The following is a 56,243-nucleotide window of genomic DNA, read 5'->3' on the forward strand; positions in this document are numbered from 1 at the left end:
TACGGTTCTGAGCGTTAGGTAGCCCGGATAAGGCGCAACGCGCCGCCATCCGGGGATATTCCCTGCTCGCGCTGCGCTTAGCAGGGCTACGGTTCCAGACCATCCGGGATGGGTTCAGTGGCTTTTGCGGATTAAATAGCGGTACGGCAGGGCTTCGGTCTCCTGCGCCACCAGTTCATGCTCCATAAAGAGGCAAAAACCGGGGATATCGCGGGTCGTCGCCGGGTCGTCGGCAATGATCAGCAGGGTCTCGCCCACCGGCATGGTACGCACGGTTTTACGCACCATCATCACCGGCTCCGGGCAGCGGAGCCCAAGGGCGTCCAGCGTATGGTCAGGACTGGAGAAAAGTTCGCTCATTTTTATCTCACTTCAACAAAACGGCCCTAGTTTACCCCCACTTCGCCAGTACGCAAGCCAGGTTAACGTTTGCACGAAAAACAACCATTGCATTACGCTCTCAACGCAGTATCATGCAGCCGTTTTTAATTGGGTTCCCTCACCCCAACGTTCCGCTCCCGATTCCTTCATTGATATGAAGCATGACGGGCATAAAAAGGTCACAATATGAATCTCTTTACTACCGTACAGCGTAAGAAAGCGCTCGTCTGGCTTTCGCTATTTCATCTGCTGGTGATCACCTCCAGCAACTATCTGGTCCAGCTGCCGATCTCCATTTTTGGTTTCCATACCACCTGGGGCGCGTTCAGTTTTCCCTTTATTTTTCTCGCCACCGATCTGACGGTGCGCATTTTTGGCGCCCCGCTGGCGCGACGCATCATCTTCGCGGTGATGATCCCGGCGCTGATTATTTCCTATGGCATTTCGGCGCTGTTTTATATGGGCGAGTGGCAGGGCTTTGCCGCGCTGGGCACCTTTAATCTGTTCGTCGCCCGTATCGCCGCCGCCAGCTTTATGGCCTATGCGCTGGGGCAAATTCTCGACGTCCACGTCTTCAACCGCCTGCGTCAGAATCGTCGCTGGTGGCTGGCGCCGACGGCGTCGACCCTGTTCGGTAACGTCAGCGATACCCTGGCCTTCTTCTTCATCGCCTTCTGGCGCAGCCCGGATCCGTTTATGGCCGCCCACTGGGGGGAAATCGCCACCGTCGACTACTGCTTCAAAGTACTTATCAGCATCGTCTTCTTCTTGCCGATGTACGGCGTGCTGTTGAATATGCTGTTGAAAAGACTGGCGGATAAATCTGATTTGTCGGCATTGCAGCCAGGTTAAAGGTACTCGCTAACGGTTGTGATAAGATAACCGGATGAGCCGTTAATGGCCGTTTATCGAAAGGAAGATGTCAATGCGCAATTTGGTTAAATATGTCGGTATTGGCCTGCTGGTTATGGGGCTTGCGGCCTGTGATAACAGCGATTCAAAAGCGCCGACCGTCGGGGCAGCAGCAGAGAGCAACACCAGCGGCCAGGCGATTAGCCTGCTGGATGGTAAACTGAGCTTCACTCTGCCGGCAGGTATGGCCGACCAGAGCGGTAAGCTCGGCACCCAGGCCAACAATATGCACGTCTATTCCGACGCCACCGGCCAGAAAGCGGTGATTGTGATCGTCGGCGACAGCACTAATGAAGATCTGGCGGTGCTGTCCAAACGTCTGGAAGATCAGCAGCGCAGCCGCGACCCGCAGCTGCAGGTCGTGTCTAACAAATCGATTGAGATCAAAGGCCACACCTTACAGCAACTGGACAGCATTATTTCCGCCAAAGGGCAGACCGCATGGTCCTCCGTGCTGCTCGGTAAAGTCGATGACAAACTGCTGACCCTGCAGGTCACTCTGCCAGCGGACAACCAGCAGCAGGCGCAGACCGAAGCGGAAAGCATCGTCAACACGCTGGTCATTAACTAATTTTATTGCCCTGATGCAGCGGCCTCCGGTTCAACCACCGGGGGCCGTTTTTTTAACCGCCAGCCCAGCAGTAGCGCCGCCATCACCAGCCCTGCCGCCGCCAAATAAATCGTTGGTATCCCGGTCCACGCCATCAAAAGACCGGCCAACGGCCCGGTCACTCCCAACGACAAATCCATAAATACGGTATAGGTCGCCAGCGCCGAGCCCTGATTGTGCTGCGGTACTGCTTTTACTGCGACTACGCCGAGCGCAGGGAAAACCAGCGAGAACCCCGCGCCGGTGAGGAAAGTCCCGACTTTCGCCATCAGCGGCGTTTGTGCAAAGCCCACCAGCAGCAGGCCAATAACCTCCACGCTAAAACAGAGCATCGCCACGTTCAGGCCGCCGAGGCGGTTAATACCGTTGGGAAAAAGCAGCCGCGTGCCGACAAACGCGCAGCTGAACAGCGTTAACGCAAAGGCCGCGCCGTCCCAGCCTTTTGCGTCATAAAACAGAGTTATAAAGGTCGCGATCACCCCGAAGCCGGCAGAAGCCAACGCCAGCGCCATGCCGTAAGGCCAAACCCGGCCGAGCACCGCGCGAAATGACATCGCTTTACCTTTCGTCGCTTTCACCGCCGTTCGCGGTAGCGCGCAGAGGATAGCCACCAAAGCGACCGCCATAATGACCATCGCCAGGCCGCCGAGGCCAATATATGAATAGCACAGCACGCCCAGCGGCGCGCCCATCGCCATCGCGCCGTAGGTCACAATGCCGTTCCACGAAATCACCCGCCCGATATGCAGCGAGCCGACAACGCCTACACCCCATAGCGTCGAGCCCGTGCCGGCGAAGCTCTGGCCAATGCCGAGGATCGCTCGTCCCAGACATAACAGCAGCAGACTCAGCAACGGCCAGCCGCTACTCCAGGCCGCCAGCAGATAGCTCAAACCACTCAGGAAACAGCCGCAAAGGCCGAAAACGACAATCTTTTTCGGTCCAAGCAGATCGGCGTAGCGCCCGGCGTGCGGTCGGCTCAACAGCGTGGCGAAATACTGCAGACTAATCACCAGCCCGGCCCAGAAGGCGCTAAACCCCATCACATCGTGAACGTAGCCTGGCAGAACCGCCAACGGCAGGCCGATAGTGAGATAGCTGGCAAAGTTAAAAATTACGACGGAGACAATCCGCAGATTGAGGCGCAGTCCACTGAGCGCCGGTTCGGCGACGGGTTCAGGCATTAGGTTCCACCAAATTGATACGACACGCTTCACTATTACCACGACGTGTACAGAAAAGCAGCCCTTAGCCGCAATATTACCCTGGCAATAAATCAACGGCGATTGGCGATTTAAAATGCGTAAAATTAAGACATAACTTACCGATTATATTCATTGATTAAGCGGAGTTAATTTACTTATACTTCACCCCGCAGCGTACCTGCGCCGTCGCTTTATCCAAAAATCAGCATTCCTATAACATTAGGATATTTATTTGTCACATTTTTAAAGTAAAACAAATTAAATAAACAACCTGAATAAAAACACGACATCACGACGATATTATTATTTTTGACATTGACCTAAGTATTTTCTCAACAAATATATCGATAGGGAGTATTCATGAAAAAGGTTATTCATTGGATTGTTGCCGCCACGGTTGTCGGCGCGCTGGCGGGTTGCGCGCGCACTGCGCCGATTGAACAGGTCCAGACTACGGTTAGCGCGGGCCATACCGAAGCTCAGGTCAAGAATGCTATTCTCCAGGCGGGTATTCAACGTGAATGGATTATGTCCGATGCAGGTCCTGGCGTTATCAAAGGGCATTTGCAAAACCGAGCCCACTCCGCGGATATTAAAATTAACTACTCAGCAACAAGCTATTCTATTAATTACGTGAGCAGCCTTAATCTAATGGCTTCCGGCGGAAAGATTCATAGAAACTATAATCGCTGGGTGCACAATCTCGATAAAGATATTCAGGTTACCCTCGCCGCTAATACGGCATTGCAGAAGTAACTCCTCAACGGGCCAGTATTGGCCCGTTCCCCTCTCATTGATTGAAAAAGGTTGTGCCGAACGTGTACCAACAGGACTCTCTTAGCGCACTGGATGCTATCACGGAAGCGCAACGCATCGCTTTCGCCCCTATGCTCTTTCAAACCGCGTTATGTCTGCGTAACTCAGGCATCCTGGATTATCTCGATCGGCAAGGTAAACGCGGCGCAACCCTTGAAGCAATTAGCGAAAATTGTGAGGGAAATGAATATGCTGTAGGCGTTTTGCTGGATATGGGATTAAGCGGGCGTATTGTTACCTATAAAGAAGAACGCTATTACCTCGCTAAAGTGGGACATTTCTTACTCCATGATACGATGACCCGTGTAAATATGGATTTTACTCAGGACGTTTGTTATCAGGGATTATTCTTTCTGGAAAATGCGTTACAGGAAGGTAAACCATCTGGTTTAAAAGTTTTTGGTGAGTGGCCAACGATTTACCCGGCATTATCGCAACTTCCGCAAGCGGCGCGTAAAAGCTGGTTTGCTTTCGATCATCACTATTCCGACGGTGCCTTTAGCGCCGCGCTGCCACATGTATTCGCCAGCCGACCCGCAACCCTGTACGATGTCGGCGGAAATACCGGTAAGTGGGCGCTACGCTGCTGCCAGTATGATGAAAATATCGCGATTACGTTATTAGATTTGCCACAACAAATTGCGCTGGCCCGCGAAAATATAGAAAATGCGGGCCTTACCCACCGCATTGACTGTCATGCTGTGGATATGCTGAGTGACGCCCCCTTACCAGGAGAGGCGGATATCTGGTGGATGAGCCAGTTCCTTGACTGCTTTTCCCCGGAACAAATTATCACGCTACTCAGTAACGTCGCGCAGGTCATGAAACCCGGCGCGCGCCTGTGTATTCTGGAGCTGTTCTGGGATGCGCAAAAGTTTGAAGCAGCATCATTTAGTCTGAATGCGTCTTCGCTCTACTTTACCTGTATGGCCAACGGCAACAGTCGTTTCTACAGCGTAGAGAAGTTTTATCGCTATCTGGAAATGGCGGGTTTCCGGGTAGAACAACGTCACGATAATTTGGGCGTTGGACATACCTTGTTGATATGTCAGAAAAATAATTGATTTTTCGCGGACGCGTGTAGATGACATTTTCATTTAACATAGTTGATTGGCAGGCCTTCGCGCCTGGAGTCAGTGGCACCGAGCAGTGGCAACGGTGGTCACAGCATTTGCACGCCATCGATCCAGCCGCAGCGCCGGCCAAACTTAGCGAATTACCGATGATGACCGCCCGCCGACTTAGCTCCGGCAGCAGGCTAGCCGTGGAGTGTGGGCTGGCGATGCTGCGCCGCCATGCGATCGATGCTGTGCTCTATACCAGCCGTCACGGTGAACTAGAGCGTAACTATCGGATCCTCCACGCCCTGGCGATGGAGCAGGCGGTCTCGCCTACCGATTTCGCCTTGTCGGTACATAATTCCGCCGTCGGTAATTTGACGATTGCGGCGAAAAAACCCATTGCGTCGTCATCCCTTTCTGCCGGTCGCGATACTTTCCAGCAGGGTTTATATGAAGCGATGGCTCTACTACAGGCGGGCTATCAGCGCATCTTGATGGTTGATTTCGATGGTTTTCTGCCGGAGTTTTATCACTCGCAGCTACCACCAACGATGCCAACCTGGCCCTACTCGGTGGCGTGGGTCATTGAAGCGGGAAGCGAATGGCAGTGTAAAGCACAACGCCATGATGCAGTCGAAGAGATTGCGCTGCCGCAAAGCCTGTTGTTTTTACAGTATTATTTGCAAAATGCGCGCGCATTCACGCTGCCAGGAGAACGCGTGCAGTGGCAATGGAGCCGTTCATGAACGCGCTTCTGTGTCGGCTCAATCGGCTCTGGCGCGCGGCAATGACCGGTGTTTGTTTCGCGCTGTTTGGCCTTGGCGGGCTGCTGCTCTCTGTCGTCTGGTTCAATCTATTGCTGGTCCTGGTGCGCGATAAGGCCCGACGCCGCCGTATAGCACGGCGCAGTATTTCGCTCAGTTTCCGCTGTTTTCTCGGCGTGGTAAAAGGCGTCGGCGTACTCGATTACCAGATCAAAGGACGCGATATTTTACATCAGGAGCGCGGTTGCCTGGTGGTCGCTAATCATCCCAGCCTTATCGACTACGTGATGCTGGCCTCGGTGATGCCGGAGACCGACTGTCTGGTGAAAAGCGCGTTGCTGAAAAACCCATTTGTCAGCGGCGTGATCCGCGCGGCAGATTATTTAATTAACGATCGGGCCGATGCCCTGCTCCCGGCCAGCCGGCAGCGCTTACAGCAGGGCGATACTATTTTGATTTTCCCGGAAGGAACCCGAACGGTGCCGGGGGAAAAAATGCAGCTGCAGCGCGGCGCGGCCAATATCGCCGTGCGCTGCGGCAGCGACTTGCGCGTCGTCATCATCCGTTGTACCGAGCATATGCTGGGTAAACAGAGCAAGTGGTACGACGCGCCGCGAACGAAGCCGTTATTTACCGTCGAAGTCGGAGAACGGCTGCGGATAGACCAGTTTTACGAGGCAAATAAACAAGAACCGGCGCTGGCCGCACGGCAGTTAAACCGGCATATTTTGCTTAAATTAGAATCAGGCACTACACCTGAAACAGGAATTAATGATGCAAGCGCTTTATCTTGAAATTAAGAATCTGATAATCAGTACATTGAACCTGGACGAGTTGTCCGCAGATGATATCGACACCGACGCCGCGCTGTTTGGCGATGGCCTGGGTCTGGACTCCATCGATGCGCTGGAGCTGGGGCTGGCGGTGAAAAATCAGTATGGCGTGGTGCTGTCGGCTGAAAGCGAAGAGATGCGCCAGCACTTCTTCTCCGTCGCCACGCTGGCATCATTTATTCAAGCGCAGCGTGCCTGAGGAGAACCGTCATGACCGAACAACAAGCCATTTACGAAGAAGTCTCCTCGCTGCTGGTGAAGGTATTTGAAATCGATCCGCAGGATATTAAACCTGAGGCCCGCCTGTACGAAGATCTCGAACTGGACAGCATCGACGCCATCGACATGATCGTCCATCTGCAAAAGAAAATCGGTAAGAAAATCAAGCCAGAAGAGTTTAAAACCGTACGCACCGTGCAGGATGTCGTCGATGCGGTAGAACACTTACTGAAAGAAGCGTAATTCACCGTGTCGGGCATCCGCTCGCTGCCGGTCGTTCCGTTAATGACAGGGGTAATGCTGCTGGCCTGGCCGTTTTTAGTCTGGTTTGGCCTGGCGCATAACAGTCTGCAATGGTTACTACCGTTAATGGCGCTACTGCTGTTTTTACGCTTTCGCCAGACCCGGCGACAGGCGGGGCCGCTGAACGTGGTCACTCAGGTCGTAGCGGCAACCGGCATGACGCTGTGCATTGCCAGCTATCTGCTAAAAACCCATCAGTTGCTGCTGTTTTATCCGGTGGTAGTGAACACTGTGATGCTGGCAGTGTTTGGCGGCTCGTTGTGGTCAAGCATGCCGATAGTCGAGCGCCTGGCGCGGCTGCGGGAACCGGCTCTTCCTGAACGTGCGGTGCGTTACACCCGCCGGGTTACCCAAATCTGGTGCGCCTTTTTCGTTGGCAACGGCGGTATTGCGCTATTTACCGCGCTGCATGGCGACATGTCGCTGTGGACGGCCTGGAACGGCATGATTTCCTATCTGCTAATAGGGATGTTGATGGCCGGCGAGTGGCTGGTGCGTCAGCGGGTGATTAAACGAGATAAACCATGATGCAGCCCCTCACGCTGGCCCAGTGGCTCAGCGCCCCGCGCCCGCCGCAAACTCTGATTGCGTGGCAGGAAGAGCGCCGCTGGACGCTGGCGCATCTGCGCTACGATGTCGCTCATTTGCTTTCCTGCTTGCAACAGCAGCCAGGCGAGCGCTGGGCGCTCTGTTTTGACAACAGCTACCTGTTTATGGTTGCGCTGTTGGCCACGCTGCATGCGGGGAAAACGCCTGTGCTCCCTGGCCATAGCCGAGCGTCGCTATTAAACGAACAGCGGGCGCTTTTCGACGGCATATTGAGCGATAAGGCGCTGGCGTGGCGCGGGCCGGTACAGGTTGTGCATTCCGCCATGACGACCGCCCCCCACGAATACGCCTTCCCGGCGATCGGCGATAATGCCGGCATTGAGCTGTTCACTTCCGGCTCGACCGGCGAACCGAAGCGGATTATTAAACCCGTTAATAGTCTCGACCGCGAAGCGGCGCTATTAGCCGCGCACTATGCCGGACGCCTGGCAGATATCAGAGTAGTGGCATCGGTCGCGCCACAGCATTTATATGGCCTGACGTTCCGCCTGTTTTTGCCAATGGCGCTGGGTTTGCCGCTGCACGCGGCGATGATTGAGTACGCCGAGCAGTTGGCGGCATTAAGCCATGATCATCATTATTTGTTTATCAGCAGTCCGGCTTTCCTCAAACGTCTCGATCGCCAGTTGCCCCCACCACCGGTCACGATGATTTTGTCCGCCGGCGGCAAGCTGCTCTGGCAGGATGCGATGCAAACCGCCAGCTGGCTTGCAGTCTGGCCGGATGAAATCTACGGCAGCACGGAAAGCGGGGTTATCGCCTGCCGTCAGCGCCTGCAGGATGACACGCCATGGCAGCCGTTCACCGGCATCCGTTTTCAGCCGCATGGCGACACATTCCGTCTTTTTTCGCCGCTAATCGCCGACGATAACGGCCTGGTTGTCGATGACATTCTGCAATTCAATGAAAGTGGTCAATTCCAGCTGGCAGGTCGTCGCGACCGGGTGGTTAAAATTGAAGAGAAGCGCATTTCACTAAGCGAAGTGGAACACCGATTACTGGAGCTGGATGGCATTCTTGAGGCCGCCGTCGTGCCGATTACCCGCGGCAGCCGCCAGAGCGTTGGCGCGTTGTTAGTGCTGGACGACGATACCCGCCGCCGCTGGGGGAAAAGCCAGGAATTACAGTGGCGGAAAGCGCTGCGCGCCTTGCTGGAGCCTGTGGCTATCCCTCGTTACTGGCGGGTGATTGACGAGCTCCCCGTTAACAGCATGAACAAGCGTGTCTACGCGCAATTACAGGAGTTATTTCGTGAAGCCCCATGAAATTGAGCGCCGTCAGCCGCAAGCCGATCGGGTTGAAATCGTGCTATATCTCGATCCGGCGCTATTCTGGTTTCGCGGCCATTTTGCCGTGCAGCCGCTACTACCCGGCGTCGCGCAGATGGACTGGGCGATGCATTACGCCACCACGCTGCTGGCCCCCGGCTGGCGTTTTCACAGCGTTCAGAACGTGAAGTTTCAGTCGCCGCTATTGCCGGACACAACCGTTACGCTCGCCCTCAACTGGCAGGAAGCGCGCCAGACTCTTACGTTTAGCTATCTGCGCCACGACGGCGAAGCGCGACACACCGCCAGCAGCGGGAAAATTCGCTTATGCCGTTAGATTTCTCTCCCTGCGTGCTGATCCCCTGCTATAACCACGGCGCAATGATGCCGCGAGTGCTGGCGCGCCTGCAGCCCTTTGGCCTGCCTTGCATCGTGGTGGACGACGGCAGCGATACCAGCACGCGGCAGCAGTTGGATCGGCTGGCGGCGGAAACTGCCAATCTGACCCTAATCCGCTTACCTCGGAACGCAGGCAAAGGCGCTGCGGTGATCCATGGACTACAGGCCGCTGCGGAAGCTGGGTTCAGCCACGCGGTGCAGGTCGATGCCGATGGTCAGCACGCCATCGAAGATATTCCGCAACTGTTGGCGCTGGCGCAGGCCCATCCCGAAGCGTTAATTTCCGGGCAGCCGATTTACGACGACTCCATCCCGCGTTCGCGCCTGTACGGGCGCTGGATAACCCACATCTGGGTATGGATTGAAACGCTATCACTGCAGTTGAAAGACAGCATGTGCGGCTTTCGCGTCTATCCGGTGATGCCAACGCTGCGGCTGGCGCAGCGCGTGACGCTCGGCCAGCGCATGGATTTCGATACCGAAGTGATGGTGCGCCTCTACTGGCAGGGGAACACCAGCTACTTTATTCCGACCTGCGTGACCTATCCACCGGACGGTTTGTCGCATTTTGATGCCTTCAAAGATAACTGCCGCATCTCGCTGATGCACACGCGTCTGTTCCTCGGCATGCTGCCGCGGATCCCCTCCCTGCTGTTTCGCCGCGCCTCGCCGCACTGGGCGCGCCAGCAGGAGGTAAAAGGATTATGGGGAATGCGCCTGATGCTGCTGGTGTGGCGACTGCTGGGGCGCAAGGCATTCTCGTTGCTGCTTTATCCGGTAGTCGGTGTGTACTGGCTGACGGCCGCGACGGCGCGCCGCGCGTCGCAACAATGGATAACCCGCGCGCGCGAACAGCTCTCCGCGCGCCAGATGCCGTTACCGCCAACTCTGACCAGCTACCGGCATTTCCTGCGCTTTGGCGAGGCGATGCTGGATAAAATCGCCAGCTGGCGCGGCGAGTTACAGTTTGGTCGCGACGTGGTCTTTGCCGCAGGCGCCGAGGAGACGCTAAATATTAGCGACCCGCGAGGAAAACTACTGCTGGCCTCGCATCTCGGCGATGTCGAAGCCTGCCGCGCGCTGGCGCAACTGCAGGGCAGCAAAACCATCAACGCCCTGGTGTTCAGCGAAAACGCGCAACGTTTTAAACAAATTATGGCGGAGATGGCGCCTCAGGCCGGGCTGAACCTGATGCCGGTGACCGATATCGGCCCGGAAACCGCCATGCTGCTGCAAGAAAAGCTGGATCGCGGCGAATGGATCGCTATTGTCGGCGACCGTATTGCGGTTAACCCGCAGCGCGGCGGTGAATGGCGCGTCTGCTGGAGCCGTTTTATGGGGCAAGCCGCCCCCTTTCCACAAGGGCCGTTTATCCTGGCAGCCATTTTGCGCTGCCCGGTTAATTTGATTTTCGCCCTACGCCAACAGAGCAAACTACGCATTTACTGCGAACCGTTCGCCGATCCGCTGCTGCTGCCGCGCGCCGAACGCCAGCAGGCATTGCAACACATCATCGACCGCTACGCCGAACGGCTGGAACACTACGCGCTGCAGTCGCCGCTCGACTGGTTCAACTTTTTCGATTTCTGGCATCTGCCGGATCCCAAAGACAAGGAGTAAAGGGTGCTTAACGATCCCCGTTTTACTGCTGAAGTAGAGCTGACAATTCCGTTTCATGACATCGATATGATGGGTGTCGTGTGGCATGGCAACTATTTCCGCTACTTCGAAATTGCCCGTGAGGCGCTGCTTAACCAGTTCAACTACGGCTACCGGCAGATGAAAGATTCTGGTTATTTGTGGCCGGTGGTCGATACCCGCGTGAAATACCGCGACGTTATCACCTTCGAGCAGCGCATTCGCGTCCGCGCGCGGATAGAAGAGTTTGAGAACCGTCTACGCATTGGCTACGAAATTTTTGATGCCGATAGCGGCAAACGTACCACCACCGGCTACACCATCCAGGTCGCGGTGGACGAAAATAGCCGCGAGATGTGTTTCGTCAGCCCGAATATCCTGTTTGAACGCATGGGGGTCACGCCATGAGATTACTGCTGCTGTTAGGGCTGTTTATCAGCCCGTTGGTCAGCGCCCTGACGCTTGATACCCTGCAACAACGTTTTACCGAACAGCCGGTGGTGCGCGCCCACTTCGATCAAGTTCGCACGATTAAGGATCTGCCGCAGCCGCTGCGATCCCAGGGACAGATGTTGATCGCCCGTGATAAGGGTTTACTGTGGGATCAAACCTCGCCGTTCCCAATGCAGCTGTTGCTGGATGACAAACGGATGGTGCAGGCAATTAACGATCAGCCGCCGCAGACCATCACCGCTGAAAACAACCCGCAGATGTTCCAGTTCAACCATTTGCTACGCGCGCTGTTCCAGGCTGATCGTAAAGTCCTGGAAGAGAACTTCCGCGTAGAATTTGCCGATAAAGGCGAAGGCCAGTGGACGCTGCGCCTGACGCCCATCACTACGCCGCTGGATAAGATTTTTGCCCGCATCGATTTGGCCGGAAAAACCTATCTGGAGCATATTCAGCTCAACGACAAACAAGGCGATCGCACCGATATTACGCTTTCCCAACATCAACTGACGCCAGCGCAACTGACCGATGACGAACGCCAACGCTTTGCCGCCCAGTAAACGCCCTGCGCTGTTATGGGCTATCGTCTGCCTGATCCTGGCGGGCGCGCTGCTGGCGCTGCTGCCGCAGGCCCGGCTTAACAGCAGCGTACTGGCTATGCTGCCGAAGCAGACGCTTGGCGCAATCCCGCCTGGCCTGAACGACGGTTTTATGCAGCGTCTTGACCGCCAACTGGTGTGGCTGGTCAGCCCCGGTAAACAGGCCGATCCGCAGGTGGCCCGCGACTGGCTGCGGCTGCTGCAAACATCGAAAGCGCTGGCCGAGGTAAAAGGCCCAATGGATGCTGAGAGCCAGCAGGCCTGGGGCGCGTTTTTCTGGCAACATCGTAACGGTTTAATTGACCCCGCTACCCGCGCGCGCCTGCAAAACGGCGGCGAAGCGCAGGCGCAATGGATCCTCTCGCAGCTCTATTCGGCATTTTCCGGCGTCAGCGGCAAAGAACTGCAAAACGATCCGCTGATGCTGATGCGCGGCTCGCAGCTGGCGATGGCGAAAGGCGGCCAGCGGATGCAGCTGCAGGATGGCTGGCTGGTGACCAAAGACGCCCAGGGCAACCTCTGGTATCTGTTGCATGGCGAACTGGCGGGTTCCTCATTCGATATGCAGCAGACGCACCGGCTGGTCACTACGCTCGGCGAGCTGGAGAAGCAGTGGAAAACGCAGCATCCGCAGGCGCAGCTATTGTCACGCGGCACCGTGTTCTACAGCGATTACGCCAGCCAGCAGGCCAAACAGGATATCTCCACCCTTGGGGTAGCCACCCTGCTTGGCGTGATCCTACTGATTGTGGCGGTATTCCGCTCCCTGCGCCCACTGCTACTGTGCCTGCTCTCCATTGCGATCGGCGCGCTGGCGGGCACCGTCGTCACGCTGCTGCTATTTGGCGAACTGCATCTGATGACTCTGGTGATGAGCATGAGCATCATCGGCATCTCCGCCGACTATACGCTCTATTATCTGACCGAACGGATGGTGCATGGCGCGGAATTAACCCCGTGGCAAAGCCTCGCCAAAGTGCGTCATGCGCTGCTGCTGGCGCTGCTCACCACCGTGGCGGCTTATCTGATTATGATGCTGGCTCCCTTTCCAGCGATTCGCCAGATGGCGCTATTCGCGGCGGTCGGCCTGAGCGCCTCATGCCTGACGGTAATTTTCTGGCATCCATGGCTATGCCGGGGGCTCCCTGTACGCCCGGTGCCGGCGATGGTGTTGCTGTTGCGCTGGCTCGCCGCCTGGCGGCGCAATAAAAAGCTGTCCATCGGCCTTCCCGTTGCGCTGGCGCTGTTGTCGCTGGCGGGGCTCGCGACGCTGCGGGTGGATGATGATATTTCGCAGCTCCAGGCGCTGCCGCAGGATATCCTGGCTCAGGAAAAAGCGATTACTGCGCTCACCGGACAAAGCGTCGACCAGAAGTGGTTTGTGGTTTACGGCGAATCCGCCCAGCAAACGCTGGAGCGCCTGGAAGCATTTATACCCGCGCTGACGCAGGCGCAAACCGACGGCCTGCTCGGCGGATATCGCGCTATTCCGCTGAATTCACTCAAACGCCAGCAGCAGGATTTAACGTTACTGAAAAATGCAGCGCCTGCGGTAGCAAAAGCGTTACAAAACGCCGGAATGCCAGCAGTAAATCCCGAGCTCAGCGCCATGCCGGTAACGGTCGATGACTGGCTTGCCAGCCCGGCCAGCGAAGGCTGGCGGCTGCTGTGGCTAACGCTGCCGGATGGCGAAAGCGGCGTGCTGGTACCGGTTGAAGGCGTGAGAAACAGCGCAGAGGTGGGCATGCTGAGCGAGCTGTTTCCTGGTGGTATAGCATGGGTAGATCGTAAAAGTAGCCTCGATGATCTGTTCGCGCTCTATCGCCACATTCTAACCGGGCTGCTGGGCGTTGCGCTGGCGGTGATTGCCTGTGGCGCCGTTATCCGCCTTGGCTGGCGCAAAGGGCTAATAAGCCTGGTGCCGTCCGTATTGTCGCTGGGCTGCGGGCTGGCGGCGCTGGCGCTTAGCGGCCACCCGGTTAACCTGTTCTCCTTGCTGGCGCTGGTGCTGGTACTGGGCATCGGCATTAACTACACGCTGTTTTTCAGCAACCCGCGCGGCACGCCGCTGACATCGCTGCTGGCGGTCACGCTGGCAATGATGACCACCTTATTGACGCTTGGCATGCTGGTCTTTAGCGCCACTCAGGCCATTAGTAGTTTTGGTATTGTTCTGGTAAGCGGCATTTTCACCGCCTTCCTGCTTTCGCCGCTGGCGATGCCGACCAAAAAAGAGAAAAAAAGACGATGATAAGACCATCATTCTGGCGCGCCTTCGCGCTACTCGCCGCCTTATTACTGGCCGGCTGCAGCCATTCGCAGCCGGAGCCGAAAGGCCGTCCGCAGGCGTGGCTGGAACCGGGTACGCGCGTCACGTTGCCGCCGCCTGGCATCTCGCCGGCCATAGACTCGCAGCAGTTACTCACCGGCAGCTTCAACGGCCAAACCCAGTCGCTGCTGGTCATGCTTAATGCCGATGATAAAAAGCTCACGCTGGCGGGCCTGTCGTCCGTCGGTATCCGTCTGTTCCTGGTGACCTATGATGAAAGAGGGCTGCGCGCGGAACAGTCGATGGTGGTTCCGCAACTGCCGCCAGCCAGCCAGGTACTGGCCGACGTGATGCTCAGCCACTGGCCGGTTAGCGCATGGCTGCCGCAGTTGCCAAAAGGGTGGACGTTGACCGACCGCGGCGACAAACGCGAACTGCGTAACGCGCGCGGGAAGCTGGTCACGGAAATCACCTATATCAACCGCAAAGGCAAGCGCGTGCCGATAAGCATCGAACAGCACGTCTTTAAATACCACATCACCATTCAATACCTGGGTGACTGAGATGATCTACATTTCTGCCGTCGGCATGATTAACGCGTTGGGGCGCGATAATCATGAAATCGCCGCCAATCTGGTTCGCGGTATCGCGCCAGGCATGCGCCCGCGCGAGGGGTGGCTACAGGGACATCCACAGGCGGTTTTCGCAGGCGTGGACGGCGAATTACCCGCCATTCCCGATACCTTTAGCGCCCATCGTTCGCGTAATAATCAGTTGCTGCTGGCGGCGCTGGCGCAAATTCAGCCGCAGGTGGATGACGCCATCGCCCAGTACGGGCGGGAGCGCGTTGCCGTGGTACTTGGCACCAGCACCTCGGGGCTGGATGAGGGCGACGCGCACGTCACTTTGACCCTTAGCGGCGCGGAAAGCGCGGCCTGGCAATATCCGCAGCAGGAGCTGGGAGACCCATCGCGTTTTCTCAGCCACTGGCTGGCGCTGGATGGCCCGGCATTTACGCTGTCAACCGCCTGCTCCTCCAGCGCCAGAGCGATTATCAGCGGGCGCCGACTGATTGAAGCCGGGCTGGCGGATGCGGCGATTGTCGGCGGCGCGGATACCCTCAGCCGTATGCCGATCAACGGTTTTCACAGTCTGGAGTCGCTCTCCACGACCCAGTGCCAGCCGTTTGGCCGCGATCGCTGCGGCATCACCATCGGCGAAGGGGCGGCGCTGATGCTGCTGACCCGCGAACCGCAGCCTGTCGCGCTGCTGGGTATCGGCGAGTCCAGCGACGCCTGGCATATTTCCGCCCCGCATCCTGAAGGAGAAGGGGCGATCCGCGCCATTCAGCAGGCGCTGGAGGATGCGGGGATCGCCCCTGAACAGGTGGGCTATATCAACCTGCACGGCACCGCCACGACGCTTAACGATCGGATAGAGTCTCACGTCGTCAACGCGCTATTTGGCGAGCAGGTTCCATGCAGCTCCACCAAACATCTGACCGGGCATACGCTGGGCGCGGCGGGGATCACCGAAGCCGCCATCGGCATGCTGATCCTGCAACGCAATCTGCCGCTGCCGGCGCAGGATTTCAGCCAGTCGCCGCGCGACGCCACCCTTCCGCCGTGCGGGATTATCGAACGCCCCCTGCCGCTGTCGCGGCCGATTATCCTGTCGAACTCGTTTGCCTTTGGCGGCAATAACGCCAGCATTCTGCTCGGGAGCATTCAATGAGTCACTATTTATCGCCCGGCGCTTATTTACCGCACGAGTCGCCAATGCTGCTGCTGGAAGAGGTCATCAATGTCACCGACGAAACCGCTACCTGCGGGGTCACTGTCTCTCCCCATGGCGTCCTGGCGCCGTTTCTCGATGCAAAGGGCAATCTCCCCGGCTGGTTCGCCCTGGAACTCATGGCGCAAACCGTTGGCGTCTGGTCCGGATGGCACCGCCAACAGCGGGGGCAAACGTCCATCGCACTAGGTATGGTGCTTGGCGCACGCGAGTTAGTCTGCGCGACAGGATGCCTACCGGGCGGCAAGGCGCTGTCCGTTACCGTGAAGCTGTTAATGCAGGACGAGCGTTTCGGCAGCTTCGAATGCGCCATTACGGCAGGCAATGAAGAACTGGCAAGCGGACGGGTCAATACCTTCCAGCCGACGCCAACAGAACTTAACACCCTATTTCAACAAGGAGCGTCAGAATGAGTCGTTCAGTTTTGGTCACCGGTGCCAGTAAAGGCATCGGTCGCGCTATCGCCTGTCAGCTGGCGGCGGATGGCTTTGTCGTAGGCATCCACTATCATCGCGATGCGTCGGGCGCACAGCAAACGCTGGAGACGATTACCTCGGCTGGCGGCTCGGGTCGTCTACTGAGTTTTGATGTCGCCAACCGCGCGCAGTGTCGCGAAGTGCTTGAGCAGGATATGGCCGAACACGGCGCATGGTACGGCATTATCAGCAACGCCGGCATCGCCCGCGACGGCGCCTTCCCGGCGCTCGGCGAGGATGACTGGGACGCGGTGATCCACACTAACCTCGACAGTTTCTACAACGTTATTCATCCGTGCATCATGCCGATGATTAGCGCGCGTCAGGGCGGGCGTATCATCACGCTATCTTCCGTTTCCGGCGTCATGGGCAACCGCGGCCAGGTCAACTATAGCGCCGCTAAGGCGGGGATCATCGGCGCCACCAAAGCGCTGGCCATTGAACTGGCGAAACGCAAAATCACCGTGAACTGCATCGCCCCGGGGCTTATCGACACCGGGATGATCGAAATGGAAGAGGCTGCGCTAAAAGAGGCGATGTCGATGATCCCGATGAAACGCATGGGACAGGCGGACGAGGTCGCGGGGCTTGCTAGTTATTTAATGTCGGATGTAGCGGGATATGTTACCCGGCAGGTCATTTCAATCAATGGAGGGATGTTATGACACGTCGTGTGGTCATTACCGGGATGGGCGGCGTCACCGCCTTTGGCGACAACTGGCAGGATGTTTCGGCGGGGCTGCAGAGATATAAAAACGCCGTACGCGCCATGCCGGAGTGGCGCATTTACGACGGATTGCATACGCTACTGGGCGCGCCGATCGATGATTTCACCCTTCCGGCCCACTATACCCGTAAGCGTATTCGCGCGATGGGCCGCGTGTCGCTACTTTCTACCCGCGCCACTGAACTGGCGCTCGAGCAGGCCGGGCTTATCGACGATGCCGTGCTGAGCAACGGCGAGACCGGCATCGCTTACGGCTCGTCAACCGGCAGTACCGGCCCGGTGAGCGAGTTCGCTACCATGTTGACGGAAAAGCACACCAACAATATTACCGGCACCACCTACGTGCAGATGATGCCCCATACTACCGCGGTTAATACCGGGCTGTTTTTCGGTCTGCGCGGCCGCGTTATTCCGACGTCAAGCGCCTGTACTTCCGGTAGCCAGGCGATCGGTTACGCCTGGGAAGCCATTCGCCACGGTTATCAAACGGTGATGGTCGCCGGCGGCGCAGAAGAGCTATGCCCGTCGGAAGCCGCGGTATTCGACACCCTGTTCGCCACCAGCCAGCGTAATGAACAGCCCGACCTCACCCCCGCCCCGTTCGATGAACAGCGCGATGGGCTGGTGATAGGCGAAGGCGCCGGTACTCTCATACTGGAAGAGCTGGAGCACGCCAAAGCGCGCGGCGCGACTATTTACGGCGAAATCATCGGCTTCGCCACCAACTGCGATGCCGCGCATATCACCCAACCGCAGCGCGAAACCATGCAGATCTGCATGGAACAATCGTTAAAAATGGCGGGCTTAAGCGCCCGGGATATTGGCTACATTTCGGCCCACGGCACCGCGACCGACCGCGGCGATATCGCCGAAAGCCAGGCGACGGCGGCGATTTATGGCGATAGCGTGCCGATCTCCTCGCTGAAAAGCTATTTCGGCCATACCCTTGGCGCCTGCGGGGCGCTGGAGGCGTGGATGAGTCTGCAGATGATGCGCGAGGGCTGGTTCGCGCCTACGCTGAATCTGCATAATCCGGATGCTAACTGCGGCAATCTTGACTACATCATGGGCGAGTCGCGCAAGATTGATTGTGAATTCCTGCAGAGCAACAACTTCGCCTTCGGCGGCATTAACACCTCAATCATTATTCAGCGCTGGCCGTAAGATGTATCAGCTTATCCTCGGCCACATCTCAACCCTTAGCGCCCTGCCGCTGCCGCCTGTGCTGATGGCGCAGGCGCCGGACGGCCCGCGGCGGGCCAGCTGGCTTGCCGGGCGCGCGCTGCTGGCGCATGCGACTACCCCGCTAATGGATATTCAGTATGGCGAACAGGGTAAACCGGCATTCCCGCCCGGTAGCGGGCGGTGGTTTAACCTTAGCCACAGCGGCGACCATATTGCCCTACTGCTGAGCGATGAAGGCGAGGTTGGCTGCGATATCGAAGTGATTCGCCCGCGCAACGGCTGGCAGCGGCTGGCTAACGCCCTGTTCAGCGAGGGCGAGCACCAAGAACTGGAGCGTGAACCGCCGAAGCGACAGTTAGCCACCTTCTGGCGTATCTGGACGCGCAAAGAAGCGCTGGTGAAACAACGCGGCGGCAGCGCCTGGCAGATGGCCTCTGTGGACAGCGCCTTTCACGGCGCGCTGTCATTGAGCCAGATTCAATATGAAGGGTTAAGTATTGCGGTCTGTACGCCAACGCCGTTTAAGCTGACGGCGGCGCACATTCAATGTTTTAACGGTGCCGCTTGACCGGCCAGAAGATGGTCAGCACGCCGGCGATAATAATCAGCACGCCCAGCAGCGATTGCCAGTAAAACGGTTCATGCCAGCCGGGCAGCCAGATGGCGGCGGCCCACACCAGAATATAGCTCAGGCTTAGCAGCGCGTAAGCTTTGGCCAACGGTAAGCGGTGTAGCGCGAAATACCAGCAGACCATCGACAGCAGATAGCCGACCAGGCCGAAACCCAGGCTGAAGGTACCAGTACGAAAATGCAGCAGATGATTGAGGAAGGTCAGGATATCGGTCAATGGCGGCAGCTCGACCATCGCGCTGCGCAACAGCAGCTGTGCGCCGCTGACCAGGCCAACGCTCAATAACGCCCAGATTAAGCCCATCAGACGCTACTCCCCAGAACGGCGATGCCGACGACGATCAGCCCAACGCCAAGCCAGTGGCGGCGCGCCACCGGCTCGCGCCAGATGCCCCATGCCGCCAGCGTCACCCAGACAAAATTGAGGCTCAGCATCGGATAAGCGATACCGACCGGAATTGCCTGCAGTACCCCCAGCCACAGCAGCATACCGCCGCCGAGCGCCAGCAGGGCTAATCCCAACCAGACCAGGATATGCCGCCCGCGCCGTCCGCTACGGGACGGCCGGGTTGCCTGCTTCTGGCACAGCTGACCGGCGCAGCTAAGCAGGCTGGCGAGTACCAGACAGAACCAGACACTCATTGCGGCAGATACTGAATAAACACCACGCGCCCCAGCTCGTAGGAGTTATCAGGTTTCGGTAACGCCAGTTCGTTCATCGTTTCACCTTTATCCATCAGCAGCACCAGTGAGATCGGTCCCTGCTGGCGGTGCGCCGCCAGCCAATCAGCAAATTCGTGAGTCGCCAGGAATTTGCTCTGCGCATCCGGCCAGCCGAGGCCATATTTTAGCTCCCCCTGCTTGTCATACAGGATGATGTCGTCACGCTTGAGCTCCCACGCCAGCCCCGCGCCGATACCGACGCTGTTGGTCAGTACATAGCGGCTTGGCGCCAGCGATTCACTCACGATATCCACCAGGAACTGCGGCTGTTTGCTGTCAATAACCCGGTCCGGAATAGCGAAGCCCACCAGCAGTGCCAGCCCCAGCGGGCAGATGGCGGCCAGCGTCCAGCGACGACCGTTGTCCTTGATTGCCAACCAGCCCATTAGCGCCCATACGGCAAAGGCGATCGCCGCCAGCAGACATTTATACAACTCGATCTTCGTCCACACCGGTTTATGCATGACGCCCCACGGTGAGACCACCAGCACCGCGACCAGGCCGATCAGACCAAAACCGAGGTTGATCATGCCGTTAATGCGCAACGCTTTCGCCCCCGCCTTCGCGGCATCCAGCGCGTAGCGGGCCATCAGAATCGACAGCGGCATAAAGCACGGCAGAATGTAGGTCGGCAGTTTTCCTTTGGCGATGCTGAAGAACAGGAACGGCATCGCCACCCAGCCTAACAGATACAGTGCGCCGCGGGCATCATCGCGTTCGACCCAGCCGCGCTTGAGCGCGCCTGGCAGCAGCGCCAGCCACGGCAGGCTTCCGGCTATCAGGAACGGAATGTAGTACCAGAACGGCGCTTTATGCTGGGCGTCTTTCTCGGCGAAACGCTGAATATGTTCGACCCAGAAGAAATAGCGCCAGAAATCCGGTTCGCGATTAGCGATAGCCAATCCCCACGGCAGCACCACCAACGTACAGACCACCACCGCTAGCCAACCGTAGGTTAGCACCTCGCGCCAGCGCTTACGCGCAATCACCCACGGCAGCACGCCAACTACCGGTACCGCCAGCGCCAGGAAGCCCTTGGTCATCACCCCCATCCCGCAGGCGAAGCCCAGTACGATATAACCCAACAACTTCCCGCCGCGGCTCTGCGCCTGGGAGGCACCCCAGAAGCTGCACATCGCCAGCGCCATCCACATGGTGATCATCGGATCCAGCACCGCATAGGTGCCAATCGCGTAGACCAGCATCGCGGTGAGGAAGATAACCGGCGACAGGATCGCCACGCGTTTATCGCGGAAAATACGCCACGCCAGCCACGCCACCAGCAACGCGCTGACGGTAATGGCGAAAACCGCACCGAAACGCACGCCGAAGTTATTATGGCCGAATAACCACTGGCCGATACTGTTAATCCAGTAACCGGCAATTGGCTTTTCAAAGTAACGCAAACCCAGCAGATGCGGCACAACCCAGTCGCCGGAAGCCAGCATTTCACGGCTGATCTCGGCATAACGGGTTTCATCAGGCTGCCACAGCAAACGGAAATTCAGCGGCAATAAGTAATACAGCGCAAAGAGCACAACCAGAGAGACGCCATAACGAATGCTTTTCATACACCCGAGCCCAGTAATTGTTCACGTCCAAGCCAACCTTCCCGGCCAGCCAGTTCACCACGGACCACTTTGCCTGACGGCAGCTCGCTAAAGTCAGCGGGCAACAGCTGGCTCAGTGGGCAAAATTGTATTTCTTCTTCCTCCGCCATGGTCAGCAGCGCATCGAACTGGTCAGCGTAGGCAATGCCTTCCACTTCGGCGTGGATGGTATAGACCGGCGTTCCCTTGTCGCGATGGATGCAGTCCAGCAGATAGCGGTTAAAGCCGGCGATATCGACGGCGCTACCGACCACTTCATCCCAGGTGGGAAGCGTCACCGGGATTTGTACGGTGCCGGAGGCCCCGCCGCCAAGCTGCGGCAGGAATGGCCGCGTGCCGCGACAATCGCTGTTGTAGAGGAAATCGAAGGATTCTTTCGCTTTTACCACCCGCTGGTCGGCGCGCCAGCCGGCGACGGCTGAGCAGGTCACCGGGCGACCGATAATGCGTTCCAGTTCGAGCAGACCGCGTTCCACTTCCAGCGTCAGACGTTCCTGCGGCCACACGCCGCTCCATGCCTGCCAGCTGTAGTGGTCCCAGGCATGCAGGCCCACTTCATGGATCTGCGCGGCGGCGCGAATAACCTCTTCGTTACCCGCGCCAATCCTGCGCCCCGGCCACGCGGTACCGGCCAGCAGAATATCCCAGCCGTACAGCGACGCCGCGTTAGAGCGCAGCATTTTCCACAGAAACTTCGGTTTTACCAGGCGCCATAAATGGCGCCCCATATTGTCCGGCCCGACGCTGAAAAAGAAGCTTGCCTGAATCCCGTGCTTGCCCAGCAGGGCCAGCAGCCGCGGTACGCCATCACGCGTCCCGCGAAAGGTATCGACATCTATGCGTAAGCCGACTTGTTTCATGAGTTTTTATCGTCCGTGAGCTCAACGGTGCGTAGGAAGAAGTCCAGAGTGTGCTCAACGGTCTCCTCCATCTCGACGGTCGGTTCCCAGTTCAGGCAACGTTTTGCGTTACGAATGCTCGGCTTACGATGCTCAACGTCCTGGTAGCCTTTACCGTAGTAATCGCTGCTTTCCACTTCACGGAAACCGGCGAACGGCGGGAAGCGATCGCGCAGCGGGTGGCGCTCGAAGCAGGCAAGCAGCATTTCCGCCAGCTCTTTGATGCTCGCTTCGTTTTCCGGGTTACCGATGTTGATTATCTGTCCATCGCAGCGACCGTCTTTGTTCTCAATGATGCGGAACAGCGCTTCGATACCGTCGCTGATATCGGTGAAGCAGCGCTTCTGCTTACCGCCTTCGATAAGCTTAATCGGCGAACCTTCCACCAGATTGAGGATCAGCTGAGTGATGGCGCGGGAGCTACCGATACGCGCGGCATTAAGGTTATCCAGACGCGGTCCCATCCAGTTGAACGGACGGAACAAGGTGAATTTGAGGCCGTTCTTATCGCCATAGGCCCAGATCACGCGGTCCAGCAGCTGTTTAGAAACCGAGTAGATCCAACGCTGTTTGTTGATCGGCCCGACCACCAGGTTGGAGGTATCTTCGTCGAAGTTTTTGTCGGTGCACATGCCGTACACTTCCGAGGTCGACGGGAAAATGATGCGCTTATTGTATTTCACGCAGTCGCGGATAATCTTCAGGTTCTCTTCGAAATCCAGCTCGAACACGCGCAGCGGGTTACGGGTGTATTCGATAGGCGTAGCGATCGCGACCAGCGGCAGTACCACATCGCACTTCTTAATGTGGTATTCGATCCACTCGGAGTGAATGCTGATATCGCCTTCCACGAAGTGGAAACGCGGGTTATCGAGGAAACGGCTGATGGCGTCAGAGCCGATATCCAGGCCGTAAATCTCATAGTTGTCGTCCTGCAACAGACGTTCGGTCAGATGGTTACCGATAAAGCCGTTGACGCCGAGGATCAGCACGCGGGTACGGCGCTTAATCGCCACCACCGGTTTGCTGCTCAGTACCGCGCTGGTCACCAGCCCCAGCGCCTGCGCCAGTTGGGTTCCCTGCATATAAACGCCGCGTTCGGTCTGGCCGGTGACGATTTCCAGCGCCCCCTGCTGACAGGCCACTACCAGCGGCGCGACAGAGATCACGGTGCCGGGCTTGGCTGCTGGCAGGTCGGCGCGCACGCGGGATTTCCAGACGATAAATTTATTCGCGCCGGCATAGGCGAAGGCGCCCGGCCACGGATCGGACACCGCGCGCACCAGATTATGCAGAGTCTGCGCCGGTTTGTCCCAATCGAGACGCCCGTCTTCCGGAGTACGACGACCCACGTAGGTCGCCTGGCTGTGGTCCTGCGCGCGTTCCTGAGTCTTACCCTCACGAATAGCCGGCAGCGCCTGGCCCAGCAGATCGGAGGCGGCGGCGCACAGTTTACGGTGCAGCGCCAGCGCCGCTTCATCCGGGCCGATAGCCACAGCTTGTTGAGCGACGATATCGCCCGCGTCGGCGCGGTTAACCATTCGGTGCAGGGTCACGCCGGTTTCACTTTCGCCGTTGACCAGCACCCAGTTCAGCGGCGCGCGACCGCGGTATTTCGGCAGCAGAGAACCATGCAGGTTGAAAGCCCCCTTCGGCGCGATATTCAGGATCTCATCGCACAGCAGGTTGCGGTAGTAGAACGAGAACAGCACATCCGGCTTCATCTCGCGAATACGTTCAATCCACAGCGGATGGTTGACATCTTCCGGCGCCCATACCGGGATACCTTGCTCGGCGGCAATACGGGCAACGGAACCAAAGAAATGGTTTTCGCCAGGGTTATCCGGATGGGTAAAAATAGCGGCGATTTCATAACCGGCATCCAGCAGTGACTGAATACCTGCGCAACCCATATCGTGATAAGCGAAGACTACTGCTTTCATGAACGATCTTCCTCTTGAGACGCCGTTTCCGGCTGACGAACAACACGTTGAATAAAGTAACGGGGACGGGCGCGAACATCGTTATAGATGCGGCCGATATACTCCCCGAGCAGGCCCATACCGACAAACTGAGCGCCGATGAACATGAACAGCACGGCGAAGAGCATGAACACCCCGTCAGCCGCCCACTGCGGACCGAAAGCCAGACGCAGCACCACCAACAGCAGGCCGAAGGCGAAGCCCAACAGGGCTATCACGCTGCCAAATATGCTCAGTAAACGCAGCGGGGTGGTGGTCAGACAGGTCACCAGGTCATACATCAGGTTAATCAGACGCATGAAGCTGTATTTGGAGTCGCCGAATTCGCGCTCGGCGTGCATCACCGGGATCTCGACCGCCCGGCGGGCGAAAGTATTCGCCAGAATCGGGATAAAGGTGCTGCGCTCATGGCAGTTGAGCATGGCGTCAATGATATGGCGGCGATAGGCGCGCAACATGCAGCCGTAATCACCCATGGCTTTACCGGTGGTTCGCTGAATCAGGCGGTTAATCATCTTCGAGGCAGATTTACGGAAGATGCTGTCCTGACGGTTCTGACGTACGGTACCGACCACGTCGTAGCCTTCATCGGCTTTTTCCACCAGCCGCGGGATCTCTTCCGGCGGGTTTTGCAGGTCGGCATCAAGGGTGATGATCAGATCGCCGGTGACATGGCTGAAACCGGCCATAATCGCCGAGTGCTGGCCGTAGTTACGGTTCAACAGCACCGCCACCACGTGGCTGCCTTCGGCTTCGGCGGCCTCGGTCAGCATGCGCGCGGAATCGTCGCTGCTGCCGTCGTCGATCAGCAGAATTTCATATTGGCGCCCTAGCGTCGCACAGGCGGCGTCGGTACGACGCAGCAGCTCCGGCAGACTATCCTGTTCGTTATAAACCGGGATAACCACCGAGACTTTTTTTACGGGAGGATAAGTAAGCATATCAACGTCCTGACAACTGATGCAGCGCGGTAATGACGCGGGTGACATCGTCGTCGGTCATATCCGGGAACAGCGGGATGGAACAAATGCGCGCGCTGTTCCATTCGGTATTCGGTAACGAAACTTCAGGAAAACGCTCGCGGTAATACTTTTGCGTATGGGCCGCGCGGAAGTGCAGACCGGTGCCTATGCCCATGGCTTTGAGTTTTTCCATCAGGGCATCGCGGCTGATGCCGCAGGCCGCTTCATCAACGCGGATAATAAACAGGTGCCAGGCGTGCTGGTGATCCCATGCCGGAACGGTCAGCGGCTTAAACGGGGTATCCGCCAGCTCGCGCAGGTAGCGCTGGGCGATTGCAGCGCGACGTTGATTCGCCTGCGCAAGCTTATCCAACTGCACCAGCGCCAACGCGGCGTTGATATCGGCCAGATTGTATTTGAAGCCGGGTGTAATCACTTCCGCCTGCGGCGCGCGGCCGTGGGTCTGGCGGTCGTAGGCGTCAACGCCCAGGCCGTGGAATTTGAGGCTGCGGATGCGGGAAGCCAGCTCGTCATCATCGGTGACGATAAGCCCCCCTTCGGCACAGGTCATATTTTTGATCGCGTGGAACGAAAAAATCGCGGTGCCGCGCCAGCCGACATGGCGGCCCTTATAGTGCGTTCCCGCGGCATGCGCAGCATCTTCGATAACCGGAATACCGTGGCGCTCGCCAACGGCGCGGATCGCATCGATATCCGCAGGCGCGCCCGCGTAGTGGACGGGAATAATCGCTTTCGTCCGCGAGGTGATCGCCGCTTCCACCGCCTCAGGGGTAATCATCAGATTGTCGTGATCGACATCAATCATCACCGGCGTAGCGCCCAGCAGACAGATCATATTCAACGTCGACACCCAGGTTTGCGAAGGGGTGATCACTTCGTCGCCAGGGCCAATGCCCATCGCCATTAGCGTGACGTGCATACCGCCGGTGGCGGAGCTGACGGCGATGGCGTGGCGGTTGCCGGTCAGTTGGCAAAATGCTTCTTCCAGCGCCTGGTTTTTAGGACCGGTAGTAATCCATCCTGATTGCAAAACTTCACGCAGCGCAGCCAGCTCTGCGTCGCCCATCGACGGGCGCGAAAACGGCAGAAATTCGCTCATCTTTTTCCTGTTCTATTAATAACCCACTAAAAAAGGGGGTCGGTAGAAAGAAATATCCTGCGCCAGCGGACTTAAACAAAATGAAAATGAAGTCGGTTCACCGCCACATTTCATTCCAGGGTATTTCGACGGTTATAAATCTAGTCGCTGTTGCTTAGGATAATATTAAGAAATTAATATTTTTCGCGAGAATAGTAATATCTCATTGAGAATCAGATGGATAGTATTTTCTTATGGCAGGAATTAGTAGTAAAAAGCCCCAGTTTCATAGAGAAAACTGGGGCTTAACGGGTAAAAGTAAACGAATCGTCAACCAGCCCGCAATAAATATTTATTTACGTTTTAATCTATCGGTAAAAATTAGCGTTAGATCACAGAATTATTTCTGCTGTATTACAAATTTGCAGGAAAATCAGCAGGTAATTCATTAGCAGGGCAATTAATAACTTCGTTATTATCCGCGCCGCAATCGCGAACAAAGGTAATAGTCGCGAATTCATCAATCACTTCGGTCGGGTAGGCCGGGCCGGCGTCACGATAGGCGTTCATTAACGGAATATGATCGTTCTGGAAGCAGACGGTTTTTTCCGGGTTATTCATGATCCAGCGGGGGAAGAAAATGGTGCCGTGGAACAGTTTGTCGCCCAGGTTGACGATCAGGCTGACGTCGGTACCGGTTGGTTCGGTCCAGGAAATTTTATAAATGCTTTCGCCTACCCGCACGATGTACGCATGCTGGTCTTTCACCCACCGGTTGGCAACGATGCCGCTGTGAATACGATAATCCAGGGTGGTGCCATTTTTAACGTAAATTTCGTAGTTCCAGCCGTTGTCGTAGGTATAAACCAGATGTTTACCGATAAAGCCGCTGAGGTCATGTTTATCGAAAGTGCTCATTATTTATTCTCCTCTGTTTCGTTGAGGTAAGAATACGGCTTTAAAAATTGAATGAATAACGCTATGTTTGGATGAAAATAATCTAATTTTTAGATGAATTATGCACAAGACCACGCTGGAACAATGGGCGCTATTGGAAAAGGTGATTGAGCTGGGCAGCTTTGCCAAAGCCGCGGAAGAGACCAACCGCAGCCAGTCTTCGGTGAGCTATAACCTGGCGCTGCTGCAGGAACGTTTAGGAGTGGCGCTGCTGGCGCCGTCCGGGCGGCGGGCGGTGCTGACGCCCGCTGGCGAACTGTTGCTCAATCAGGTGAAACCGCTACTGAAGGCCTTTTCGTGGGTTGAGACCCACGCCGCGACGCTGCGCAACGGCGCGCGCACCCGGCTGGATCTGGTCGTCGACAGCATTTTTCCCCGCCAGCGGCTGTTCGCCATTCTGCGTCAGTTTCAGCAACGCTACCCGCAAACTCAGGTTCGGCTGACCGAAGTGCTGGAAAACGTCGATGAGGCAAGCGCCGCCCGCAGCGAGGCCGACGTGATGGTCTTAACCCGTCGCCAGGATATTACCGGGCGCGGTGAATGGCTGATGAATATCGACTTTATCGCGGTCGCCCATCGCGACCATCCGCTATCGCAATCGGATGAATTGCTGGACGACAACGCGCTGGCTCCCTGGCCGCTGATCCGCATTGCCGACCGTAGCGGCGATGCCTCATCCACGCGCGATGCCTGGACCTTTTCTACTATTGATGCCGCTATAGATGCGGTGCTGTATCAGGTGGGATTCGGCTGGTTACCTGAGGAGCGAATCCGCGCACACCTGGAACAGGGCGTGCTGAAAGCGCTGCCGCTGAGCCATGGCGCCCGCCGCGCCACGCCGCTGCATTTGATAGTGAAGCGGGACCTGGCTCCGCTCGATGAACAGGTCACCACCCTGCTGGATTTGTTCAGACAATCGTAATCATATGCTACATATGATTTTGTTATGGTTTTCTCCCAACATATTGATCCAGGTTACTCCTTAAGTATGACAAATTATTAAAATCGTCATACTTTTCGTTCCTTCTGGATGTAAACCTTGTCTATTTTCCGCACCACCTTGCTGGCGCTCTGCGCCTGCATTCCTCTGCTCGCGCCCGCCGCCATGCATGAAATCGCCATCGCCTGGCCGGTTAACGTCGGTCCTCTTAATCCACATTTGTATACGCCGAACCAAATGTTCGCCCAAAGTATGGTGTATGAGCCGCTAGTCAAATATCAGGCTAATGGCCGGGTTACCCCCTGGCTGGCTACCCGCTGGATCCACTCAGCCGATGGTAAAATCTGGCGTTTCACCCTGCGGGATGATGTCTACTTCTCCAACGGCGAACCTTTTAACGCCCAGGCCGCGGTGGCCAATTTTCAGGCGGTGCTGGCCAACCGCCAGCGGCACGCCTGGCTGGAGTTGACCAATCAAATAACGGACGTTCAAGCGCTCAGCGATAACGAACTACAAATCACCCTGAAAAGCGCCTACTACCCGTTCCTACAGGAACTCGCCCTTCCCCGCCCGTTTCGTTTTATCGCCCCCTCGCAGTTTGTTGACGGTAGTACGCAGCGAGGCATCAAGGCGCCCATCGGCACCGGTCCGTGGATGCTGGCCAGCTCGCAGCTTAATCAGCAGGATGTACTGGTACGCAACCCGCGCTACTGGGGCAAAAAACCGGCGCTTGAGAAAGTCACCGTGAAAGTGATCCCCGATGCCACCAGCCGGGCGGTCGCCTTTGAAACCGGTGAAGTTGATCTGCTATACGGCGATGAAGGGCTACTGCCGCTGGATACGTTCGCCCGTTTTCGCCAGCAGGACGAGTACCGCACGCGTCTTTCCGCCCCGTCGCAAACCGTGATGCTGGCGCTCAATACGCTGCAAGCGCCAACGAATGAACTGGCGGTACGCGAGGCGCTTAACTATGCCGTCAATAAACAGGCGCTCATTGACGGCGTGCTGTACGGCACTCAGCAGGTCGCCGACGCGCTTTTCGCACCGTCGGTACCTTACGCGCCGGATGATCTGCCGCCGCGCCGCTTCAATCCAGATAAAGCCCGAACGCTACTGGAAAGCGCTGGCTGGAAACGAATATCCGGCAAGGATATTCGTGAAAAAGACGGGCGCCCGTTGCGACTTGAACTGGCTTTTATCGGCACCGATGCGCTGGCTAAGTCGATGGCGGAAATTATCCAGGCCGACCTGCGCCAGGTAGGTATCGATGTCGGGCTGGTCGGCGAAGAGGAGAGCAGTATCTATGCCCGCCAGCACGATGGCCGCTTCACGATGATCTTCAACCATACCTGGGGCGCGCCCTTCGACCCGCACGCGTTTATGAGCTCAATGCGCGTCGCTTCGCACGCCGACTATCAGGCGCAGCGCGGCCTGCCGGATAAAGCAGTGATTGATCAAGAGATAGGAGAGGTACTGACTACCACCGACGAAGGCCGCCGTCGCGAACTGTATCGCGATATCCTCACCCGTCTGCACAACGAAGCGGTCTATCTGCCGATAAGCTACGTCTCGCTGATGTCCGTCGCCCGCAAAACGCTGGGCGAAGTGCCCTTCGCGCCGGTGACCACCGATCTGCCGTTAGAACTCATTACGCCGGTGGCACCATGATGTTGAAATATCTCCTTCGCCGCCTGCTACCGCTGCCGCTGATGCTGCTTGCCGCCTCGGCGATCATCTTCCTGTTGTTACGTCTTGGCGCCGGCGACCCGGCGCTGGACTATTTGCGCCTTTCTAACGTGCCGCCCACCAGCGAAATGATTGCCGCTACCCGCGAGCAGCTCGGGCTCAATCAGCCGCTGGCGCTGCAGTATATACACTGGCTGTGGCGCGCGCTGCATCTCGATTTTGGCGTCTCCTACGCCAGCCAGCGCCCGGTGCTGGACGACCTGCTGCATTTTTTGCCCGCGACGCTACAGCTCACCGGCGCGGCGCTGGTGATTATTCTGCTGACCTCGCTGCCGCTGGGGATCTGGGCCGCGCGCCATCGCGACCGATTACCCGATTTCGCCGTACGTTTGATTGCCTTCCTCGGCGTCTCAATGCCCAACTTCTGGCTGGCCTTTTTGCTGGTGATGCTCTTTTCCGTCCATCTGCGCTGGCTGCCGGCAATGGGCTACGGCGGCTGGCGACATCTGCTGCTGCCGGCGTTTTCCATCGCCCTGATGTCGCTGGCGATCAATGCCCGTCTGCTGCGCGCCAGCATGCTGGAAGTGTCCAGCCAGCGCCACGTGGTCTGGGCGCGTCTGCGCGGGCTGAGCGAAAGTCAGGTGGAGCGGCGACACGTGCTGCGTAACGCGACATTGCCGGTAGTGACGGCGCTGGGTATGCACATCGGCGAGCTGATTGGCGGCACGATGATCATCGAAAATATCTTCGCCTGGCCCGGCGTCGGTCGCTATGCGGTTTCCGCGATTTTCAATCGCGACTATCCGGTTATCCAGTGCTTCACCCTGATGATGGTGGCGGTGTTCGTGCTGGCCAATCTGGCGGTCGACCTGCTTAACGCCGCGCTCGATCCGCGCCTGCGTCGCCATGAGGAGGCTACCGTATGACGCTGTTCGCAACCTTCCGCTGGCCGGTAAAACTGGCGTTACTCATTATTGCGCTGCTGGCGGCAATCGCCATGAGCAGCGGCTGGTGGCTGCCCTATGACCCGGCGGCCATCGATCTCCATCAACGTCTGCTCTCTCCAGGTGACGCCCACTGGCTCGGCACCGATCATCTCGGCCGGGATATTTTCTCGCGCCTTCTCGCCGCCACCCGCGTCTCGCTGGGCGCGGTGATGGCCTGCCTGCTGCTGGTACTGCTGATAGGCCTTACGGTCGGCGGCAGCGCCGGGATGGTGGGCGGCCGCGTCGATCGCGGCCTGATGCGCCTGGCCGAACTATTTATGACCTTCCCAACCTCAATACTGTCGTTCTTTATGGTCGGCGTACTCGGTACCGGTCTTAGCAACGTGATTATCGCCATTGCGCTGTCGCACTGGGCCTGGTACGCAAGGATGGTGCGTAACCTGGTGGTCTCTCTGCGCCAGCGCGAGTTTATTCTCGCCGCGCGCCTGAGCGGCGCGGGGCATTGGCCCTTGTTCCGTGACCATCTGGCCGGCGCGGTGATCCCTTCGCTACTGGTGCTCGCCTCGCTGGATATCGGTCATATGATGCTGCACGTGGCCGGTATGTCGTTCCTCGGCCTCGGCGTCAGCGCGCCGACGGCGGAATGGGGGGTGATGATCAACGACGCCCGTCAGTATATCTGGACGCAGCCGCTGCAAATGGTCTGGCCCGGGCTGGCGCTGTTTATCAGCGTGATGGCTTTTAACCTGGTAGGCGACGCGCTGCGCGATCGTCTCGATCCTCAGCTGATCGCGGAGCATAACCACTGATGCCGCAAAAGATCCAACTGGAACAACTTTCGCTCGTCGCCGACCGTCCGCTGGTCAGCGACGTTTCCCTTACCCTGCGCCGCGGTCAGGTTCTGGCGCTGCTCGGCAGTAGCGGCAGCGGTAAATCACTGACCTGCGCCGCCACGCTCGATATTTTACCGCCTGGCGTCAGGCAAATCGCGGGCCGGGTGCTGCTCGATGGTATCCCGGTGTATGGTGAACAGCTGCGCGGCTCGATCATCGCCACCATTATGCAAAATCCGCGCAGCGCCTTTAATCCGCTACATACCATGGCGGCGCACGCGCGGGAAACCTGCCGGGCGGCGGGTTACGAAGTCAATAACGCCGCCCTGCTGGCGACGATGGAAGAAGTGGGGCTGGAAAATCCGCTCTCGCTACTTAAGCGCTACCCCTTCGAGATGAGCGGCGGCATGCTGCAGCGGATGATGGTGGCCCTGGCCCTGCTCAGCCGCGCGCCGTTTATTATCGCCGACGAGCCGACCACCGACCTTGATGCCGTTGCCCAAGCGCGCATTCTCGACCTGCTGGCGGATATCGTCGCCAACCGCGGGCAGGGGCTGCTGCTGGTGACGCATGATATGGGCGTTGTCGCCCGTCTGGCGCATGACGTGGCGGTGATGGAAAACGGCCGTCTCGTTGAACGCTGCGACGTCAACACGCTATTTAGCGCCCCACAGCACCCGCTCAGCCAGCGCCTGCTGGCCGCCCATCTGGCGCTGTATGGTCTGGAGAAAACACCATGAATTTACTCAGCGTAAACGCAGTGAGCCACGATTACCCCCATCATGGCCCGGTATTGCGCGATATCCAGTTCGACATCGCCCCCGGTGAAACGGTGGCGCTGCTCGGGCGCAGCGGCTGCGGCAAAAGTACCCTGGCGCGGATGCTGGTCGGTCTCGAAACGCCGCGGTATGGCGATGTCGCCTGGCGCGGCGCGTCGTTGACCTCCCTGAAGGGGGAAGCGACCGGCGCCTTTCGCCGCGATATTCAGCTGGTGTTTCAGGATGCCATTAGCGCGGTGAATCCGCGCAAAACGGTACGCGAGATTATCAGCGAGCCGCTGCGGCACCTGTTTAGTTTATCGCGTGAAGAGCGTACGCAGCGGGTGGAGGAGATATTGCTTGCGGTTGATCTCGCCCCGGCGCTGCTCGACAAGCGTCCGGCGCAGCTCAGCGGCGGACAGCTGCAGCGCGTGTGCCTGGCGCGGGCGCTGGTGGTCCGTCCGCAGCTATTAATTCTCGACGAAGCGGTATCGAATCTCGATCTAATGCTTCAGGCGGAAATTATCGCCCTGCTCAAACGCCTGCAGGCGCAGTTCGCCACCGCCTGCCTGTTTATCACCCACGACCTGCGGCTGGTGGAGCGTTTTTGCCAGCGGGTGCTGGTGATGGATAGCGGACGCATCGTTGAAACGGCAACGGTTAGTCTGCCGCTGCGCCTTACATCCGCTGCCGGACAGGCGCTACAGCGCGCGGTGCTCCCGCCCTTTCCCAACACTCTGCTTAACGAGGCCATGCCATGCAGCGCGTAACCCTGACTCTGGATGATGACCTGCTGACCGCGCTCGATGCGCACAGCGCCCACCGCGGCTACCACAACCGCTCGGAAGCGGTGCGCGATATTCTGCGTGACGCGCTCCACCACAATCCGCTACAGCAGGCGGCGCAGCGCGGCTATGCGGTCCTGTCGTACGTGTATGAGCATGAAAAACGCGAACTGGCGAGCCGGCTGGTCGCCTCTTCGCATCAGCATCACGATCTTTCGGTCGCCACGTTACATGTCCACATCAATCATGATGACTGTCTGGAGATCGCGGTGCTGAAAGGCAACATGGACGAAGTACAGCATTTTGCCGACGAGGTGATTGCCCAGCGCGGCGTGCGGCATGGGCATTTGCGGTGTTTAGGGGGTGATAAAAACCTTGAAAATTAAGCTGCTAAATCCATAAAAAATTGAGAATGATTTATGTGGTTTATCAACAGTTGATAAACCACATAAACTATACGCTTTGTTAATTATCCCTGTTCGCCAATAATGGCGCCTCATTTAACGATCTCGTTATGGCGAGGCTCCTGCATAAATACAAGTTACCGCCCTGTTGGTATCGAGAGAGACCACTCAGGGAAATACAGGCTTCCATCGAATCAAGGTGTTGCCAAGGTAACTTCTGGCGGTCATAACCGTTCAGATACGTTATGCAGTGCTAAAACCAGGACGTAGGGATCTGCCTGCGCTAACCCTGTCTTGTTCGCCCCTATGAGTGATTTTTTATAGGGATTTTAATCATGTCTTCCATTCAACTCTGCGCCGCGCATCAGGCGACCTCTGGCTTCGACGGCGATGCGATCGCCCAGTACATGCGTACCGACTTTATTACACTGCAGGAACATTTCAGCGTCCACGAGGCGCGTGAACACTTTATCTCGCAGCTCGCCAGCGACGATATTCCCGGCCAGGTATTTGTCGTCGCCGGTAACAAGCTGCGCGGCAGCTTATCAGTCAAAAAACTATTGCAGGAGGCAGAGGTAGGCCAGTCTATTCGCTACCTGATGGACAGCTGTCTGTTCCGCGTCAAACCCGACGATGAGCGCCCTCAGGTTATTGCCGAACTCACCGAGCGCGGCCTCGATCTGGTGCCGGTTGTCGATAAAGGCGAGCTGGTCGGCTGCCTGATGGAAAAAGAAATTGCTCATCTGCTGGAGGATGACGTCACCGAAGACGCCCAGCTGCAGGGGGCGACGCTACCGCTGGAAAAACCGTATCTGGAAATCAGTCCGTGGACGCTGTGGAAGAAACGTTCGGTCTGGCTATTGCTGCTGTTTGTTGCCGAAGCCTACACCAGCAGCGTGCTGCAGCATTTTGAAGAGGCGCTGGAATCGGCCATCGCGCTGGCCTTCTTCATCCCGTTACTGATCGGCACCGGCGGCAACAGCGGAACTCAGATAACCTCAACGCTGGTGCGTTCGATGGCGTTGGGTGAAGTCCGCTTACGTGACATGGGACGGGTAATCCGCAAAGAGGTGTCGACCTCGTTTCTGATTGCCCTGACACTGGGTCTGGCGGGCTGCCTGCGCGCCTGGATGATGGGGATTGGCATGGAAATCACGCTGATCGTCAGCCTGACGCTGGTCTGCATTACTCTGTGGAGCGCGGTGGTGTCTTCGGTTATTCCGATGTTGCTTAAGCGGATCGGTATCGACCCGGCGGTGGTTTCCGCGCCGTTTATCGCCACGCTGATTGATGGCACCGGATTAATTATCTATTTCAAAATCGCCCAGTATTTTCTTGGGTTGAACTGATCGAAAAAGCCCGGGCATCAGGATGCCCGGGCCCTTCGATTAAACTTCCGCCAGCGCCTGCGCGCAGGCCCAGGCGCTTGACCACGCCCACTGGAAGTTATAGCCGCCGAGCCAGCCGGTGACGTCCATCACTTCACCGATAAAGTAAAGCCCCGGCGCTTTACGCGCTTCCATAGTACGTGACGAAAGTTCGTTGGTATCCACACCGCCGAGCGTCACTTCAGCAGTACGATAACCTTCAGTGCCGTTCGGCTGCACGCGCCAGGCAGTTAACGTCTCCACCAGCATCTGCCGATCGCGAACGTTCAGTTGTTTTAGTGTTACATCAGGTATCTGCCCAAGCTGCTGTAAACATTCGACCAGCCGCTTCGGCAACTGCATCGCAAGGGTGTTTTTCAGGCTTTGGTTCGGATGATCGCCCCGCTGCTCGTTGAGGAATGCCTCAAGATCGCAGTCCGGCAGCAGGTTGACGGTGACAAACTCACCGGGCTGCCAGTAGCTGGAAATCTGCAGCACCGCCGGGCCGGAAAGGCCGCGATGGGTAAACAGCAAATTTTCGCGGAACAGCGTACCGTTCTCGGCGGTAATGGTAGCTGGAACCGAAACGCCGGAAAGCACCTGCAGCTGTTCAAGCAGCGGTTTATGCAGAGTAAATGGCACCAGCCCGGCGCGGGTTGGCAGCACCTTCAGGCCGAACTGCTCAGCCACCTTGTAACCAAACGGCGATGCGCCCAGCCCCGGCATCGACAGACCGCCGGAGGCGATTACCAGCTTCTTCGCCGCCAGCGTTTCGCCGTTCACCTGTAGCCGGTAGCCTTGTTCATCGCGTTCGACGCTGAGAATTTCGCTGCGCAGACGGATCTGTACGCCGCCTTTTTCACATTCAGACAACAGCAGGTTGACGATTTGCTCCGCTGAATCATCGCAAAACAGCTGACCTAAGGTCTTCTCATGCCAGGCGATGCCATATTTGCCAACCAGCTCGATAAAGTCCCACTGGGTGTAGCGCGCCAGCGCAGATTTGCAAAAATGCGGGTTTTGGCTGAGATACGCCGCGGGCTCGACATACATGTTGGTAAAGTTGCAGCGGCCGCCGCCGGACATCAGGATTTTGCGTCCCGGCTTTTTGCCATTATCGAGCAGCAGCACCCGGCAGCCCAACTGCCCCGCCTGCGCCGCACAAAACATTCCCGCCGCACCGGCGCCGATCACAATGGCATCAAACCTTTCCACTCAACTTTCCTCATTCCCCAATTGTCGGGAATTGTAAATATTTCACTCTGGTCACACCAGCACGAAAAAAACAACATTCAGTTACGTCTTTGAAAGATATAGGATTACTCCCAACCGGGTAGAAACCAAACAGGAAGAAAATCAAAAAAAGTCTATATTTCACTTTGCCCGCGCCGCTAAAGTCACTGATAATGCGCCGCGTTCATGTCCTCAAAATGGCGTAACGTCCTATGCTACATTTATTTGCCGGTCTGGATTTACATACCGGACTATTATTATTGCTTGCTTTAGCTTTTGTACTGTTTTACGAAGCGATTAACGGTTTTCATGATACCGCAAACGCTGTTGCAACGGTGATCTACACTCGCGCAATGCGGTCGCAGCTTGCTGTTGCGATGGCGGCACTCTTCAACTTTTTCGGCGTTCTGCTGGGCGGTCTCAGCGTAGCCTATGCCATCGTGCATATGCTGCCAACGGACCTGCTGCTTAACATGGGTTCCGCACATGGCCTCGCCATGGTGTTCTCTATGCTGCTGGCGGCAATCATCTGGAACCTCGGAACCTGGTATTTCGGCCTCCCGGCCTCCAGTTCTCACACCCTGATTGGCGCCATCATCGGTATTGGTTTAACCAATGCGCTGATGACCGGTACTTCAGTGGTGGATGCGCTGAATATCCCGAAAGTCATCGGCATTTTTGCCTCGCTCATCGTCTCGCCGATCGTTGGCCTGGTGGTAGCAGGCGGCCTGATTTTCATTCTGCGTCGTTACTGGAGCGGTACCAAAAAACGCGCTCGTATCCACCTGACCCCAGCGGAACGCGAAAAGAAAGACGGTAAGAAAAAACCGCCGTTCTGGACCCGTATCGCGCTGATCCTGTCCGCTATCGGCGTGTCGTTCTCGCACGGCGCCAACGATGGGCAGAAAGGCATTGGTCTGGTCATGCTGGTACTGATTGGCGTCGCGCCGGCGGGCTTCGTGGTCAACATGAACGCATCTGGTTACGAAATCACTCGTACCCGCGATGCGGTCAACAACGTGGAAACCTTCTTCCAACAGCGCCCTGAGCTGCTGAAGAAAGCCACCGGCGTTGATCAACTGGTTCCGTCACCGGAGACCAACACCGCGGCCAACGGCGAGTTCCACTGCCATCCGGCGAACACCATCAATGCGCTTGACCGCGTGAAGACGATGCTCACCGGAACGGAAAGCTACGATTCGCTGTCAGTGGATCAGCGCGGCCAGCTGCGTCGTATTATGCTCTGCATCTCCGACACCACCGACAAAGTGGCAAAACTGCCGGATGTGAGCTCTGACGACCAGCGCCTGCTGAAGAAACTGAAAACCGATATGCTGAGCACCATCGAGTACGCGCCAATCTGGATCATTATGGCGGTCGCGCTGGCGCTGGGTATTGGCACCATGATCGGCTGGCGCCGCGTGGCGACCACCATCGGCGAGAAGATTGGTAAGAAGGGTATGACCTACGCGCAAGGTATGTCCGCCCAGATGACCGCCGCGGTGTCTATCGGCCTTGCCAGCTACACCGGGATGCCGGTTTCCACCACCCACGTGCTCTCTTCCTCGGTTGCGGGGACAATGCTCGTTGATGGCGGCGGTCTGCAGAAGAAAACCGTCACCAGCATTCTGATGGCATGGGTACTCACCCTGCCGGCAGCCATTTTGCTGTCAGGCGTGCTGTACTGGCTGGCTCTGAAGCTTATCTAAGCAATAGCCATGCGAAAAATGGGTCAGGAAACTGGCCCATTTTTTTTGCCGTCTATTCAGCACGGCTCAATGCCAGATAAGCAACGCAATCATACTCACCAGCACCAGACCACACAGCGCGCTGGTCAGGATGAACTGCCGGCGAACACGCTCACAGCGACGAATAAACTCGTCATCATGATGGTCGCGATATCGTTGGGCATAGATATACCAAACCAGCCGCATTTGTTTACTGGGCTGCCCATGCGAGGTGAAAAAACCTCCGCCATCAACATATTGATAGAGCAAGGGATCGCAACCACGTAGCACAACCAATAATGCACGCAACGATGAGAAGTAACGTGCCATATTCACCACACAAACGATACACAGGGCCCAAAACAGCGCAACAGTGCTGATCATACTTCCTCCCCGGCGACCCATCCACGGAGATCCCTCCGGGACTACCGCTCCCCAATATCATCCAACCCACCGTACAGTAAAAGAGTGCGATTCCGGTCACGTTTATTTATCCGACCGGCTCATTAAATAGTGTAGGAGATCAGTTAATTTTTTTACCACAAGGTTAATCGTTATCAATACGTAAGACGGAATAATTTGTTTAACTAACGGTGAACCAGGTGCATTGACGGAGTGCGAGGGGCGCTATATTGTAGAAATTATCTTCTACAATTAAGTCCTTAAAGGCTTACCCCCCGCGAATCTAGCTTGCAGGACGCGGGCGAATCGACAGCACAGGCTGTCTGGTCCAACGGTCATCGACAACTTATGGAAGGAGTAACACTATGGCTTACAAACACATTCTTATTGCAGTAGACCTATCACCGGAAAGCAAAGTGCTGGTAGAGAAAGCGGTTTCTATGGCGCGTCCCTACAATGCGAAAGTTTCCCTGATTCACGTGGATGTGAATTACTCCGACCTCTACACCGGTCTTATCGATGTCAATCTGGGCGACATGCAGAAACGCATCTCTGAAGAGACGCACCACGCGCTGACCGAGCTTTCCACCAACGCCGGCTACCCGATTACCGAAACCCTGAGCGGCAGCGGCGATCTTGGCCAGGTGCTGGTCGACGCGATTAAAAAATATGATATGGACCTGGTGGTCTGCGGTCACCATCAGGACTTCTGGAGCAAGCTGATGTCCTCCGCGCGTCAGCTGATCAACACCGTTCACGTTGATATGCTGATCGTACCGCTGCGCGACGAAGAAGACGAATAATCGCTTTTCCTCGCCAGCCAACGCCCGCGCCTGCGGGCGTTTTTGTTTTTATGCTGCATCCCGCCTGAACCCCATTGACCCCATCAGTATATCAATCCAGATAATTAATATCGGTTAGTGTGATCAACCATTTATTAGAATTAATATCTATATAATAATCTATACATTCAGCCAATGGCCGAATCATTATGGGCCATAAGACTTTTTCGGCGCGTTTTGGCAGACGCGTTCATACTTTTTGGGATAGCACTAAAAGGCGAAGGAATATGAAAACAACTGCACCTACGGGCTTGCTGCAGCAACCCCGTCCGTTCTTCATGATCTTTTTTGTAGAGTTATGGGAGCGTTTTGGCTATTACGGCGTCCAGGGCATCCTGGCGGTGTTCTTTGTTAAACAGCTTGGTTTCTCTCAGGAACAGGCATTTATCACCTTTGGCGCCTTTGCGGCGCTGGTCTACGGCCTCATTTCCATCGGCGGCTATGTCGGTGACCATCTGCTGGGAACCAAACGCACGCTGGTGCTCGGCGCCGTCGTGCTGGCTATCGGCTACTTTATGACCGGCCTGTCGCTGCTCAAACCCGACCTTATCTTTATCGCGCTTGGCACTATCGCCGTCGGCAATGGGCTGTTTAAAGCCAATCCAGCGAGCCTACTGTCAAAATGCTATCCGCCGAAAGACGCCCGTCTCGACGGCGCCTTCACCCTGTTTTATATGTCGATTAACATCGGCTCGCTACTGTCGCTGTCGTTGGCGCCGGTTATTGCCGATAAGTTCGGCTACGCGGTGACCTACAACTTGTGCGGCGCCGGGCTTATCGTCGCGCTGCTGGTCTACTTCGCCTGCCGCGGAATGGTGAAAGATATCGGTTCAACCCCGGATCATCAGCCGCTGAGTTTCCGTAATCTGCTGTACGTGCTGGTCGGCACCGTGGTGATGATTTTCCTCTGCGCCTGGCTGATGCATAACGTTAAAATCGCCAACCTGGTGCTGATTGTGCTGTCCATCGTGGTGACGATTTTCTTCTTCCGCGAAGCCTTCCGCCTCGATAAAACCGGCCGCAACAAGATGTTCGTCGCCTTCATCCTGATGCTCGAAGCGGTGGTGTTTTATATCCTGTACGCCCAGATGCCAACCTCGCTGAACTTCTTCGCCATCAATAACGTGCATCACGACATTCTCGGCATCGCGATTAACCCGGTGAGTTTCCAGGCGTTGAACCCGTTCTGGGTGGTGGTCGCCAGCCCGGTACTGGCGGCTATCTACACCCGTCTTGGCAACAAAGGTAAAGACCTGACCATGCCGATGAAATTCACTCTCGGCATGTTCCTCTGCGCGCTGGGCTTTCTGACCGCCGCCGCGGCCGGGATGTGGTTTGCCGACCCGCAGGGGCTCACCTCGCCATGGTTTATCGTGCTGGTTTATCTGTTCCAGAGTCTCGGCGAACTGCTGATTAGCGCCCTGGGACTGGCGATGGTCGCCGCGCTGGTTCCGCAGCGGCTGATGGGCTTTATTCTGGGGATGTGGTTCCTGACACAGGCCGCCGCGTTCCTGATGGGCGGCTATGTCGCGACCTTCACCGCGGTGCCGGAAAATATAACCGACCCGCTGCAGACGCTGCCGATCTACACCAACGTGTTTAGTAAAATTGGCCTCGTGACCCTGGCGGTGACGGTGGTGATGGCCTTTATGGTGCCGTGGCTGAACCGGATGATCAATACCCCGGCCAGCGCCGAGTAACCCGTTAGCCGCCCCGGCGACAACCGCCGGGGCGCGCGGCCTAGTTCTTACGCGCCGCGATCCACTCCTGCACTTCAATCACAAACTCATCCGGCGCTTTACGGTACATCTTACGCGCCAGATCGAGGATAGTATGCTGGCCTAACGCCTCTTCCATTCGCTGCTGCGCCATATCCATGACCGCACGCACACCGCAAATACCTTCGCAGGCCCACTGCGGCGGCTGCTCATCAAACACCGCAAGACGCTGGCGGATCTCACGGCACTCGAAAATACGCTTTTCGCCATCAATAGCGTTGGCAACATCCAACACGGTGATGTGCTCAGCCGCTCTGGCAAGCTGAAAGCCGCCGCCTTTGCCTTCAATACTGCGCACTAGGCCCGCTTTCGATAGGCGGGTAAAAATCTTGGCCAGATAATCGTAGGGCACGTTTTGCAGCTCGGCGATTTCGCGCACGCTCATATCGCGGGCGTCGCCTTTGCTGTCCACCATACACATCAGGCTATGGATGCCGTACTCAACTCCGGAACTGTAAAATGCCATTCACTTATCTCAGCCAATATTAATCTGAGTTATTGTAGCTTTTCCCACCGCCTCATTCCAGATATCTGATATCTCCCCTCGCAAGACAAAAATTTAATTTATTATTTATCAGTATATTAAATAAAAACGCTGCTAAAGGATCCTCAGGATCGCGTGAGAGGCGTTGCTTTTCTTAACTACGACCAATAAAATCCGAGTAAATGAATCGTAGTTAACAGCGAGTGAAAAAAGATGCGTAAACAAATCCTGATCGTAGGCGCCGGTTTTGCCGGGATGTGGGCGGCCCTGAGCGCCGCGCGTTTAGCGGAAAAAAATCAACAGCAGGCCGTTGATATCACAGTCATTGCGCCGCAGCCTGAGCTGCGCATTCGTCCTCGTTTCTACGAAAGCGACGTACCGTCGCTGGTTGCGCCGCTACAGCCACTGTTCGATGCTACCGGGATCCGTTTTCTTCGTGGCAGCGTGTCGCAGATCCATCCCGCGGATAAAACGGTAACCTGGACCGATAGCAACGGCGAAAGCCACGCTCAGTACTGGGATCGTTTAGTCCTGGCGAGCGGTAGTCACGTCAACCGCGCGATGGTTACGGGCGCGGCACAGCACGCTTTCGACCTCGATCAGCTCGAAAGCGCTACGACGCTGGAAAACCACTTAATTGCTTTAGCACAGCGTCCGCAAAGCGATGCGCGCAACACCGTGGTAGTCTGCGGCGGCGGCTTTACCGGTATCGAGATGGCGATGGAATTACCGACCAAGCTGCGCGCGATCTTCGGCTCGAATTCTAAGACCAGAGTAGTCGTAGTTGAACGCGGTCCGCAGCCGGGCTCTCGATACAGCGATGCGCTGCGTGAAGTCATCATTCAGGCCTCAAAAGAACTGGGCGTCGAGTGGCTTGTGAATGCTGAAGTGGCAAGCGTCGATGCCGCTGGCGTGAACCTGAAAGACGGAAAGCGTATCGACTCGCAGACCGTGATTTGGACCGTCGGCGTGCAGGCGAATAATCTAACAGCGCAAATCGATGCGCCGCGCGACCGTCAAGGGCGTCTGCATGTCAACGCCGAACTACAGGTGGTGGGTTACGATGATATCTACGCGACCGGCGACGTGGCCTATGCCGCGACCGATGATAAGGGCAATCACGCCCTGATGACTTGCCAGCACGCTATCCTGCTCGGTAAATTCGCCGGTAATAACGCCGCCGCCGGCCTGCTGGGCGTCGCGCCGCTGCCCTATCGCCAGGAAACCTACGTTACCTGTCTGGATCTCGGCGCCTGGGGCGCGGTTTACACCGAGGGTTGGGATCAGCAGGTGAAACTGACGCGCGAAGAGGCAAAAAAGGTGAAGGTGTCGATCGTCAGCGAACTTATCTATCCGCCGAAAGCCGATAAAGCCGCCGCGTTTGAGATTGCCGATCCGCTGGCGCCGTTTGTTTAAGTATTGCGGTTCCCGGCTTGCGCTACGCGAGCCGGGCTACTTTCTAATGCTCTATCTATCCGGTCACCGCTTTTTATTTATAATATCAATATAAAAATATATTTGATATAGACCCCAAATATCTCCGCAGGAAAATAAGCATAAGTCTTATTTTATTACCATATTATTTGTGGTGTTTTTAGTATGATAAACTACTCTGCAAGATACGTGGCCTTAATTAATACATATGAAAAACCGCGAACACATTTCAAACACAAGCGTCCGGTAAATAAATCATAGATAAAAGGAATTATTATGAATAATGGGTTTAAAAGGGATAACTTGCTCCAGATACTTAGCGAATTATTGCCAAATGAAACCATTGATGAACGAAAATATGTTCATGGTCTTATTCGTTCGAAGCCAGCGGTGCTGTACTTCGCCGACACACAAATAGTCCAGCTTAATCTTTCATTGTTTTATGATTACAAAGATAATTACCAGCGTATCCCTTATACTGATATACGCGAAATTAAAATGCGCAACGTTCTCTGGCGAAAGTTCGCGCTAATATATACCAATCCGATCGCGCCCATTGAAGTTGAAATGCCCGGCAAATGCCTCGGTTGCCCATGGCAGGCTGAAAACTTAAGCTATCTATTAGAGAATGATTTCTTTCAGAATAGTTGGCCGCGTTAGGCCTCAATAAGTAGCCCGGATAAGGCGCTTTGCGCCGCTATCCGGGAAATACTACCACGGCGTAATATTACGCCGGCGTACCGGCATAAATATCAAAACGATGTCCTTTGGTCACCACCGCGTTCGGCGTGGCGACATCTGCCAGCGGCGGCGCATAGTCCGGACGCTTCACCACCACTCGTTTGGTCGCCAGCTGTCGAGCCGGCGCCAACAGACCATCGGCGTCTAAATCCGGCCCCACCAGCGACTGAAATACCCGCATCTCTTTTTTGACCAGCGCGCTTTTCTGCTTATGGGGAAACATCGGATCCAGATAAACCACCTGCGGGCGCGGGGTGATATCGGTCAACGCATTGAGGCTGGAGGCATGAATCAGCTGTAAGCGCTCCTGCAGCCAGCCGCCGATCTCCGCATCGGCATAGCCACGTTTCAAACCATCGTCGAGCAGCGCGGCGACCACCGGATTACGCTCCAGCATCCGCACGCGACAGCCGACCGACGCCAGCACGAAGGCATCACGCCCCAGCCCGGCGGTAGCGTCGACAACATCCGGGAGATAATCGCCTTTAATGCCCACCGCTTTGGCTACCGCTTCACCGCGGCCGCCGCCAAACTTGCGCCGATGGGCCATCGCGCCGCCGACGAAATCGACAAAGATGCCGCCAAGCTTGGGTTCATCGCGCTTACGCAGCTCCAGATGCGCGTCCGTCAGCACCAGCGCCATCGGATTCTCAGCATCATGCTCCAGCCCCCAACGGGCGGCCAAAACAGATAAGGCGCCGTCACCGGCGCCTGTTTCATCAATTAAGCAGATCTTCACGTAGCAATCAGCCTTTGATCCCGTAATGCTCAAGCATCGCGTCCAGCTGCGGCTCGCGCCCGCGGAAGCGTTTGAACAGCTCCATCGGCTCTTCGGAACCGCCGCGGCTCAGGATATTGTCGAGGAATGACTGACCGGTTTCACGGTTGAAAATCCCCTCTTCTTCGAAGCGTGAGAAGGCATCTGCCGCCAATACATCGGCCCACAGATAGCTGTAGTAGCCCGCGGCATAGCCACCCGCGAAGATATGGCTGAACGCATGCGGGAAGCGGCCCCAGGTTGGGCCCGGCACCACGGCGACCTGCTTTTTAATCTCGGCCAGCGTCTCGAGGATTTTCGCCCCCTGCTCCGGCGAGTATTCCGCGTGTAGACGGAAATCGAACAGACCGAACTCCAACTGGCGGAGAATAAACATCGCCGCCTGGTAGTTTTTCGCCGCCAGCATTTTCTCCAACAGCTCCTGCGGCAGCGGTTCACCGGTTTCGTAATGACCGGAGATAAAGGCCAGCGCTTCCGGCTCCCAGCACCAGTTTTCCATAAACTGGCTCGGCAGCTCGACCGCATCCCACGGCACCCCGCTGATGCCGGAAACGCCAGCAGTATCAATGCGGGTCAGCATGTGGTGCAGACCATGGCCGAACTCGTGGAACAGGGTAATCACTTCATCGTGCGTGAACAGCGCCGGTTTGCCGTTTACCGGACGGTTGAAGTTACAGGTTAGATAAGCGACCGGTTTCTGCAGGGAACCATCCAGCTTACGCATCTGGCCGACGCAGTCATCCATCCAAGCCCCACCGCGTTTATGTTCGCGGGCATACAGGTCGAGATAGAAGCTGCCGCGCAGCTCGTTATTTTCGTCATACAGCTCGAAGAAACGCACTTCCGGATGCCACACATCGACATCGGTACGCTCTTTGGCAGTAATGCCATAAATGCGCTTAACCACTTCAAACAGGCCGTTAACGGCTTTGTTTTCCGGGAAATACGGGCGCAGCTGCTCATCGCTGATGCTGTAGAGATGCTGCTTCTGTTTTTCGCTGTAGTAAGCGATATCCCACGGCTGCAGTTCATCGACGCCAAACTCGGCTTTGGCGAAGGCGCGCAGCTGAGCCAGCTCTTTCTCGCCCTGCGGACGCGCGCGTTTTGCGAGGTCGGTCAGGAAATCGAGCACCTGCTGCGGGTTTTCGGCCATTTTGGTGGCCAGAGATTTAAAGGCGTAGCTGTCAAAGCCCAGTAGTTGCGCCAGCTCGTGACGCAGCGCGAGGATCTCCGCCATCACCGGGCTGTTATCCCATTTACCGGCGTTCGGCCCCTGATCGGAGGCGCGGGTGGAATAGGCGCGATACATCTCTTCGCGCAGCGCCTGGTTATCGCAGTAGGTCATCACCGGCAGGTAGCTCGGAATATCCAGGGTCAGCAGATACCCTTCCTGCTCTTTCGCCTGCGCCTGGGCCTGAGCGGCGGCCAGCGCGCTTTCCGGCATGCCTGCGAGGTCGGCGACGTCGGTCACCAGCTTGTTCCAGCCCATGGTGGCATCAAGCACGTTGTTGCTGTACAGATTGCCAAGTTCAGAGAGGCGCGCGGCGATTTCGCCGTAGCGTTTCTGCGCTTCTGCCGGCAGGCCAATCCCGGATAATTCAAAATCGCGCAGCGCGTTATCGACCGCTTTTTTCTGCGCGGTATTCAAGGTGGCGTAGTTGTCGCCGTCGCGCAGGTCGCGGTAGGCTTTATACAGACCTTCATGCTGGCCGACCCAGGTGCTGTACTCGGAGAGCAGCGGCAGCGTCTGTTCGTAGGCTTCACGCAGCTCCGGGCTGTTTTTTACCGAATTCAAATGGCTGATTGGCGAGAAGATGCGTCCCAGCACATCGTCCACTTCCGCCAGCGGCTGGCAAAGATTTTCCCAGCTATACGGCGCGCCGTGCGCCACCGCGCTTTCCACCGCAGCCCGGCAATCATCCAGCGCTTTGGTGACCGCAGGGACCACGTGCTCCGGTTTGATTGCAGAAAATGGCGGCAATGAAAAAGGCGTCAGTAATGGATTGGTCATATGCGCTGTCCTGTTGAAGAGGGTGAATGAAGCGCGCGTTCCGGCGCTTTTGCATGAGATCTAGAATGGGGGATAGTTGCGGGAATTTCAATGACAGGCGGTGCGACAGCGGCAATCCTGGGCGAACTGCGGTAAACTGTCGGTTAACTTGTTTATTTCCGGAATCTCTGCATCCATGCTCAGTTATCGCCACAGCTTTCACGCAGGCAACCACGCCGACGTCCTTAAACACACCGTTCAGAGTTTGATCATTGAATCGCTGAAAGAGAAAGAAAAACCGTTTCTCTACCTGGACACCCACGCCGGCGCGGGCCGATATCAGCTGAGCGGCGAGCACGCCGAACGTACCGGCGAGTATCTTGAAGGCATCGCCCGTATCTGGCAGCAGGACGATCTACCGACCGAGCTGGAGCCGTATATTTCGGTCGTCGAACACTTCAACCGCAGCGGCCAGCTGCGTTACTACCCGGGTTCGCCGCTTATCGCGCGCCAGCTGCTGCGCGAGCAGGACAGCCTGCAGATGACCGAACTGCACCCGAGCGATTTCCCGCTGCTGCGCGCCGAGTTCCAGAAAGACAGCCGCGCGCGCGTCGATAAAGCCGACGGTTATCAGCAGCTGAAGGCCAAGCTGCCGCCGGTTTCCCGTCGCGGTCTGATTCTTATCGACCCGCCGTACGAAATCAAAACCGATTATCAGGCGGTGGTCACCGGGATCAACGAAGGTTATAAACGCTTCGCCACCGGCACCTACGCACTGTGGTATCCGGTGGTGCTGCGCGCGCAAATCAAACGCATGATCAAAGATTTAGAAGCCACCGGTATTCGCAAAATTCTGCAAATCGAGCTGGCGGTGCGTCCGGACAGCGACCAGCGCGGCATGACCGCCTCCGGGATGATCGTCATCAACCCGCCATGGAAGCTGGAACAGCAGATGAATAACGTACTGCCGTGGCTGCACAGCAAACTGGTTCCAGCCGGTACCGGTCACGCGACCGTGAGTTGGATCGTACCGGAGTAATCGCAACCATCGGTGGAACCTTTTAAGCCTCGCGCTACAATCGCGGAAATTAACGATTAAGGACATATGGGCATGAGCAAACATTATGATTACCTCGCCATCGGCGGCGGCAGCGGCGGTATCGCCTCGATTAACCGTGCGGCGATGTACGGCCAGAAGTGCGCGCTGATTGAAGCCAAAGAGCTGGGCGGCACCTGCGTCAACGTCGGCTGCGTGCCGAAAAAAGTAATGTGGCATGCGGCGCAGATCCGCGAAGCAATCCACCTGTATGGCCCGGATTACGGTTTCGATACCACCATCAATCATTTCGACTGGGATAAGCTGGTCGCCAGCCGCAGCGCCTATATCGACCGTATTCATACCTCTTACGACAACGTGCTGGGTAAGAATAAAGTTGATGTTATCAAAGGGTTCGCTCGCTTTGTCGATGCCCATACCGTGGAAGTCAACGGCGAGACCATTACCGCCGATCATATCCTGATCGCCACCGGCGGCCGCCCGAGCCACCCGAACATTCCGGGTGTGGAATACGGTATTGATTCCGACGGTTTCTTCGAACTGCCGGCACTGCCGAAGCGCGTGGCGGTAGTCGGCGCGGGCTATATTGCCGTTGAACTGGCCGGTGTGATTAACGGCCTCGGCGCCGAAACGCACCTGTTCGTGCGTAAACACGCGCCGCTGCGTAGCTTCGATCCGCTGATCGTTGAGACTCTGGTGGAAGTGATGAACGCCGAAGGCCCGCAGCTGCACACGAACGCAATTCCGAAGGCGGTAGTCAAGAATGCCGACGGCAGCCTGACTCTGGAGCTGGAAGATGGCCGCAGCCAGACCGTAGATTGCCTGATTTGGGCGATTGGCCGCGAACCGGCGACCGATAACTTCAACCTGGCGGCAACGGGCGTTAAAACCAACGATAAAGGCTACATCATCGTTGATAAGTTCCAGAACACCAACGTACCGGGTATCTACGCGGTGGGCGATAATACCGGCGCCGTCGAGCTGACGCCGGTCGCCGTGGCGGCAGGCCGTCGTCTGTCCGAACGCCTGTTTAACAACAAGCCGGAAGAGCACCTGGACTACAGCAACATCCCGACCGTGGTCTTCAGCCACCCGCCAATCGGCACCGTTGGCTTAACCGAGCCGCAGGCGCGCGAGCAGTACGGCGATGACGCCGTGAAGGTGTACAAATCGTCCTTCACCGCGATGTATACCGCCGTGACCTCTCACCGCCAGCCGTGCCGCATGAAGCTGGTCTGCGTCGGCCCGGAAGAGAAGATTGTCGGTATTCACGGTATCGGCTTCGGAATGGATGAGATGCTGCAGGGCTTTGCGGTAGCGCTGAAGATGGGCGCGACCAAAAAAGACTTCGACAACACCGTTGCCATTCACCCGACGGCAGCGGAAGAGTTTGTCACCATGCGTTAATCCGCGCAGCCCCGTCTCAGGACGGGGCTTCATTTTGACTCCGTCACCAGATTACGTAGGATCTGATGGCCGATGTAGTTACTCCAGTTAAAGCTGTTTTGCAGCACCACCACCGCATTCTGATTCGCTTTATCGAAGCCGATATAGCTCGAATAGCCGCCGATGTATCCCACCTGATAGGTCAATTGCTGCCGGCCAAATGTGTCGGTCACCCAGGCAATGTTCGCTGCTTCAATTTGCCGCGGATAATAATCGACGCTAACGTCCCTGAATGCCTTATCGAGCACCGTCTGCCCCGTGGGCGCGAAGTGAGCGCGGGCATAATTAATCAGATCGGCGGCATCGCTGTACAAACTCGCCGCGCCAACCATGTTATTGGTGAACTGCCAGTCCGGCGTCAGCGCGCCGCGCGGTTTAAACTTCGGCTGATCGCCTGCGTGCCCCAGCGCCCGCCACGGATATTCGCGCAGCGTTTGCGGCAGAAAGCTGGTATTCCCCATCGCCAATGGTCGGAAGATCATCCGTGAAGCCAGCGTCTCAATCGATTCGCCGGTTTGGTATTTGAGAATATACCCCAGGATAGCAAAACCAAGATTGGAATAACCCGGCTCGCGCTCCAGCGGCGCATTGAAGTTGCTCAGATAGCTCAGCACCCCGTCGGCATCAAGTTCGTGATAAAAGTTTTCACCATTGTTGAGATACGCCAACAGATGCTCAAGCGACAGCATGTTCATCGGCTGACGCGGCAGCCCGGAGGTATGGGTGACCAGTTGCAGCAAGGTTATCTTGCGGGCGTCGTCGCTGAGCACGGTCCCCGGCGGCAGCAGGGTTTGCAGCGTATCGTTCCAGTGCAAACGCCCCTCGTTGACCAGCATCGTGACCACTTCAGCGGTCACGCCTTTACTTAAAGAGCCGAGGGCAAAAAGCGTTTGCGGAGTTATCGGGTAGCGTTGCTTTTCATCCGTCACGCCGAAGCAGTGAAACTCCGCCGGACCGTTGTGATGAATAATCGCCACTACCACGCCGCTGACCTGCTTCTCGCGCATGTAATGGCTGACGAAAGTATCGACGGAAAGCCGCTGCCCGTTATGCCCCACCAGGCTGGTTTCATTGCTGGGAGGGCTCATTTGCGACAGCGTGCCGGAGCAGCCTGAAACCAACAGTAATGCCAATAGCACAAGGCCTAACCGCTTGTTCAAACTTCACCTACCTGCCGCGCATTTTTGGGATGAGATAAAAAATAGACGCGGATCGTAGCGGCATTACCCGGCCAGCGCAAAGCGAATACGCTGAAAAATAAATAAGGCCGTCGGCACAGACAGCCGACGGCCCGGGCTTTATACCAGTCCGGTGGCGTAGTAAACGCCGATAATGAAAAAGGCACCGAGGATTTTAAACAACGTGATACCGAGAATCGGTTTATAGGCCTGGCGATGCGTCAGTCCGGTCACCGCCAGCAAAGTGATGATCGCGCCATTGTGCGGCAATGTATCCATGCCGCCCGCCGCCATCGACGCCACACGGTGCATCACTTCCAGCGGGATCCCCGCAGCATGCGCCGACTCCACAAAGCGGTCCGCCATCGCCGCCAGGGCAATACTCATTCCACCGGAGGATGAACCGGTGATCCCGGACAAAATATTGATCGTAATCGCCTGATTGAGTAAAGGATTTGGGATCGCTTTCAGCGCATCGGCCACCTGAACAAACCCCGGCAGCGCGGCAATCACCCCGCCAAAACCATACTCTGATGCAGTATTCAACGCCGCCAGCATCGCGCCGCCAACGGCGACTTTGCTACCGTCGGCCAGCTTACCCTTCAGGCTACGCCCGGCAAACAAGAAGATAGTGATAATTCCGCACAATAACGCCGCCATCACCGCCCAAATCGCCACCATCTTCTTCACGTCGCTTTCCATCGGCGCTTTCAGTCCCGGCAGGTCAATCAGGAAATGGCTACCGTACGCCTGAGGGATAAGCCAGGTAAACAGCAGGTTGGCGACGCCGACGATTATCAACGGCAGCAGCGCGATCACCGGGTGCGGCAAGTTAAGGTCTGCCGGGGTTTCAGGTTCATTTACCAACTCGCTTCCATAACCTTCTCCCCTGCGCTGCGCTTTACGGCGCATCGCCTCCAGATATAACCAGCCTCCAATAGCCACAAACGCAGAGCCCAGTACCCCAAGCCAGGGCGCCGCCCAAGAGGTCGTACCGTAAAAGGTAGTCGGAATAATATTCTGAATCTGTGGCGAACCCGGTAGCGCATCCATCGTAAAAGTGAAGGCACCCAGCGCGATAGTCGCAGGCATTAGCCGTTTCGGAATTTGGCTCTGGCGGAACATCTCAGCGGCGAAGGGATAGACCGCAAATACCACCACGAATAACGAAACCCCACCATAGGTTAACAACGCGCAGACCAGAATAATCACCGGCATCGCCTTGTTTTGTCCCATCAGTCGGGTAACAGCACTTACGATTGAACGGGAAAATCCGGAAAACTCAATTAATTTCCCGAAGACCGCGCCGAGTAAAAAAACCGGGAAATAGAGTTTTACAAACCCTACCAGCTTATCCATGAAGATATCGCTGAATACCGGGGCAACAGCGGCTGGCTGGGTGAGTAATACGGCGCCGAGCGCAACCAAAGGGGCAAAAAGGATCACGCTATAGCCGCGATAGGCGGCGAGCATCAGCAATCCTAACGCCAGTAAGGCAATCAATACGTCCATAGGGTTATCCGTCAGCATGGCCGCCGCTTATTTCCTTGTTATCGGGCGGCCGATGTTAAGTTGGGGAGCGTATCCCGCTTCCCGTTTCAGACCTTACGGGTTATTCAGGAATCCCAGCGTAAGGAACGTCTTTATTGCCGTAGCGGCGCACGCGGACATTGGCCTGTTCACCGTGGCCGGAGAAACCTTCGAGGGCGCACAGACGCGAACAGTACTCGCCGATCTGCGCGGAGGCGCTATCGGTAAGAACCTTTTGATAGGTGCAGGTTTTGATGAACTTCCCAACCCACAGCCCTCCGGTATAACGCGCCGCTTTACGCGTCGGCAGGGTATGGTTGGTGCCGATAACCTTATCGCCATAAGCTACGTTCGTTCGCGGGCCCAGGAACAACGCGCCAAAGTTCTGCATATTTTCGAGGAACCAGTCCGGGTCGCAGGTCATTACCTGCACATGTTCGAACGCCAGCTCATTGGCGATTTTCAGCATTTCTTCCCGGTCTTCAGCCACAATGATTTCGCCAAACTTCGCCCACGACTGGCGCGCGATTTCCGCGGTGGGCAGCACCGCCAGCAGGCGTTCAATTTCCGCCAGCGTTTCGCGCGCCAGCGTTTCCGAGGTCGTCAACAAAATCGCCGGAGAATCAGGGCCATGCTCCGCCTGACCTAACAGGTCGGTGGCGCAGATTTCGCCATCCACGCTTTCATCGGCAATGACCAGGGTTTCCGTCGGCCCGGCGAACAGATCGATACCGACGCGGCCAAACAGCTGGCGCTTGGCTTCAGCGACAAAGGCGTTGCCCGGCCCTACCAGCATATCCACCGGGGCGATACTCTCGGTACCGACTGCCATCGCCGCCACGGCCTGAATACCGCCCAGGCAGTAGATTTCGTCGGCCCCTGCCATATGCTGCGCAACCACAATCGCCGGCGCCGGCTTACCGTTGAACGGCGGCGCACAGGTGACAATGCGCGGCACGCCTGCAACTTTCGCGGTGATAATCGACATATGCGCCGACGCCAGCAGAGGATATTTCCCGCCCGGCACGTAGCAGCCCGCCGCGCTGACCGGAATATTTTTGTGTCCCAGAATGACGCCCGGCAGCGTTTCAACCTCAATATCTTTCAGGCTGTCGCGCTGGTGCTGCGCGAAATTACGCACCTGCTCCTGAGCAAAGCGGATATCGGCAATATCGCGATCCGACAGCTGCGCATAGCAATCATCGATTTCCTGCTGCGACAGGCGGAAGTTTGCGCGATCGAGCTTATCGAACTTAATCGACAGCTCGCGCACCGCTGCGTCGCCGCGCGCTTCAATATCCGCCAGGATTTTCTCTACCGCTTCACGAACCGTACGGTCGTGAGATTTCACTGCTTCAGATTCCGCACCGCGCTTGAGCCAGATAGCCATAACTTGCCTCACTATGATGTTAATGAAATGCTAATGCATTCGAATTCACTTGCATCCTGGCGTGAATGAAATGTTATGTGAAGCAGCAATGCATTCGAATGCAACGGAGATCGCAAAATTAGTGACAGGGGGGAAGATTCACGCATAATGACGGGGCATGGGTCAGGAGAGGCAACGGAATGGCAGGTCAAAACAAACGAGCAGTCACCAGTTACGATGTCGCGAAAGCGGCTGGCGTCTCGCAATCTGCGGTATCCCGCGCCTTTACCGAAGGAGCGAAAATTTCGCCAGCCACCAAAGAAAAGGTGCGTAAAATCGCCGCCGAGCTGGGCTATCGTCCGAGCTTTATCGCCCAGTCGCTGATCACCCGCCGCTCAACGCTTATTGGTGTTGTCGTTCCGGGGTTGGTGAATCCCTTCTACGCCGCGGTTCTGGATGAACTGTCACAGGCGTTGAACCTGATGGGATACCGGGTACTGTTGTTTTCGATGTACCGCGATGATGACACTACCCCCATCATGGAAGAGATTCTGCGTCATCGTGTTGAAGCGCTAGTGCTGGTGTCCAGCAGCCTTTCTTCACACTTTGCTCATGAATGCCAGCAGCTCGGCCTGCCGGTGCTGCTGCTCAACCGCAAAAACGACAGCCGGTCGGTTTCCAGCGTCACCAGCGATAACCTGGCTGGCGGCGCCGCAATTGCCGATTTCCTGCTGGATCTCGGCCATCAGCAGCTGGCATTTGTTGCCGGTAGAGATACCTCCTCTACCAGCCGCGACCGTGAGACAGGCTTTCGACAGCGTCTGGAGGCCCGCGGCGCCCGCCCGATGCTGCGCGATAGCGGAATGTGGTCGATAGAAGAAGCGATGAACGCCACCCGCAGACTGATGGCGTTGCCAACGCCGCCGGACGCGCTATTTTGCGCCAACGATATGATGGCCATCGCCGCCCTCAACGTGGTTGTCGGCGAAATGGGCATGAAGGCGGGCGAAGATATCTCCGTCGTCGGGTTCGATGATATCGCCATGGCCAGCTGGCCGCTGATAAATTTAACCACCTGGGTCCAGCCGCTATCGGAAATGGTGGATACCGCCATCGCCGTGCTGAAAACGCAGCTGGGCGCGGTTGAAACCAGCGCCGTTCAGCATGTCCTGCAAGGGAAGCTTATCGTCAGGGGCAGTACCCGCCCGCAACGCTAAATCAGCGGCTACGCCACGCCGTTATTACCGTGGCGCATAAATGCCGGACGCTGGTTAAGGGCCATATACCAGCGTTCGACGTTTGCCATCTCCGGGTGGGCGAACGGCGTCATTTTCCAGCGGTGCACCGAAAGCCCCAGTACGATATCCGCCAGCGTAAACGTCTCGCCGGTCAGCCACGCGCCGGTGCGCAGCAACTGGTTGTCGACAATCTGTACGCAGCGCGTCCACGCGGCAATACTCTCTTTAATCGCCGCCGGGTCCTGAAAACGCGGGTCTTTACGCACCAGCCCCGTGAAAGCGTAGCGCCAGGCGCTATTAAACTCCGTCGCCTGCCAGTCCATCCAGTGTTCTACCTGCGCCGCGGCACGTAACGCCGAGGGCAACAAATCCTCACGTCCGGCCTTACGCGCCAGATAGCGGCAGATGCTGTTCGACTCCCAAAGGACAAAATCATCATCCACCAGCACCGGCACTAACGCATTCGGATTGAGCGCCAAAAATTCCGGCGTATCAAGCGGGCTATAGCCGCTGCCATAATCTTCCTGCTGATACTCGACCCCCGCCTCTTCGCAGGTCCAGAGCACCTTGCGCACGTTAATAGACGAGCGTTTACCCAAGATTCTTATCATCGTCAGCAACCCTTTTCGTAATATGGCAGACATGAAGCTTGCCGGATAATGTGTATAGTGGATTGCAGAATAATTATCCACTACAGGTACTCTTACACATGGTCACTCCCTTCAACATTTTAACGCCGGGCAATATCCGCTTTGGCCGCGGGCAGGCCCGCAGCGCCGCGCCGTGGCTGGCGCAATATGATGCCCCGGTGCTGCTGGTTCACGGCGCGACCAAAAGCCGCGCCCAGTTTTTACTGAGCGAACTGAGCGCATTGCATCTTCAGGTCAGCACTTTTGCTATCGCCAATGAACCCACGCTGGACGATATTGAACTCGGCGTACGGCTAGCGCGCGAGCGCGGCGTTGGCGCGGTGGTCAGCCTCGGCGGCGGCGCGGTCATTGATGCCGGTAAAGCCATTGCCGCGCTGGTCCCGGCAAGCGGGCCTGTCATCGACTATCTGGAAGTCGTCGGAACGGGGAGAATACTGGAAGCCAGCCCTCTACCGTTTGTCGCTATTCCCACAACATCCGGCACCGGCGCGGAGGTCACTAAAAACGCGGTCATCAACGTCCCGCTGCAGCAGCGCAAAGTCAGCCTGCGCGACGACCGCATGCTGCCGCAGCTGGCGATTGTCGATCCCGCTTTAACGGATAACGCCCCCCGTACCGTCACCCTCGGCTCCGGCCTTGATGCCTTAACTCAGGTTATCGAACCCTGGCTATGCACCCGGGCGACCCCCTTCACCGATGCCCTGTGCCGGGAGGCGATCCCCCGCGGCATCGCCGCGTTAAAAACGCTGATGGAAAAAGAGTGTGCCGACAGCCGCGACGAGCTGGCCTGGGTCAGCCTGTGCGGCGGACTGGCGCTGGCCAACGCCGGGCTGGGCGTGGTTCACGGTCTTGCGGGGCCGCTTGGCGGGCTAAGCGATGCCTCCCACGGCGCGCTCTGCGGCTGCCTGCTGCCCTTTGGTCTGGAACTCAATGAGTCGCAGGTAACCAATCCGGCGCTGCGCCAGCGATTCCTCGACGTGCGCCAGTGGATCGCCGCCGGACTTGGCGTCTCGCCGGATGACGCCTGGCAAAGCCTGCGCGAATGGAGCCAGCGCTCGGGGCTCGGCAATTTACGCGACCTCGGCGTGCCGCGCGAAGCGCTGGAACCCGCCGCGCTGGCGGCCAGTAGTTCATCGTCGATGAAAGCCAATCCGGTCACGCTGGATTCAGAGCAACTGCTGGAGATGCTGGAAGCCGCCTGGGAGTAAATGAGCCAACCGCCTGCGTTTACCCGGGGCGGTTCAAATTTTGTTGCATAATGAATG

At 57.0% G+C, this 56,243-nt stretch carries 57 protein-coding genes and 1 riboswitch; of the genes, 38 read left to right on the top strand and 19 right to left on the bottom strand.

Annotated elements, in window-relative coordinates; genetic code table 11:
- Positions 1-114: 114 nt before the first annotated feature.
- A complete protein-coding gene (gene tusA / locus ABLV17_RS19300) occupies positions 115-360 on the bottom strand; it encodes a sulfurtransferase TusA (protein WP_015703711.1) in 246 nt (81 codons plus the stop codon).
- A gap of 207 nt (positions 361-567) precedes the next feature.
- Between tusA and ABLV17_RS19305 the strand changes: the two genes are divergently transcribed.
- Positions 568-1,233: a 7-cyano-7-deazaguanine/7-aminomethyl-7-deazaguanine transporter gene (locus ABLV17_RS19305; protein ID WP_308957687.1), complete on the top strand. Its 666-nt coding sequence runs from the start codon at positions 568-570 to the stop codon at positions 1,231-1,233.
- A 73-nt stretch (positions 1,234-1,306) separates the two neighbouring features.
- Positions 1,307-1,864: a DcrB family lipoprotein gene (locus ABLV17_RS19310; RefSeq protein ID WP_045397026.1), complete on the top strand. Its 558-nt coding sequence runs from the start codon at positions 1,307-1,309 to the stop codon at positions 1,862-1,864.
- A gap of 2 nt (positions 1,865-1,866) precedes the next feature.
- Here ABLV17_RS19310 and ABLV17_RS19315 read toward each other — a convergent pair whose 3' ends face one another.
- Positions 1,867-3,087: an MFS transporter gene (locus tag ABLV17_RS19315; protein WP_308957686.1), complete on the bottom strand. Its 1,221-nt coding sequence runs from the start codon at positions 3,085-3,087 to the stop codon at positions 1,867-1,869.
- Positions 3,088-3,468: 381 nt separating this feature from the next.
- Between ABLV17_RS19315 and ABLV17_RS19320 the strand changes: the two genes are divergently transcribed.
- From ABLV17_RS19320 to acpT, 19 genes are all read left to right on the top strand, one after another.
- Positions 3,469-3,864: a hypothetical protein gene (locus ABLV17_RS19320; protein WP_113373969.1), complete on the top strand. Its 396-nt coding sequence runs from the start codon at positions 3,469-3,471 to the stop codon at positions 3,862-3,864.
- A 62-nt stretch (positions 3,865-3,926) separates the two neighbouring features.
- Positions 3,927-4,988: a class I SAM-dependent methyltransferase gene (locus tag ABLV17_RS19325; RefSeq protein ID WP_348854551.1), complete on the top strand. Its 1,062-nt coding sequence runs from the start codon at positions 3,927-3,929 to the stop codon at positions 4,986-4,988.
- 20 nt (positions 4,989-5,008) lie between these two features.
- The gene (locus ABLV17_RS19330) at positions 5,009-5,731 is read left to right on the top strand and encodes a beta-ketoacyl synthase chain length factor (protein ID WP_113373970.1); all 723 of its coding nucleotides are present in this window, start codon (positions 5,009-5,011) and stop codon (positions 5,729-5,731) included.
- Positions 5,728-6,543, top strand: coding sequence for a lysophospholipid acyltransferase family protein (locus tag ABLV17_RS19335; RefSeq protein ID WP_213317322.1), 816 nt, complete (start codon positions 5,728-5,730; stop codon positions 6,541-6,543). Before ABLV17_RS19330 ends, ABLV17_RS19335 begins: the two co-directional genes overlap by 4 nt.
- On the top strand, positions 6,524-6,781 hold the full coding sequence (locus ABLV17_RS19340; protein WP_045397051.1) for a phosphopantetheine-binding protein: 258 nt from the start codon (positions 6,524-6,526) through the stop codon (positions 6,779-6,781). Before ABLV17_RS19335 ends, ABLV17_RS19340 begins: the two co-directional genes overlap by 20 nt.
- Before the next feature lie 11 nt (positions 6,782-6,792).
- Positions 6,793-7,044: an acyl carrier protein gene (locus ABLV17_RS19345; protein WP_047047899.1), complete on the top strand. Its 252-nt coding sequence runs from the start codon at positions 6,793-6,795 to the stop codon at positions 7,042-7,044.
- Between the two features lie 6 nt (positions 7,045-7,050).
- Positions 7,051-7,632, top strand: coding sequence for a hypothetical protein (locus ABLV17_RS19350; protein WP_087859032.1), 582 nt, complete (start codon positions 7,051-7,053; stop codon positions 7,630-7,632).
- Positions 7,629-8,978, top strand: a complete 1,350-nt coding sequence (locus ABLV17_RS19355; protein WP_087859031.1) for an AMP-binding protein — start codon at positions 7,629-7,631, stop codon at positions 8,976-8,978. Before ABLV17_RS19350 ends, ABLV17_RS19355 begins: the two co-directional genes overlap by 4 nt.
- Positions 8,965-9,318 carry a hydroxymyristoyl-ACP dehydratase gene (locus tag ABLV17_RS19360; RefSeq protein ID WP_087859030.1) on the top strand — a complete coding sequence of 118 codons (354 nt, stop codon included), beginning with the start codon at positions 8,965-8,967 and terminating at the stop codon, positions 9,316-9,318. Before ABLV17_RS19355 ends, ABLV17_RS19360 begins: the two co-directional genes overlap by 14 nt.
- Positions 9,309-11,000 (top strand): glycosyltransferase, encoded by a 1,692-nt coding sequence (locus ABLV17_RS19365; RefSeq protein ID WP_308957685.1) that lies wholly within the window; start codon positions 9,309-9,311, stop codon positions 10,998-11,000. Before ABLV17_RS19360 ends, ABLV17_RS19365 begins: the two co-directional genes overlap by 10 nt.
- Before the next feature lie 3 nt (positions 11,001-11,003).
- Entirely contained in the window at positions 11,004-11,426 is a 423-nt protein-coding gene (locus ABLV17_RS19370) for a thioesterase family protein (RefSeq protein ID WP_113373974.1), read from the top strand.
- Positions 11,423-12,028: an outer membrane lipoprotein carrier protein LolA gene (locus ABLV17_RS19375; RefSeq protein ID WP_113373975.1), complete on the top strand. Its 606-nt coding sequence runs from the start codon at positions 11,423-11,425 to the stop codon at positions 12,026-12,028. Before ABLV17_RS19370 ends, ABLV17_RS19375 begins: the two co-directional genes overlap by 4 nt.
- A complete protein-coding gene (locus ABLV17_RS19380) occupies positions 11,997-14,318 on the top strand; it encodes an MMPL family transporter (RefSeq protein WP_308957684.1) in 2,322 nt (773 codons plus the stop codon). Before ABLV17_RS19375 ends, ABLV17_RS19380 begins: the two co-directional genes overlap by 32 nt.
- Positions 14,315-14,899, top strand: coding sequence for a DUF3261 domain-containing protein (locus ABLV17_RS19385; protein WP_087859025.1), 585 nt, complete (start codon positions 14,315-14,317; stop codon positions 14,897-14,899). Before ABLV17_RS19380 ends, ABLV17_RS19385 begins: the two co-directional genes overlap by 4 nt.
- 1 nt (position 14,900) lies before the next feature.
- Positions 14,901-16,070, top strand: coding sequence for a beta-ketoacyl-[acyl-carrier-protein] synthase family protein (locus ABLV17_RS19390; RefSeq protein ID WP_308957683.1), 1,170 nt, complete (start codon positions 14,901-14,903; stop codon positions 16,068-16,070).
- Positions 16,067-16,543, top strand: coding sequence for a 3-hydroxy-fatty acyl-ACP dehydratase (locus tag ABLV17_RS19395; protein WP_213794157.1), 477 nt, complete (start codon positions 16,067-16,069; stop codon positions 16,541-16,543). Before ABLV17_RS19390 ends, ABLV17_RS19395 begins: the two co-directional genes overlap by 4 nt.
- Entirely contained in the window at positions 16,540-17,271 is a 732-nt protein-coding gene (locus ABLV17_RS19400) for a 3-ketoacyl-ACP reductase FabG2 (protein WP_213794158.1), read from the top strand. The genes ABLV17_RS19395 and ABLV17_RS19400 overlap by 4 nt, the downstream gene beginning before the upstream one ends.
- Positions 17,268-18,497: a beta-ketoacyl-ACP synthase gene (locus tag ABLV17_RS19405; RefSeq protein ID WP_308957682.1), complete on the top strand. Its 1,230-nt coding sequence runs from the start codon at positions 17,268-17,270 to the stop codon at positions 18,495-18,497. The genes ABLV17_RS19400 and ABLV17_RS19405 overlap by 4 nt, the downstream gene beginning before the upstream one ends.
- Position 18,498: 1 nt before the next feature.
- The gene (acpT, locus tag ABLV17_RS19410) at positions 18,499-19,086 is read left to right on the top strand and encodes a 4'-phosphopantetheinyl transferase AcpT (RefSeq protein WP_308957681.1); all 588 of its coding nucleotides are present in this window, start codon (positions 18,499-18,501) and stop codon (positions 19,084-19,086) included.
- On the opposite strand, the gene arnF is transcribed toward acpT, so the two are convergent.
- From arnF to ABLV17_RS19450, 8 genes are all read right to left on the bottom strand, one after another.
- Positions 19,070-19,453, bottom strand: a complete 384-nt coding sequence (gene arnF / locus ABLV17_RS19415) for a 4-amino-4-deoxy-L-arabinose-phosphoundecaprenol flippase subunit ArnF (protein WP_271032816.1) — start codon at positions 19,451-19,453, stop codon at positions 19,070-19,072. The two genes, acpT and arnF, sit on opposite strands and share 17 nt — an antisense overlap.
- Entirely contained in the window at positions 19,453-19,791 is a 339-nt protein-coding gene (gene arnE / locus ABLV17_RS19420) for a 4-amino-4-deoxy-L-arabinose-phosphoundecaprenol flippase subunit ArnE (RefSeq protein ID WP_045397101.1), read from the bottom strand. Before arnE ends, arnF begins: the two co-directional genes overlap by 1 nt.
- Entirely contained in the window at positions 19,788-21,443 is a 1,656-nt protein-coding gene (gene arnT, locus ABLV17_RS19425) for a lipid IV(A) 4-amino-4-deoxy-L-arabinosyltransferase (protein ID WP_213794161.1), read from the bottom strand. Before arnT ends, arnE begins: the two co-directional genes overlap by 4 nt.
- The gene (arnD, locus tag ABLV17_RS19430; protein WP_087859018.1) at positions 21,440-22,342 is read right to left on the bottom strand and encodes a 4-deoxy-4-formamido-L-arabinose-phosphoundecaprenol deformylase; all 903 of its coding nucleotides are present in this window, start codon (positions 22,340-22,342) and stop codon (positions 21,440-21,442) included. Before arnD ends, arnT begins: the two co-directional genes overlap by 4 nt.
- Positions 22,339-24,324, bottom strand: coding sequence for a bifunctional UDP-4-amino-4-deoxy-L-arabinose formyltransferase/UDP-glucuronic acid oxidase ArnA (gene arnA / locus ABLV17_RS19435; RefSeq protein ID WP_063447380.1), 1,986 nt, complete (start codon positions 24,322-24,324; stop codon positions 22,339-22,341). The genes arnD and arnA overlap by 4 nt, the downstream gene beginning before the upstream one ends.
- Positions 24,321-25,304, bottom strand: coding sequence for an undecaprenyl-phosphate 4-deoxy-4-formamido-L-arabinose transferase (gene arnC / locus ABLV17_RS19440; RefSeq protein ID WP_113373983.1), 984 nt, complete (start codon positions 25,302-25,304; stop codon positions 24,321-24,323). The genes arnA and arnC overlap by 4 nt, the downstream gene beginning before the upstream one ends.
- Position 25,305: 1 nt before the next feature.
- Positions 25,306-26,445: a UDP-4-amino-4-deoxy-L-arabinose aminotransferase gene (arnB, locus tag ABLV17_RS19445; protein ID WP_045397116.1), complete on the bottom strand. Its 1,140-nt coding sequence runs from the start codon at positions 26,443-26,445 to the stop codon at positions 25,306-25,308.
- Between the two features lie 393 nt (positions 26,446-26,838).
- Entirely contained in the window at positions 26,839-27,345 is a 507-nt protein-coding gene (locus ABLV17_RS19450; RefSeq protein ID WP_162750190.1) for a phenolic acid decarboxylase, read from the bottom strand.
- Positions 27,346-27,442: 97 nt separating this feature from the next.
- On the opposite strand from ABLV17_RS19450, the gene ABLV17_RS19455 reads away from it, so the two are divergent.
- The 8 genes from ABLV17_RS19455 to ABLV17_RS19490 all read left to right on the top strand — a co-directional run bounded on the left by ABLV17_RS19455 (position 27,443) and on the right by ABLV17_RS19490 (position 35,083).
- Positions 27,443-28,303, top strand: a complete 861-nt coding sequence (locus ABLV17_RS19455) for a LysR family transcriptional regulator (protein WP_047047856.1) — start codon at positions 27,443-27,445, stop codon at positions 28,301-28,303.
- Between the two features lie 117 nt (positions 28,304-28,420).
- A complete protein-coding gene (gene nikA / locus ABLV17_RS19460; RefSeq protein WP_213794162.1) occupies positions 28,421-29,989 on the top strand; it encodes a nickel ABC transporter substrate-binding protein in 1,569 nt (522 codons plus the stop codon).
- On the top strand, positions 29,989-30,933 hold the full coding sequence (gene nikB, locus ABLV17_RS19465; protein ID WP_213794232.1) for a nickel ABC transporter permease subunit NikB: 945 nt from the start codon (positions 29,989-29,991) through the stop codon (positions 30,931-30,933). Before nikA ends, nikB begins: the two co-directional genes overlap by 1 nt.
- Positions 30,930-31,763, top strand: coding sequence for a nickel ABC transporter permease subunit NikC (gene nikC, locus ABLV17_RS19470; RefSeq protein WP_113373986.1), 834 nt, complete (start codon positions 30,930-30,932; stop codon positions 31,761-31,763). Before nikB ends, nikC begins: the two co-directional genes overlap by 4 nt.
- Positions 31,763-32,527 carry a nickel import ATP-binding protein NikD gene (locus tag ABLV17_RS19475; RefSeq protein ID WP_213794163.1) on the top strand — a complete coding sequence of 255 codons (765 nt, stop codon included), beginning with the start codon at positions 31,763-31,765 and terminating at the stop codon, positions 32,525-32,527. Before nikC ends, ABLV17_RS19475 begins: the two co-directional genes overlap by 1 nt.
- Positions 32,524-33,315 carry a nickel import ATP-binding protein NikE gene (gene nikE / locus ABLV17_RS19480; protein WP_213794164.1) on the top strand — a complete coding sequence of 264 codons (792 nt, stop codon included), beginning with the start codon at positions 32,524-32,526 and terminating at the stop codon, positions 33,313-33,315. Before ABLV17_RS19475 ends, nikE begins: the two co-directional genes overlap by 4 nt.
- Positions 33,303-33,716 (top strand): nickel-responsive transcriptional regulator NikR, encoded by a 414-nt coding sequence (nikR, locus tag ABLV17_RS19485; protein WP_271032814.1) that lies wholly within the window; start codon positions 33,303-33,305, stop codon positions 33,714-33,716. Before nikE ends, nikR begins: the two co-directional genes overlap by 13 nt.
- A 115-nt stretch (positions 33,717-33,831) precedes the next feature.
- A riboswitch (M-box (ykoK) riboswitch) is annotated at positions 33,832-34,013 on the top strand.
- 56 nt (positions 34,014-34,069) lie between these two features.
- A complete protein-coding gene (locus tag ABLV17_RS19490) occupies positions 34,070-35,083 on the top strand; it encodes a magnesium transporter (protein WP_015369274.1) in 1,014 nt (337 codons plus the stop codon).
- A gap of 39 nt (positions 35,084-35,122) precedes the next feature.
- Here ABLV17_RS19490 and ABLV17_RS19495 read toward each other — a convergent pair whose 3' ends face one another.
- On the bottom strand, positions 35,123-36,316 hold the full coding sequence (locus ABLV17_RS19495; RefSeq protein ID WP_087859010.1) for an NAD(P)/FAD-dependent oxidoreductase: 1,194 nt from the start codon (positions 36,314-36,316) through the stop codon (positions 35,123-35,125).
- 230 nt (positions 36,317-36,546) lie between these two features.
- Between ABLV17_RS19495 and pitA the strand changes: the two genes are divergently transcribed.
- A complete protein-coding gene (pitA, locus tag ABLV17_RS19500) occupies positions 36,547-38,043 on the top strand; it encodes an inorganic phosphate transporter PitA (protein ID WP_045397146.1) in 1,497 nt (498 codons plus the stop codon).
- 66 nt (positions 38,044-38,109) lie between these two features.
- On the opposite strand, the gene uspB is transcribed toward pitA, so the two are convergent.
- Positions 38,110-38,445: a universal stress protein UspB gene (gene uspB / locus ABLV17_RS19505; RefSeq protein WP_015703743.1), complete on the bottom strand. Its 336-nt coding sequence runs from the start codon at positions 38,443-38,445 to the stop codon at positions 38,110-38,112.
- A gap of 383 nt (positions 38,446-38,828) precedes the next feature.
- On the opposite strand from uspB, the gene uspA reads away from it, so the two are divergent.
- Together uspA and dtpB are read left to right on the top strand one after the other, a co-directional pair.
- On the top strand, positions 38,829-39,266 hold the full coding sequence (gene uspA, locus ABLV17_RS19510) for a universal stress protein UspA (RefSeq protein WP_004145166.1): 438 nt from the start codon (positions 38,829-38,831) through the stop codon (positions 39,264-39,266).
- Positions 39,267-39,532: 266 nt separating this feature from the next.
- Positions 39,533-41,005, top strand: a complete 1,473-nt coding sequence (dtpB, locus tag ABLV17_RS19515) for a dipeptide/tripeptide permease DtpB (protein WP_047076082.1) — start codon at positions 39,533-39,535, stop codon at positions 41,003-41,005.
- A 40-nt stretch (positions 41,006-41,045) separates the two neighbouring features.
- On the opposite strand, the gene ABLV17_RS19520 is transcribed toward dtpB, so the two are convergent.
- Positions 41,046-41,549, bottom strand: coding sequence for an Rrf2 family transcriptional regulator (locus tag ABLV17_RS19520; RefSeq protein ID WP_015369269.1), 504 nt, complete (start codon positions 41,547-41,549; stop codon positions 41,046-41,048).
- A gap of 231 nt (positions 41,550-41,780) precedes the next feature.
- Here ABLV17_RS19520 and ABLV17_RS19525 point away from each other — a divergent pair, with 231 nt between their 5' ends.
- Both ABLV17_RS19525 and ABLV17_RS19530 read left to right on the top strand, forming a co-directional pair.
- Complete coding sequence (locus tag ABLV17_RS19525; RefSeq protein ID WP_087859009.1) at positions 41,781-42,983, top strand: NAD(P)/FAD-dependent oxidoreductase; 1,203 nt, start codon at positions 41,781-41,783, stop codon at positions 42,981-42,983.
- A gap of 294 nt (positions 42,984-43,277) precedes the next feature.
- Complete coding sequence (locus ABLV17_RS19530) at positions 43,278-43,661, top strand: hypothetical protein (RefSeq protein WP_271032812.1); 384 nt, start codon at positions 43,278-43,280, stop codon at positions 43,659-43,661.
- A 67-nt stretch (positions 43,662-43,728) separates the two neighbouring features.
- On the opposite strand, the gene rsmJ is transcribed toward ABLV17_RS19530, so the two are convergent.
- Entirely contained in the window at positions 43,729-44,481 is a 753-nt protein-coding gene (gene rsmJ / locus ABLV17_RS19535; RefSeq protein WP_049052009.1) for a 16S rRNA (guanine(1516)-N(2))-methyltransferase RsmJ, read from the bottom strand.
- Positions 44,482-44,488: 7 nt separating this feature from the next.
- A complete protein-coding gene (gene prlC, locus ABLV17_RS19540; RefSeq protein WP_015369266.1) occupies positions 44,489-46,531 on the bottom strand; it encodes an oligopeptidase A in 2,043 nt (680 codons plus the stop codon).
- Positions 46,532-46,706: 175 nt separating this feature from the next.
- Here prlC and ABLV17_RS19545 point away from each other — a divergent pair, with 175 nt between their 5' ends.
- Both ABLV17_RS19545 and gorA read left to right on the top strand, forming a co-directional pair.
- Entirely contained in the window at positions 46,707-47,549 is an 843-nt protein-coding gene (locus ABLV17_RS19545; RefSeq protein WP_015703746.1) for a 23S rRNA (adenine(2030)-N(6))-methyltransferase RlmJ, read from the top strand.
- Between the two features lie 72 nt (positions 47,550-47,621).
- Positions 47,622-48,974 (top strand): glutathione-disulfide reductase, encoded by a 1,353-nt coding sequence (gorA, locus tag ABLV17_RS19550; RefSeq protein ID WP_045359206.1) that lies wholly within the window; start codon positions 47,622-47,624, stop codon positions 48,972-48,974.
- A 29-nt stretch (positions 48,975-49,003) separates the two neighbouring features.
- On the opposite strand, the gene ABLV17_RS19555 is transcribed toward gorA, so the two are convergent.
- The 3 genes from ABLV17_RS19555 to hisD form a co-directional block, all read right to left on the bottom strand.
- Positions 49,004-50,101: a serine hydrolase domain-containing protein gene (locus ABLV17_RS19555; RefSeq protein WP_183269089.1), complete on the bottom strand. Its 1,098-nt coding sequence runs from the start codon at positions 50,099-50,101 to the stop codon at positions 49,004-49,006.
- A gap of 210 nt (positions 50,102-50,311) precedes the next feature.
- Complete coding sequence (locus ABLV17_RS19560) at positions 50,312-51,703, bottom strand: GntP family permease (RefSeq protein WP_026612201.1); 1,392 nt, start codon at positions 51,701-51,703, stop codon at positions 50,312-50,314.
- Positions 51,704-51,803: 100 nt separating this feature from the next.
- On the bottom strand, positions 51,804-53,111 hold the full coding sequence (gene hisD / locus ABLV17_RS19565; protein ID WP_348854553.1) for a histidinol dehydrogenase: 1,308 nt from the start codon (positions 53,109-53,111) through the stop codon (positions 51,804-51,806).
- 179 nt (positions 53,112-53,290) lie between these two features.
- On the opposite strand from hisD, the gene ABLV17_RS19570 reads away from it, so the two are divergent.
- Positions 53,291-54,307 (top strand): LacI family DNA-binding transcriptional regulator, encoded by a 1,017-nt coding sequence (locus ABLV17_RS19570; RefSeq protein WP_348854554.1) that lies wholly within the window; start codon positions 53,291-53,293, stop codon positions 54,305-54,307.
- Between the two features lie 8 nt (positions 54,308-54,315).
- Here the strand turns inward: ABLV17_RS19570 and ABLV17_RS19575 are convergent, their stop codons facing one another.
- The gene (locus ABLV17_RS19575) at positions 54,316-54,939 is read right to left on the bottom strand and encodes a glutathione S-transferase (RefSeq protein WP_113373995.1); all 624 of its coding nucleotides are present in this window, start codon (positions 54,937-54,939) and stop codon (positions 54,316-54,318) included.
- 98 nt (positions 54,940-55,037) lie between these two features.
- Here ABLV17_RS19575 and ABLV17_RS19580 point away from each other — a divergent pair, with 98 nt between their 5' ends.
- On the top strand, positions 55,038-56,186 hold the full coding sequence (locus ABLV17_RS19580) for an iron-containing alcohol dehydrogenase (protein ID WP_308957676.1): 1,149 nt from the start codon (positions 55,038-55,040) through the stop codon (positions 56,184-56,186).
- Positions 56,187-56,243 lie beyond the last annotated feature (57 nt).

It is taken from the genome of Klebsiella sp. CN_Kp091, assembly GCF_040065095.1.
Classification (GTDB): Bacteria; Pseudomonadota; Gammaproteobacteria; order Enterobacterales; family Enterobacteriaceae; genus Klebsiella; species Klebsiella aerogenes.

What these genes read in the sequence shown, in the direction of transcription:
- tusA (WP_015703711.1), bottom strand. Translation starts at nt 360, where the DNA reads ATGAGCGAACTTTTCTCCAGTCCTGACCATACGCTGGACGCCCTTGGG.
- ABLV17_RS19305 (WP_308957687.1), top strand. Translation starts at nt 568, where the DNA reads ATGAATCTCTTTACTACCGTACAGCGTAAGAAAGCGCTCGTCTGGCTT.
- ABLV17_RS19310 (WP_045397026.1), top strand. Translation starts at nt 1,307, where the DNA reads ATGCGCAATTTGGTTAAATATGTCGGTATTGGCCTGCTGGTTATGGGG.
- ABLV17_RS19315 (WP_308957686.1), bottom strand. Translation starts at nt 3,087, where the DNA reads ATGCCTGAACCCGTCGCCGAACCGGCGCTCAGTGGACTGCGCCTCAAT.
- ABLV17_RS19320 (WP_113373969.1), top strand. Translation starts at nt 3,469, where the DNA reads ATGAAAAAGGTTATTCATTGGATTGTTGCCGCCACGGTTGTCGGCGCG.
- ABLV17_RS19330 (WP_113373970.1), top strand. Translation starts at nt 5,009, where the DNA reads ATGACATTTTCATTTAACATAGTTGATTGGCAGGCCTTCGCGCCTGGA.
- ABLV17_RS19335 (WP_213317322.1), top strand. Translation starts at nt 5,728, where the DNA reads ATGAACGCGCTTCTGTGTCGGCTCAATCGGCTCTGGCGCGCGGCAATG.
- ABLV17_RS19340 (WP_045397051.1), top strand. Translation starts at nt 6,524, where the DNA reads ATGCAAGCGCTTTATCTTGAAATTAAGAATCTGATAATCAGTACATTG.
- ABLV17_RS19345 (WP_047047899.1), top strand. Translation starts at nt 6,793, where the DNA reads ATGACCGAACAACAAGCCATTTACGAAGAAGTCTCCTCGCTGCTGGTG.
- ABLV17_RS19355 (WP_087859031.1), top strand. Translation starts at nt 7,629, where the DNA reads ATGATGCAGCCCCTCACGCTGGCCCAGTGGCTCAGCGCCCCGCGCCCG.
- ABLV17_RS19365 (WP_308957685.1), top strand. Translation starts at nt 9,309, where the DNA reads ATGCCGTTAGATTTCTCTCCCTGCGTGCTGATCCCCTGCTATAACCAC.
- ABLV17_RS19375 (WP_113373975.1), top strand. Translation starts at nt 11,423, where the DNA reads ATGAGATTACTGCTGCTGTTAGGGCTGTTTATCAGCCCGTTGGTCAGC.
- ABLV17_RS19380 (WP_308957684.1), top strand. Translation starts at nt 11,997, where the DNA reads ATGACGAACGCCAACGCTTTGCCGCCCAGTAAACGCCCTGCGCTGTTA.
- ABLV17_RS19385 (WP_087859025.1), top strand. Translation starts at nt 14,315, where the DNA reads ATGATAAGACCATCATTCTGGCGCGCCTTCGCGCTACTCGCCGCCTTA.
- ABLV17_RS19390 (WP_308957683.1), top strand. Translation starts at nt 14,901, where the DNA reads ATGATCTACATTTCTGCCGTCGGCATGATTAACGCGTTGGGGCGCGAT.
- ABLV17_RS19395 (WP_213794157.1), top strand. Translation starts at nt 16,067, where the DNA reads ATGAGTCACTATTTATCGCCCGGCGCTTATTTACCGCACGAGTCGCCA.
- ABLV17_RS19400 (WP_213794158.1), top strand. Translation starts at nt 16,540, where the DNA reads ATGAGTCGTTCAGTTTTGGTCACCGGTGCCAGTAAAGGCATCGGTCGC.
- ABLV17_RS19405 (WP_308957682.1), top strand. Translation starts at nt 17,268, where the DNA reads ATGACACGTCGTGTGGTCATTACCGGGATGGGCGGCGTCACCGCCTTT.
- acpT (WP_308957681.1), top strand. Translation starts at nt 18,499, where the DNA reads ATGTATCAGCTTATCCTCGGCCACATCTCAACCCTTAGCGCCCTGCCG.
- arnF (WP_271032816.1), bottom strand. Translation starts at nt 19,453, where the DNA reads ATGGGCTTAATCTGGGCGTTATTGAGCGTTGGCCTGGTCAGCGGCGCA.
- arnE (WP_045397101.1), bottom strand. Translation starts at nt 19,791, where the DNA reads ATGAGTGTCTGGTTCTGTCTGGTACTCGCCAGCCTGCTTAGCTGCGCC.
- arnT (WP_213794161.1), bottom strand. Translation starts at nt 21,443, where the DNA reads ATGAAAAGCATTCGTTATGGCGTCTCTCTGGTTGTGCTCTTTGCGCTG.
- arnD (WP_087859018.1), bottom strand. Translation starts at nt 22,342, where the DNA reads ATGAAACAAGTCGGCTTACGCATAGATGTCGATACCTTTCGCGGGACG.
- arnA (WP_063447380.1), bottom strand. Translation starts at nt 24,324, where the DNA reads ATGAAAGCAGTAGTCTTCGCTTATCACGATATGGGTTGCGCAGGTATT.
- arnC (WP_113373983.1), bottom strand. Translation starts at nt 25,304, where the DNA reads ATGCTTACTTATCCTCCCGTAAAAAAAGTCTCGGTGGTTATCCCGGTT.
- arnB (WP_045397116.1), bottom strand. Translation starts at nt 26,445, where the DNA reads ATGAGCGAATTTCTGCCGTTTTCGCGCCCGTCGATGGGCGACGCAGAG.
- ABLV17_RS19455 (WP_047047856.1), top strand. Translation starts at nt 27,443, where the DNA reads ATGCACAAGACCACGCTGGAACAATGGGCGCTATTGGAAAAGGTGATT.
- nikB (WP_213794232.1), top strand. Translation starts at nt 29,989, where the DNA reads ATGTTGAAATATCTCCTTCGCCGCCTGCTACCGCTGCCGCTGATGCTG.
- nikC (WP_113373986.1), top strand. Translation starts at nt 30,930, where the DNA reads ATGACGCTGTTCGCAACCTTCCGCTGGCCGGTAAAACTGGCGTTACTC.
- ABLV17_RS19475 (WP_213794163.1), top strand. Translation starts at nt 31,763, where the DNA reads ATGCCGCAAAAGATCCAACTGGAACAACTTTCGCTCGTCGCCGACCGT.
- nikE (WP_213794164.1), top strand. Translation starts at nt 32,524, where the DNA reads ATGAATTTACTCAGCGTAAACGCAGTGAGCCACGATTACCCCCATCAT.
- nikR (WP_271032814.1), top strand. Translation starts at nt 33,303, where the DNA reads ATGCAGCGCGTAACCCTGACTCTGGATGATGACCTGCTGACCGCGCTC.
- ABLV17_RS19490 (WP_015369274.1), top strand. Translation starts at nt 34,070, where the DNA reads ATGTCTTCCATTCAACTCTGCGCCGCGCATCAGGCGACCTCTGGCTTC.
- pitA (WP_045397146.1), top strand. Translation starts at nt 36,547, where the DNA reads ATGCTACATTTATTTGCCGGTCTGGATTTACATACCGGACTATTATTA.
- uspB (WP_015703743.1), bottom strand. Translation starts at nt 38,445, where the DNA reads ATGATCAGCACTGTTGCGCTGTTTTGGGCCCTGTGTATCGTTTGTGTG.
- uspA (WP_004145166.1), top strand. Translation starts at nt 38,829, where the DNA reads ATGGCTTACAAACACATTCTTATTGCAGTAGACCTATCACCGGAAAGC.
- dtpB (WP_047076082.1), top strand. Translation starts at nt 39,533, where the DNA reads ATGAAAACAACTGCACCTACGGGCTTGCTGCAGCAACCCCGTCCGTTC.
- ABLV17_RS19520 (WP_015369269.1), bottom strand. Translation starts at nt 41,549, where the DNA reads ATGGCATTTTACAGTTCCGGAGTTGAGTACGGCATCCATAGCCTGATG.
- ABLV17_RS19525 (WP_087859009.1), top strand. Translation starts at nt 41,781, where the DNA reads ATGCGTAAACAAATCCTGATCGTAGGCGCCGGTTTTGCCGGGATGTGG.
- ABLV17_RS19530 (WP_271032812.1), top strand. Translation starts at nt 43,278, where the DNA reads ATGAATAATGGGTTTAAAAGGGATAACTTGCTCCAGATACTTAGCGAA.
- prlC (WP_015369266.1), bottom strand. Translation starts at nt 46,531, where the DNA reads ATGACCAATCCATTACTGACGCCTTTTTCATTGCCGCCATTTTCTGCA.
- ABLV17_RS19545 (WP_015703746.1), top strand. Translation starts at nt 46,707, where the DNA reads ATGCTCAGTTATCGCCACAGCTTTCACGCAGGCAACCACGCCGACGTC.
- gorA (WP_045359206.1), top strand. Translation starts at nt 47,622, where the DNA reads ATGAGCAAACATTATGATTACCTCGCCATCGGCGGCGGCAGCGGCGGT.
- ABLV17_RS19555 (WP_183269089.1), bottom strand. Translation starts at nt 50,101, where the DNA reads ATGAGCCCTCCCAGCAATGAAACCAGCCTGGTGGGGCATAACGGGCAG.
- ABLV17_RS19560 (WP_026612201.1), bottom strand. Translation starts at nt 51,703, where the DNA reads ATGGACGTATTGATTGCCTTACTGGCGTTAGGATTGCTGATGCTCGCC.
- hisD (WP_348854553.1), bottom strand. Translation starts at nt 53,111, where the DNA reads ATGGCTATCTGGCTCAAGCGCGGTGCGGAATCTGAAGCAGTGAAATCT.
- ABLV17_RS19570 (WP_348854554.1), top strand. Translation starts at nt 53,291, where the DNA reads ATGGCAGGTCAAAACAAACGAGCAGTCACCAGTTACGATGTCGCGAAA.
- ABLV17_RS19575 (WP_113373995.1), bottom strand. Translation starts at nt 54,939, where the DNA reads ATGATAAGAATCTTGGGTAAACGCTCGTCTATTAACGTGCGCAAGGTG.
- ABLV17_RS19580 (WP_308957676.1), top strand. Translation starts at nt 55,038, where the DNA reads ATGGTCACTCCCTTCAACATTTTAACGCCGGGCAATATCCGCTTTGGC.